Below are 54,113 nucleotides of genomic sequence, written 5' to 3'. Positions count from 1 at the left end.
TCCCCGCCGGTGCCCGACAGCAGCAGCCGGTACAGCGGTGAGCGCGCCTCCAGCTCCGCCGCGGTGCCGACGTCGACCACCCGGCCGGCGTCCAGCACGGCCACCCGGTCGGCCAGCGCGAGGGTGGAGCGGCGGTGCGCGACCAGCAGCGTCGTCCGGCCCCGGACGGCGCTGCGCAGGGCGACGTGGATCCGGGCCTCGACCGCGGCGTCGACCGCGGACGTCGCGTCGTCGAGCACCAGCACCCGCGGGTCGGTGAGCAGCGCGCGGGCCAGGGCGACCCGCTGCCGCTGCCCACCGGAGAGGGTCAGCCCCTGCTCGCCGACGACGGTGTCGTAGCCGTCGGGCAGCTCGCTGATGAAGCCGTCCGCCTGGGCGGCGCGGGCGGCGGCCCGGACCTCGGCGTCGCCGGCGTCCGGGCGGCCGAAGGCGATGTTGGCGCGCACCGAGTCGGAGAACAGGAAGCTGTCCTCGAAGACGACGCCCAGCGCGCCGCGCAGCTCACCGATGTCCAGGTCCCGGACGTCGCGGCCGCCGATCCGCACGGCACCGGCGGAGACGTCGTAGAAGCGCGGCAGCAGGCTCACCACGCTGGACTTGCCCGATCCCGAGGTGCCGATCAGCGCGAGGGTCTCCCCCGGCTCGACCCGCAGCGACACCTCCGACAGCACCGGCCGGCCCGGCCCGTACCCGAAGGTCACCTCGTCCAGCTCCAGCGGCAGCGGCCCGGCAGGCAGCGGGTCGGCGCCGGACACCACCGTCGGGCGGGCATCGACGATCTCCAGCACCCGCTCCACCCCGGCCCGCGCCTGCTGCCCGATGGTGAGGACGGCGGCGAGCTGGCGCACCGGCGAGACGAGGACGGCCAGGTAGGTGGCGAAGGCCAGGAAGGTGCCCAGCGTGATCGACCCGCGCAGCGCCAGCCACCCGCCCAGCGCGAGCACGCCGACCTGGCCCAGTGCGGGGACCGCCTGCAGCAGCGGGTTGTAGCGGGCGGTGAACCGGACCACCCGCATCCGGGCGCCGAACAGCCGGCGGGCGCCCTCGTCGAGCCGGTCCAGCTCCCGGTCCTCCTGCCCGAAGCCCTTCACCACCCGCACCCCGGTGACGGCGGCCTCGACGTCCCCGGCCACCGCCCCGGCCTGCTGCTGAGCGGCCCAGTTCGCCGGGAACAGGTCCTGGCGGGAGCGCAGCGCCAGCCACCACAGCGCCGGCCCGACGGCCAGCGCGACCAGGGTGAGCAGCGGGGAGAGCCAGGCCATCACGCCGAGGGAGACGACGAACAGCAGCGCGTTGCCGGTCAGGTTGGGCAGGAAGGCCAGCAGCCCCTGCACGAGGGTGATGTCGCTGATCGAGCGGCTCACCGCCTGCCCGGTCTGCAGCCGGTCCTGCCCCGGCCCGTCCAGCCGGGACAGGGCCGCGGCGACGTCGTTGCGCAGGTCCTGCTGGACGTCCAGCGACAGCCGGCCGGCCAGGTAGCGGCGGACGAAGCCGGCCGCGAAGCGGAACACCCCGGCCAGCACGAGCGCGACGATGAAGGGGGTGACGTCGACGGCCGCCCCCGACTCGGTGCCGGCCACGACCCGGTCGACCACCTCGCGGGTCAGCAGCGGCACCCCGGCGGCGATCACCGAGCCGATCAGCGCCGCCCCGAACGCGCCGATCAGGTCACGCCGGTGCCGCAGGCAGTAGCCGACCAGCCGGCGGAACCAGCCACCCGCGGGCACCGGTGCGGTGGGATCGGCGGGCCGGGCGGCGGCGGTCTGCTGGACGGTGGCCGTCACCGCCGGACCAGGCCGGTGCAGCGGTGGTCTCCCGGGCACGGCACGTCGTCCAGTGTGCGTCGTCCTGGGCCGGTGCGCCGCGCCCGGGTGGGAGGCTGCTCCCGTGGCGGAGCGGGGGTTGCGGGCGCCGGCCTGGCTCGAGGAGCTGGTGCACACCAGTCCGGCGAGCGTGCCGTGGCGCGACGTCACCCGCTTCGCCCTGGTCATCCCCGGCCCGCTGGCCCTCGCCCTGGCGGTCGGAGGCGTGCAGGGACCGGCGGTGGGGGCCGGGGTCTTCGCCACCATGGGAGCGCTGGCCGCGACGCTGGCGCCGCAGTCGGGCCCGCTCCGGGTCCGGTTGCGCCGGGTCGCCGCGGCGTCGCTGCTGGGCGGGGCCGGCCTGCTCGTCGGGCAGGGCCTGACCGGCGGCGGCTGGCAGCCGGTGCTGCTGATGGTCGTCGTCTCGGCGATCGCCGCCCTGCTCAGCTCGATCAGCGGGGCCTTCTCCCTGGGCGCCCTGCAGCTGCTCATCTACACCGCGATCTCCTCCGGGCTGGAGACCGAGCTGTCGGCCGGCGTGGAGCTCGGGTTCTTCCTGGCCGGGGCGGCGTGGGGCGCCCTCGCCGTCCTGGTGCAGGCGCGCACCGAGCCGCTGGACCCCGACCGGTCCGCGGTGGGAACGGTGTTCACCCGGGTTGCCGAGCTGCTCGAAGCGATCGGCACCGACCGCACCGAGGCGGCCCGCCGGGAGCTCACGCTCGCGCTGAACGCCGGCTACGACCGGGTGCTGTACGCGCGCAGCCGCTCGGCCGGCCGCAGCCGGGAGCTCGCCGAGCTGGCCGGGGTGCTCAACGCCGCGGCACCGCTGGTGGAGGGTGCGGTGGCCAGCGCCCGGGGCGGGGTGCCCGCCGACTCCCGCGACATCGGCGCCGCGCACGCCCTGGCCACCGCCGTCACCAGCCGCCGTCCGGTGCTGGGCGAACGGCCGCCACCGGTCGAGGACGCGCCCGCGCCGCGCCGGGCGGTCCGGCACGGCCTCCGCCTGGTGTGGCACGTCGTGGGCGACCCGGAGCAGCGGGCCTCGGCGGCGGTCGTGCGCGCCGAGCGCGAGTGGCGGGTCCGGCTGCACGACCTGTTCGACCGGACCCTGGGCAACGCCGACTCCCGCGCCTTCGTCGTCCGGCTCACGCTGTGCATGACGGTCGCCGAGATCGCCCGCCAACTGCTGCCCATCGAGCGGCCCTACTGGGTGTTGCTGACGGTCGCCATCGTGCTCAAGCCCGACTACGGCTCGGTGTTCACCCGGGCGGTGCAGCGCGGGGCGGGCACGCTGCTCGGGGTCCTGATCGGGTCGCTGCTGCTGACCTTCCTGGAGCGGGACGCCTGGGTGCTGCTCCCCCTGGCGCTGTCCGCCGGTGCACTGCCCTGGGCCCGCAGCGGCAACTTCGGGCTGTTCTCGGTCTTCCAGACCCCGCTGATCATCCTGCTGCTGGACCTGGCCACGCCCGGTGGTGCCGGGCTGGTCGGTGCCCGGCTGGTCGACACGCTGATCGGCTGCGGGATCGTGCTGGTCTTCGGCTACCTGCTGTGGCCGCAGACCTGGCGGGCCCCGCTGGACGATGCGCTGCGCAGCGCGACCCTGGCGCTGGACCGCTTCGTCGAGGCCGCGTTCACCGAGGGCCCCGAGGCCACCCGCCGGGCCCGCCGAGGCAGCTACCGGGCGCTGACCGAGCTGCAGACCCAGCTGCAGCGCCGGCTGGCCGAGCCGCCCCCGATCAGCAGCCGGGCGGCGGCCTGGTGGCCGGTCATCGTCCAGCTGGAGCGGGCGTCGGACGCCGTCACCGAGGCGGTCATCGCGCTGCGGTCCGGCGAACCGGCCCCCGACGCGGCGCAGGTCGGCGTGCTGCGCAAGGCGATCCGCGAGCTGGAGCAGGACCTGCGCGAGCACCGCGTCCCCGACGACGCCGAGATCCACGCCGACGGCGTCCTGGCCCCGGTCGCCCGGGAGGTGGACGCCGCCCGGCGGCTGATCCGGGAGACGACCCCGGGCCGGCGGTCCGGCGTCCGCGGCACCGAGGACTGATCCCTCAGGACGGCGCGTGGAGACCCTGCTGCTGCAGGAGCGCACCGGCCTCGTCGGCGGGCAGTGCCCGGTGGAACAGCCACCCCTGGGCCTGGTCGCACGCGTCGGCCCGGAGCCGCGCCAGCTGCTCGGGCTCCTCGACGCCCTCGGCGACCACGGTCAGCCCGAAGGTGTGCGCCGCCCGGATCATCAGCGCCACCAGGTCGCCGTGGCCGGGTTCCCTCGAGCCGATGAAGCTGCGGTCGATCTTGAGCGTGTCGACCGGCATGTGCCCCAGCTGGCCGATGGAGGTGTAGCCGGTACCGAAGTCGTCGATGGCGACAGCGGCGCCCAGTGCCCGCAGGGTGGCCAGGTGGTCCATCGCCGACGGGTCGGCCACCAGGACGGTCTCGGTCACCTCGAGCACGAGCAGGTGGGCCGGCAACCCCGAGGCGGCCAGCGCATCGGCGACGTCCTGGACGACCCGACGGTCGGTCAGGTGCCGGCCGGAGATGTTCACCGCGACGGTCGGCTCCGGCTCGTCCTGGGCCACCCCGGCGGCGCTGCGCCACTCGGCGAGCTGCCGGGTGGCCTCGTGCAGCACCCAGCGGTCCAGCTCGCAGATCAGCTGGGACTCCTCGGCCGCCGGGATGAAGACGTCCGGCGGGACCAGTCCGTGCCCGGGTCGCTGCCAGCGGACCAGCGCCTCGTACCCGATCACCCGGTCCGAGGCTACGTCCACCACGGGTTGGTAGTGCAGCTGCATCTCACCGTCGGCCAGACCCGCCCTGATCGCCGCCTCCAGCGCGGCCCGCTCGGCGAGCTGCCCGCGCAGCACCTCGTCGAAGACCTCGGCCCGGCCCCGCCCGTGCCGCTTGGCCCGGTAGGCGGCGGTGTCCGCCTCGACGAAGAGGACGTCGGCGTCGGTGTCGGCGTCCCGGCTGACCGCCACGCCGACGCTCGCGCCGACCCGCACGGTGTGGTGGTCCAGCCGGATCGGCTCGCCGGTCGCCGCGATCAGCCGCTCGGCGAGCTCGACCAGCGCACGCTCGTCCTCCACCGCCTCGACCAGGACGACGAACTCGTCGCCGCCCAGCCGGCACACGACGTCCCCCGCCCGGACCGCCGCCGACAGCCGGCCGGCGACCTCCCGCAGCACGTCGTCCCCGGCAGCGTGCCCGTGGGTGTCGTTGACCGACTTGAAGCCGTCCAGGTCGACGAAGAGCAGCCCGGTCATGGTCCCCGAGCGCTGGCCGCGGGACAGCGCCGCCGCGGTCAGCTGCAGCGCCTGCGCCCGGTTGGGCAGCTCGGTCAGCGGGTCGTGCGCCGCCTGGTGGGCGAGTGCGGACTGCAGCTCGTCGCGTTGGCGCACCGAGCTGACGATCTGCCGCACCGAGGCGTGCACGACCGCACCGAGCGGGCCGGGCAGCGGCTCGGCCAGGACGCTGTCGGCGAGGTCCCCGCGGGCCACGGCCTGGGCCTGGTCCTGGATGCGGCGGAGGCTGGCGACCGCCGCGCCCAACGCCGTGGAGACGGTGCGCACCTCTCGCGGGCCACCACCTTCGACCTCCACGAGCTCGCCGCGACTGACCTGGTCGGCCTGCCCGGCCAGCACGCCGAGCGAGCGGGACACGCTGCGGCCCAGGACGACGGCACCGATCGCCGCGGTCAGCAGCAGGCCGAGGCCGGCCAGCAGCGTGGTCGCCCGGCGACCGTCCGCCGCCTCACGGTCGGCGGCCGCGCTGGCCTGCGCCCCGGCGACCGCGGTGTCCAGCAGCTCGGTGAAGGTGGCGTCCCGCGCGGTGCTCCCGTTGACCAGGGCCGCGACCTGCTCGATGGAGAGGGGGGCCGCGGCGTCCTGCCCGGCCTGCGCGGCGAGGACGTCGTCCACCGCGGTCACCGCCGCGGCCGTGCGGACCCCGTCCCAGGCCGCGGCCAGGGTCGGCTGGGACAGGTCGTCCAGCTGCCGCTGGGCGTCGGTGTAGGCGACCCACGCGGACCGCCAGTCCAGGTCGCTGCCCTCGGCGCCGGAGAGCCGGAGCTGCGCGCCGAGGAACAGCGGGACCACCCGGCTGGAGGCCTGGGTCAGCTCGGTGACCAGCTCGACGTCGCGGGTGGCCCGGTAGGTGGTGCCCGTGACCTCCTGGTCACTGGCCTCCGCTGCCGCCTCCTGCTGAGCCGCCAGGAGCAGACCGGAGACGGTCAGGTAGCCGGTGTAGGTGTCCGCCAACGAGAGGGTGCGGGTCTGGGAGCCGGTCCGGACGTCGACGAGCCGGGCGATGGCCCGTTCGGCCGCCCAGGCGCCCACGGAGCCGGCGGGCACCGCGGCGAGCGCCCGGTCGGTGACCTGCTGCGCCTGGGCGATCGCCTGCTCGGCCTGCACCAGCTGGGCCTGCACCATCTCCGGGGAGAGCCCGGTCATGGCGCTCAGGTCCGGGTCGAGCAGCACCGTCGCGGACAGCACCGGCACGACCTCGTGCTCCACCCCGCTGCGTGCGGCGTCCAGCTGCGCCACCGCCTGCACGGCGGCCTCGGCGCGCTCGGCGGTGGCCGCCTCGGACACCGCGGCGCGCACGATCGCCGCGGTCAGCGCGACCACCCCCACCAACGGGACCAGCACCAGTGCCACGAGGTAGGCCCAGAGGGGCACACCGCGGCGCAGGGGTCTGCGCGGGGACGACGGTCTGGGCTGCATGCCATGGCATCGGCCCGACCTCGGCGTGGGTCGAGCCGCGGGCACCCGTCCGGGTGAGGCAGGGCCGCGTGTCGGTTTGGGGTGGGCGCGGCAGGGATCGAACCTGCGACCGCTCGCTTGTAAGGCGAGAGCTCTCCCGCTGAGCTACGCGCCCGTGCGGCCAGGGTAGCGGGAGGACCCCGCCACCCCCGCCGTCCGACGAGCTGCCGGCAGACCGCTGCTCAGGCGGCGGAGAGCGTGGCGACCGCGTCCTTCCAGCCGGACTGCGCACGCGCGTCACCGGGCTGGTTGACCTCGGAGAAGACCAGCGCGCCCTCCGCGTCGACCAGGAACGTGCCGCGCAGCGGCATCCCGGCCCGCTCGTTGAACACCCCGTAGGCCTGGGCGGTCACGCCGTGCGGCCAGAAGTCCGACAGCAGCGGGAAGCCGAAGCCCTGCTCGGCCCGGAACGCCTTGAGGCTGAAGGTGGGGTCGGTGGAGATGGCCACCACCTGGACCCCGGCGTCGGTGTAGGTCGCCAGCTCGTCGCGCAGCTGGCACAGCTCGCCGGTGCAGATCCCGGAGAAGGCGAACGGGTAGAACACGACGAGGACCGGAGCGCCCCGTAGCCCAGACAGGGAGACGACCTGCTTGTCCTGGTCAGGGAGGCTGAACTCGGGGGCGGTGTCGCCGACGGTGAGGGTCATCACCCGATCGTGCCTCAGCGGCGCGAGCGGGCCGCCTTCGGGGTGACCAGCCGGATGCCCGACCAGTCCTTGGCCGCGGAGATGCTGGAGGTCTGTGCGAGCCCGGCGGTGGGGGCGGCCTCGGTGACGTCACCGGGCTCGACGTGGCCGGGGCGCCCGGACTTCGGCACGAGCAGCCAGACGACGCCGTCCTCGGCGAGGGAGGCGATCGAGTCGACGAGGGCGTCGATCAGGTCGCCGTCCTCGTCGCGCCACCACAGCAGGACGACGTCGGCCACCTCGTCGGAGTCCTCGTCGACCATCTCGCCGCCCGACAGCTCGACGACCGAGTCGCGCAGGTCCTCGTCGGCGTCCTCGTCCCAGCCGAGCTCCTGCACGACCATGCCCGGCTTGATCCCCAGCCGGGCAGCCATGCTGGTGCTGCCCGAGTCGACGCTCATCCCCGCTGTTCCTCCGTGTGCTCGCTGCCCGGTCTGTTCCGGGCGGTGTCGTGTGCTGCTGTGCCGTCTGTCGCGCCCGCCGCGTGGTGCGCCGGTGCGATCGTCCTGGGGGGATGGTGCCCTGTCCTGGCCCGGCCTGCCTGGTCGGGACCTCTCGTGGACTCGACCCGCCCCCCTCTGCCCGGGTGGAAGGCGACCCCTGGCGCACCCGTCCCCCGCGTCTCGCGGGGGTGCGGAGGTGCGCTGTCCGGGCCACCGTTGCAGCGGAGCGTAGGGCATCGACGGGCAGGCGCAAGGCCCCGACCGGACGGCGCGGCGGCGCCGGACGTCCCGTTCGGCACGACACGAGACGGGGCGGACGTGACGTGCGCCGCCCCGGCAGGAGACGATGTGGCCATGAGCGCAACGCAGCAGTCGGACGGAGACCCCGCCCGCACCATCGGCAGCCCCCGTGCGGTCATCACCGACGGGCGGGCCAGCCAACTCCCCGACACCGACCCGGACGAGACCCAGGAGTGGCTGGAGTCCCTGGACGCGGTGGTCGACCATGCCGGTCGCGGCCGCGCCCGCTACCTGATGCTCCGGATGCTCGAGCGCAGCCGCGAGCAGCAGGTCGGCGTACCCGCGTTGCGCAGCACCGACTACATCAACACGATCGCGCCGGAGCAGGAGCCGTGGTTCCCCGGCGACGAGGACGTCGAGCGCCGGATCCGGGCCTACATCCGGTGGAACGCCGCGATCATGGTCCACCGCGCACAGCGTCCGGGCGTCGCCGTCGGCGGTCACATCTCGTCCTACGCGTCCTCGGCATCGCTGTACGAGGTGGGCTTCAACCACTTCTTCCGCGGCAAGGACCACCCCGGCGGCGGCGACCAGATCTACTTCCAGGGGCACGCCTCCCCCGGCATCTACGCCCGGGCCTACCTCGAGGGCCGGCTCGACGAGCACCAGCTCGACGGCTTCCGGCAGGAGGTCAGCCACCCCGGTGGCGGCCTGTCGTCCTACCCGCACCCGCGGTTGATGCCCGACTTCTGGGAGTTCCCCACCGTCTCGATGGGGCTCGGCCCGATGAACGCGATCTACCAGGCGCGGTTCAACCGCTACCTGCACGACCGCGGCATCGCCGACACGGCCGACCAGCACGTGTGGGCGTTCCTCGGCGACGGCGAGATGGACGAGCCCGAGTCGCTGGGCCCGATCGGCCTGGCCGCCCGGGAGGAGCTGGACAACCTCACGTTCGTCGTCAACTGCAACCTGCAGCGGCTCGACGGCCCGGTCCGCGGCAACGGCAAGGTCATCCAGGAGCTGGAGTCCTTCTTCCGCGGCGCCGGCTGGAACGTCATCAAGGTGATCTGGGGCCGCGGCTGGGACAAGCTGCTGGCCGCCGACCGCGACGGCGCCCTGGTCAACCTGATGAACTCCACGCCCGACGGCGACTACCAGACCTACAAGGCCGAGGACGGCGCCTACGTCCGCGAGCACTTCTTCGGCCGCGACCCGCGCACCCGCAAGCTGGTCGAGGGGATGAGCGACAAGGAGGTCTGGGAGCTCCAGCGCGGTGGCCACGACTACCGCAAGGTCTACGCCGCCTACAAGGCCGCGATGGACCACAAGGGGCAGCCCACCGTCATCCTCGCCAAGACCATCAAGGGCTGGACGCTCGGCAACCACTTCGAGGGCCGCAACTCCACGCACCAGATGAAGAAGCTGACCGCGGAGGACCTGGCGAACTTCCGGGACCGGCTGTACCTGCCGATCCCCGACGAGCAGCTGGACAAGACCCTGCCGCCCTACTACAAGCCGGCGGCCGACTCCGAAGAGATGCAGTACATGGAGGAGCGGAAGCGTCAGCTGGGCGGGTCCATCCCCCGGCGCAGCTACGCGGCCAAGCCGCTCAAGGCACCCGACGACAAGGCCTTCGAGGTCGTCCAGCGGGGCTCGGGCAAGCAGGAGGTCGCCACCACCATGGCGTTCGTCCGGCTGCTCAAGGAGCTCATCAAGGACCCGGAGCTCGGCCCCCGCTTCGTCCCGGTGATCCCCGACGAGGCCCGCACCTTCGGGCTGGACTCGCTCTTCCCGACGAAGAAGATCTACAACCCGCACGGCCAGAACTACACCTCGGTCGACCGCGAGCTGATGCTGGCCTACAAGGAGTCCACGACCGGGCAGATCCTGCACGAGGGGATCAACGAGGCCGGCTCCACGGCGTCGTTCATCGCCGCCGGGACGTCGTACGCGACGCACGACGAGCCGATGATCCCGATCTACATCTTCTACTCGATGTTCGGCTTCCAGCGGACCGGCGACTCGTTCTGGGCGGCCGGTGACCAGATGACCCGCGGGTTCCTGCTGGGCGCCACAGCCGGGCGCACCACGCTGAACGGCGAGGGCCTGCAGCACGAGGACGGGCACTCGCTGCTGCTCGCGGAGACCAACCCGGCGGTCGTCTCCTACGACCCGGCGTTCTCCTTCGAGCTCGGGCACATCTTCAAGGACGCCCTGCGGCGGATGTACGGCGAGGACCCGGGCGCCCCGCTGGGCGGGCACCGCAGCCCCGACGTCATGTACTACCTGACGGTCTACAACGAGCCCTACGTCCAGCCGGCCGAGCCGGAGGACCTGGACGTCACCGGGCTGCTGGCCGGCATGTACCGCTACGCCGAGGGCCCGCAGGTGACCGACGGGACGAAGGCCCAGGTGCTGGCGTCCGGGGTGGCGGTGCCGTGGGCGCTGCGGGCGCAGGAGCTGCTGGCCCAGGACTGGAACGTGTCCGCCGACGTCTGGTCGGTGACCTCGTGGAACGAGCTGCGCCGCGAGGCGGTCCAGGCCGAGGAGTGGAACCTGCTGAACCCGGCGGAGGAGCCCAAGGTCCCCTACGTGACCCAGCAGCTGACCGACGTCCCGGGCCCGATCATCGCCGTCTCGGACTGGATGAAGGCGGTGCCGGACCTGCTCACCCCGTTCATCCCGGGGGGCATGACGTCGCTGGGCACCGATGGGTTCGGCCTGTCCGACACCCGCCCGGCGCTGCGCCGGCACTTCCGGGTCGACGCGGAGTCGATCGTCGTGCGCACGCTGGCCTCGCTGGCCCAGCGCGGTGAGATCGAGCGCGACGTCGTCCGGCAGGCGGTCGAGAAGTACCAGATCGGTGAGGTTCAGGCCGCTCCGGCCGACACCAGCACCGCCCCGGAGCAGCAGCCGGAGGCGTAGTCACCGACGAGCCGGCGCCCCCGCGCTCACCAGTGATCAGGTGACCTGATCACTGCCTGTCCCCCCGCACCAGCGTTGGTGCGGGGGGACAGGCGGTGGTGCGGGCGGACGCCGCCCAGGCAGCGTCCTGACACGAGGACAGGCGAACACGCGGTCCGGCCTCCACATCCCTGGCCCACGTCCACAGATCCCGGTGGCCCGGTGCACCGCGTCTCCGGCGTTGAGACCTTTCCGCCGTGGATCCTCTCCTCGCCGACGCGATGGCCCGCCAGGCCGACGTCTTCAGCACCGCCGATGCGCTGGCCACCGGCATCGACCCCAACGCCATCGGCCCCCTCGTGCGGTCGGGCGTCTGGCGGCGGGTGCGCTATGGCGTCTACACGACCGGCGAGGCCTGGCGCCGCCACGAGGCCGCGGGGCGGACGCACCGGCTCGAGTGCGCCGCCGCCCTCCGCCGTCTCGATCGCACGACCGTCGCGGTCAGCCACACCTCAGCCGCCCGGCTGCACCGCCTCATCGTGCCCCGAGCCGCCGGCACCGAGGTCCGGCTGACCGATCCCGCGCAGTTCCGCGTCGGCCGCGGGTACCGGATCAGCCAGGGGACCCTTTCTCCTGAGGACGTCGTCGTCCACGAGGGGCTGCCGGTCACCACGGTAGCGCGCACGCTCGCCGACGTCGGCCGGGAATGGCCGCTGCTCGACGCCGTGGTCGCCGCCGACGATGCACTGGCCGACGGCCGGACCTCCCCGGCGGCGCTGCGAGCCGCCGCGCTCGCCCAAACCCACTGGGTCGGCTGCGGCAACGCCGCGCGGGCGTTCTCGCTGGCGCGCGTGGGTGCGCACTCGCCGCACGAGACCCGCACCCGGCTGGCCCTGCTCGGCGCCGGTCTGCCCGAGCCGTTGCTGCAGTGCGCCGTCCTCGTCGGTTCGCGCCTGGTCGCCGTCCTGGACATGTACTGGCCCGACTACGGCGTCTTCCTCGAGTGCGACGGCATGGTCAAGTACACCGACCCATGGCGGGATCGCACGCCTGCCGAGGTCATGTGGCAGGAGAAGCGCCGCCAGGACGCCCTGCTCGACCTCGACGTGCACGGTGTCCGGGTCGCCCCGGAGGACCTGCGGGAGTGCTGGGACGAGAAGGTCGCAAGGCTGTGGTCGCTGCTGGATCGCGGGCGCGCAGCACCACCGCGATACCGGACGGCGCATTGGCATGACGGACTTCGGACGGCACCCCGGGCCCTCGCCGGCTGACCTCGTCCCCGCTCCCCCCGCACCAGGAACCGTCCCCCCGCAGCAACGCTGGTGCGGGGGGACACTCAGTGATCAGGTGACCTGATCACTGCCGCACAGGGACGTCAGCCCGCGAGGGCCTGTGTCGCCATGAAGGCGTACATCGCCACCCCGGCCGGCAGGGCGTCCTCGTCGAAGACCACCAGGTCCGAGTGGTTGCCCGGGGCCGTCGCCGGGTCGAGCTCCGGCGGGCAGGCGCCCAGGAAGGCCATCGCGCCGGGCACCTGCTCCAGCACGTAGGAGAAGTCCTCCGCACCCATCAGCGGCGCCGCCATCACCGCGCTGGCCTGCTCCCCCAGCAGCTGAGCGGCCGCCTCGGTCACCTGGGCGGCCACCCCGGCGTCGTTGACGGTCACCGGGTAGCCCTCGACCCGGACGAACTCCGCCCGCAGGTCGTGCGCGGCGGCGACGTGCTCGGCGACCCGCTGCACCGAGGCGAGGACGTCGGCCCGCCGCTCCGGCGAGAGGGTGCGGATCGTGCCGTCCATGACCGCCGACGGCGGGATGATGTTGTCCTTCGTGCCCGCCTCCAGGTGCCCGATCGTGACCACGGCCGGGTCGAAGACGTCGACCCGGCGGGTGACCATCGCCTGCAGCGCCAGCACGATCTCCGCCGCGACCGGCACCGGGTCGGCGGCCAGGTGCGGGGTCGAGGCGTGCCCGCCACGACCGTGCACGATGATCCGGAACTGGTCGGCCGAGGCCATCATGGCGCCGGCCCGGACGTTGATCGTGCCGGTCGGGAACACCGTGGAGATGTGCAGCGCGAACGCACCGCTCACCGGGGCGTCCGGGACGACGTCGAGCAGCCCCTCCTCCAGCATGAAGCGGGCGCCGTGGTGGCCCTCCTCCCCCGGCTGGAACATGAACACCACCTGCCCGGCCAGGGTGTCCCGGCGCGCGGCCAGCAGCCGGGCGGCGCCGGCCAGCATCGCGACGTGGGTGTCGTGCCCGCAGGCGTGCATCGCCCCGGGCACCTCGGAGGCGAACGGCAGCCCGGTGGTCTCGGTCAGCGGCAGGGCGTCCATGTCCCCGCGCAGCAGGTAGGTGGGGCCGGGGCGGGCGCCGCGCAGCACCCCGACCACCGAGCTGGTGCTGGTGCCGGTGGTCAGCTCGATCGGCAGGTCGGCCAGCGCCGCCAGCACCATCGCCTGGGTGGCGGGCAGTTGCAGGCCGACCTCGGGCTGGCGGTGCAGCCGGCGGCGCAGGTCCACGGTGCGGTCGGCGTCGGCCCGGGCGGCGGCGAGCAGGTCAGCGGCGAGAGATGCGTCGGCAGGCATGCGGCCAGTCTGTAGCAGGGCTCAGCACCTGCACCAGGTCAGTCCGCCCAGGCCGGCCGGGCGGCGTCCAGTTGCCAGACCAGCACGGCCGCCGGGCCCTCGACCGGGCCGTCCCCCGGCGCGACGGTCACCTCGCCGTCCCGGACCAGCACCCGCAGCCCGGGCGGCACGTCGGCGCCGGCCTGTCCTACCCACAGCCGGGCGTCGGGACGGCCGAGGTCCACCCACCCGGTCGGCCGCAGCAGGACGTCGTGGGCCGGCTGCGCCCCCGGCTCGGCGGCCCGCAGGTAGGTCTGGACGACGTGCACCCCTCCTGCCCCGGCCACCTCGTCGTGCTCCAGCCCCCGTCCGGCGCGCAGGACGGCGACGTCCCCGGTGCCCAGCACGGCCTCGCGCCCCCAGGCATGCCGCAGCGACCCGGCGAGCACGACCGCCACCACGTCGACGTCGGCGTGGGTGTGTCGGCCGTAGCCGGTGCCCGCGCCGAGCCGGTCGTCGGCCAGCCGCAGCAGCGGGCCCAGCGACCCGTCCTGCGGGGCCACCAGCACCCGGGAGTCCAGCCCGCTCATCGGCCGGCCTCCCGGCGGGCGGCGGGGACGGGCTGACCCGGAGGAGCGGTGTGCACGACTCCACGATGCCTGACCAGCGGTGCGCCGTGACAGGCTGGCGGGATGGGAGCCGGTCCGGTGCGCACACAGCCCTCGGAGGCGACGTTGCGCCGGCTCGAGCGGTCCTCGGGCGCGCTGGCCACCCAGGCGGTGGCCCGGATGGACGAGGAGCTGTCCTGGTTCCGGGCGATGCCCGCCAGCCAGCGGTCCTGGGTGACCCTGGTCGCGCAGGCCGGGATCGCCTCGCTGGTCGAGTGGTGCCGGAACCCCGGCCGGCCGCCGCGGCTGACCGGTGAGGTGTTCGGCGCCGCCCCCCGCGAGCTGATGCAGGCGGTGCCGCTCAAGCGCTCGGTCGACCTGATCAAGGTCACCGTCGAGGTCGTCGAGGACCGGGTCGAGCAGGTCGCCGAGCCCGGGGACGCCGACCGGCTGCGGCTGACCGTGCTGCAGTTCAGCCGGGAGATCGCCTTCGCCGCGGCCCACGTCTACGCCAGCTTCGCCGAGAACCGCGGCGCCTGGGACGCCCGGCTGGAGGCGCTGGTCGTCGACGCCCTGGTCCGCGGTGACCGCTCCGAGGAGCTCCCCGGTCGGGCCGCGGCCCTGGGCTGGACGGAGACCGAGCCGGTCGTCGTCCTGGTCGGTTCGGCTCCGCCGGGTGAGGACGACGCCCGCGCCGCCGTCCGCCGGGCGGCCCGGTCACTGGGCTGCGAGGTGCTGGTCGGGGTGCACGCCGACGAGCTGGTCGTCGTCCTCGGTGGCGCCTCCGACCTCGCCCAGGTGACCTCCCGGGTGTGCCGGGAGTTCGGCCCCGGCCCGGTGGTGCTCGGCCCGCGGGTCGGGTCGCTCGCCCATGCCGGGGAGTCGGCGACCGTGGCCCTGGCCGGGCTGCGCGCCGCCCCGGCCTGGCCCGCCGCGCCGCGGCCGGTCGAGGCGGAGGACCTGCTGCCCGAACGGGCGCTGGACGGCGACCCGCTGGCCCGCTCCGCACTGGCCGAGCAAGTGGCGGTGCCGCTGCAGGCGGCCGGCCCCGAGGTGCTCGAGACGGTGCGCACCGTGCTGGGCAACGGGGGCAACCTGGAGGCCACCGCCCGCGCGCTGTTCGTGCACACCAACACCGTGCGGTACCGGCTCAAGCGGGCCGCCGAGCTCACCGGGTACTCGGCCACCGACCCGCGCGGCGCCTGGACGCTGCAGCTGGCGCTGGCCCTCGCGCAGCTGGAAGGTGGCCGCTCCCTCTGGCACTGAGGTGCCACCGGTTGTGGTCTCTGCGCCCGACACGCGGCCCCGATGTCGGCTTGCTCCGCCTCGATTTGGAGGGATCCTCCAAGAGGAGGTCGTAGATCTTCGTGGGCGATGCCGTCCCGCGCGGGCCTCCGGACTGGCACGGTGAACACGTGTTGGCCGTTCTCGCCCCCGGACAGGGTGCACAGAAGCCCGGGATGCTCACCGACTGGCTCGAGCTCCCCGGCGCCGAGTCCTTCTTCCGTTGGGCCGGCGCCATCGCCGGCGCCGACCTCCTGGAGCTCGGCACCACCGGTGACGCCGAGGCCATCAAGGACACCGCGGTCACCCAGCCGCTGGTCGTGGCGATGAGCCTGTTCATCGCCCGCGAGCTCGGCGGGATGCCCGGGCCGGTGGTGCACTCCCCGCACGCCGGGCGGGACGTGGTGATCACCGGGCACAGCGTCGGCGAGCTGACCGCCGCCGCGCTGGCCGGCGTGCTCTCCGTCGAGGCGGCGATCGCGCTGACCGCCGTCCGCGGCCGGGCCATGGCGCGTTCCTGTGCCCAGACCCCGACCGGGATGTCCGCCGTCCTCGGTGGTGACCCCGACGAGGTGCTCGCCGCGATCGAGCAGCACGGCCTGGTGCCGGCCAACCGCAACGGCGGCGGGCAGGTCGTCGCCGCCGGCACCCTCGACGGGCTGGCCGCGCTCGAGGCCGACCCGCCGGCCAAGGCCCGGATCATGCCGCTGCCGGTTGCCGGGGCCTTCCACACCCACCACATGGCCTCCGCCCGGGCGGAGCTCGAGGGCCTGATCGGCGGGCTGCGACCGGCCGCCCCGAGCCGGCTGCTGCTGTCCAACGCCGACGGCGCCGCGGTCGACGACGGCGCCGAGGTGCTGTCCCGGCTGGTCAGCCAGGTCACCAGCCCGGTGCGCTTCGACGCCTGCCTGGCCACCCTGCGCGACCTCGGCGTGACCGCCGTGCTGGAGCTCCCGCCCGCCGGCGCGCTGGCCGGCCTGGCCAAGCGCGAGTGGAAGGGGAGCGACATCGAGGTGCTGGCCCTGACCGGCCCGGCCGACCTCGACCGCGCCCGCGAGCTCATCGCCGCCGAGCGCGGCCGCGCCGAGGCCGAGCACTCCCCCGACTGGCGCGTCGTCGTCTCCCCGGTCCGTGGCACCGTCCGCCCGGCCGAGGTCCCCGAAGGCACCCACCTCCCCGCCGGCAGCCCGCTGGGCTCCGTGCGCAGCCGGCGCGAGGAGGTCAACGTCTCCACCGGCTACGACGGCGTCCTCGCCGAGTGGCTCGTGCAGGACGGCGACCTCGTCGACGCCGGTGACCCGATCGCCCGTCTCTACCCGGAGGTGTCCGAGTGACCACCATCAAGCTGCGGGAGGGGGCTGCCGGCGCGACGATCCTCGGCCTGGGCTCCTACCGCCCCCGCCGCCGGGTGACCAACGACGAGCTCGCGCAGGTGATGGACACCAACGACGAGTGGATCCAGTCCCGGGTCGGCATCGCCGAGCGCCGCTGGGCGTCGGAGGACGAGACCCTGGTCGACATGTCCATCGCCGCCGGCGGCAAGGCGCTGGCGGCCAGCGGGCTGGCCCCCGACCAGATCGACCTGGTGATCGTGGCCAGCGCGAGCCTGACCGCCCCGATCCCCGGCATCGGCCCGCAGGTCGCACACCGGCTGGGCATCCCTCGCCCCGGCGCCTTCGACCTCAACGCCGGCTGCGCCGGGTTCTGCTACGCGCTCGGCGTGGCCAACGACGCCATCCGCACCGGTGAGGCCACCAACGTGCTGGTGGTCGGGGTCGAGCGGCTCTCCGACGTCACCGACCAGACCGACCGCAGCACCGCGGTGATCTTCGCCGACGGGGCCGGGGCCGCCGTCCTGGGCCCCACCGACGAGCCCGGCATCGGCCCGGTCGCCTGGGGCAGCGACGGCGACCAGTACACCGCCATCGAGATCGCCGCCGGCCGCTCCACCATGACGATGGCCGGCCAGACCGTCTACCGCTGGGCCACCACGAAGCTGACCCAGACGCTGCTGGAGGCGATGGAGAAGGCCGGCGTCACCGCCGCCGACATCGACGTCTTCGCCCCGCACCAGGCCAACCTGCGGATCATCGAGTCGATGGCCAAGAAGCTCGGCTTCAGCGAGGACACCGTGATCGCCCGGGACATCGTCCAGTCGGGCAACACCTCGGCCGCCTCCGTCCCGCTGGCGCTCACCGCGCTGCTGGAGTCCGGCGAGGCCAAGTCCGGTGACCTGGCCCTGGTGCTCGGCTACGGCGCCGGGCTCACCTTCGCCGGTCAGGTGCTGCGCCTCCCCTGAGGCGCTGCACCGATCGGCCACAGACCCCCGGGACACCCGTCCCGGACGAGGCGGAGACCCTCCCGGGCCCCCGCCACCCACGCCAGAGAGAGGACCCCGCGTGCCCAGCACCGCAGACATCCAGGCCGGTCTCGCCGAGATCCTGGAGGAGGTGGCCGGGGTCGCCCCCGCCGACGCCACCCCCGAGAAGTCCTTCACCGACGACCTCGACGTCGACTCGCTGTCGATGGTCGAGATCGCCACCGCCGTCGAGGACAAGTTCGGCGTGGCGATCCCGGACGACGAGCTCGCCAACATCAAGACCGTCGGCGACGCGATGTCCTTCATCGAGAAGAACCAGGGCTGACCCAGCCCTCCCTGCACTCCCCCCGGCCGTCCGGCCAGGCCCAGCCAGTCCCAGGAGGAACGTCCATGAGCACGCCCACCGCTGACGTCGTCGTCACCGGGCTCGGCGCCACCACACCCCTCGGTGGCGACGTGGCCTCCACCTGGGACGCGCTGCTGGCCGGCCGGTCCGGGGTGAGCCGCCTCACCGACGACTGGGCCAAGGACTTCCCTGCCCAGCTCGTCGCCCGGCTGACCACCGAGCCGGCCGAGGTGCTCGACCGGGTGCGCATCCGGCGGCTGGACCGCAGCCAGCAGGTCGCCGTGATCGCCGCCGAGGAGGCCTGGCGCGACGCCGCCGGCGCCGACTCAGGGGTCGACCCGCTGCGGGTCGCCGTCGTGTTCGGCACCGGCATCGGCGGTGCGGTGACCCTGCTCGACCAGGACGACATCCTCGAGGCCAAGGGGCCCAAGCGGGTCTCCCCCTTCACCATCCCGATGCTCATGCCCAACGGCCCGGCCGCGGCCGTCGGCCTCGCCGTCGGTGCCCGGGCCGGGGTGCACGCCCCGGTGAGCGCCTGTGCGTCCGGGGCCGAGGCCATCCGCTGGGGCCTGGACCTGCTGCGGCTGGACCGCGCCGACATGGTCGTCGTCGGCGGGACCGAAGCATGCGTGCACCCGCTGCCGATGGCCGGCTTCTCCGCGATGCGGGCGATGAGCACCCGCAACGACGAGCCCCACCGCGCCTCGCGCCCGTTCGACAAGGGCCGGGACGGGTTCGTGCTCGGTGAGGGCGCCGCCGCCCTGGTGCTGGAGCGCGCCGACGCCGCCACGGCGCGCGGCGCGAGGATCCACGCCCGGCTGGCCGGCGCCGGTGGCACCTCCGACGGGTACGACCTGGTCGCCCCGCACCCCGAGGGCGAGGGGGCCGGGCGGGCGATCACCGCCGCCATCCGGGACGCCGGGCTGACCGCGGCCGACATCGGCCACGTCAACGCCCACGCCACCTCCACTCCCATCGGCGACACCGCGGAGGCTGCGGCGATCCGCGACGCGATCGGTGACCACCCGCTCGTCACGGCCACCAAGAGCCAGACCGGGCACCTGCTCGGTGCAGCGGGTGCGCTGGAGTCGGTCTTCACGATCCTCGCGCTGCGCGAGCAGCTGGTGCCGGCCACCGCCAATCTCGACGACCCCGACGACGACGCCGCCGTCCAGGCCCTCGACATCGTCCGCCGCGACGCGCGGAAGGCGACCTTCTCCGCCGCACTGAACGACTCGTTCGGCTTCGGCGGCCACAACATGGCCCTGGTGTTCACGACGGCGTGAGGACGGGCCCCGTCCACCCCCGGACTCGCGGCGGTGCCCTGCTGCGCGGCCACCCCCTCCGGACCTGCGCTTCGAGGAGTTGCTCATGACCACCATCTCCGCCGCACCGCCGACCACCCCGACCATCGACCCGCGGGACCCCGAGGACCGGCTCGCCCGGTTCTTCGACCCCGGGTCGATGCAGCTGCTGGCCGCCCGCGACACCTCGGGGGTGCTCGCCGCCCGGGGCACCGTGGCCGGCTCCCCCGCCGTCGCGTACTGCACCGACGCCACGATCATGGGCGGCGCCATGGGCCTGGACGGCTGCCGGCACATCGTGGACGCGATCGACACCGCGCTGCGGGAGCGGGTGCCGGTCGTCGGCATCTGGCACTCCGGCGGGGCCCGGCTGGCCGAGGGCGTCACCGCCCTGCACGCGGTCGGTGAGGTGTTCGCCGCGATGGTGCGCGCCTCCGGGCGGGTGCCGCAGGTCTCCGTCGTCCTCGGCGCAGCCGCCGGCGGGGCGGCCTACGGGCCGGCGCTGACCGACCTGGTGATCATGGGGCCGGCCGGGCGGGTCTTCGTCACCGGTCCCGACGTCGTCCGCTCGGTCACCGGCGAGGTGGTCGACCAGGAGCAGCTGGGTGGCCCGGACACCCACGGCCGGCGCTCCGGTGTCGTGCACGTGGTGACCGAGACCGAGGCCGAAGCGCTGGAGACCGCCCGCCAGGCCGTCGACCTGCTGGCCGCCCAGGGCACCTTCGCCCCCGCCGCCGAGGAGCCCGCGGTCGACCTGGGTGCCCTGCTCCCCGAGCAGCGCAACCGTGCCTACGACGTCAAGCCGCTGGTCGCCTCCCTGCTGGACGGCCCCGGGCTGGAGCTGCACCCGCGGTTCGCGCCCAACGTGGTCACCACGCTGGGCCGGCTGGCCGGCCGGACGGTGGGCGTGATCGCCAACAACCCGCTGCGGCTGGGTGGCTGCCTGGACTCCGCGTCGGCGGAGAAGGCAGCCCGGTTCGTGCGGATGTGCGACGCCTTCGGGGTGCCGCTGGTCGTGCTGGTCGACGTCCCCGGCTACCTGCCCGGCGTCGGACAGGAGTGGGACGGCGTGGTCCGCCGCGGCGCCAAGCTGCTGCACGCCTTCGCCGAGGCCGTCGTGCCGCGGGTGACCCTGGTGACCCGCAAGTCCTACGGCGGCGCCTACATCGCGATGAACGCCCGCTCGCTGGGCGCCACCGCCGTCTTCGCGTGGCCGGGCGCCGAGGTCGCCGTGATGGGCGCGAAGGCCGCCGTCGGCATCCTGCACCGCAAGAAGCTCGCCGCCGCCCCGCCCGGGGAGCGGGAGGCCCTGCACGCCGAGCTGGCCGCCGAGCACGAGCGGATCGCCGGCGGGGTCAACCGGGCCCGGGAGATCGGCGTCGTCGACGAGGTGGTGGAGCCGGCGCAGACCAAGCGCCGGCTGGTCGCCGCGCTGGCGGAGGCACCGTCCGGGCGGGGAGCGCACGGCAACATCCCGCTCTGATCCCCACACGTACAGCGGCCCGGCCCCTCTGCGGAGGGTGCCGGGCCGTCGTGCGTCGTGGGCCCGCACGATCAGGTGACCTGATCGTGGGGAGACCTACCGCGCGGTCTGCCGTGGGGTAGGTGCCCACACGGTGCGGGAGGACGAGCAGACGGCGGTCGAGTCAGGACGCCGTCCGCTCCCACTGCCCGCCGCGCTCACGAGTGTGGGAAGCAGTTCCTCAGACGACCTGGTGCAGCCAGGTGGCCGGGGTGGCGTCACCGGCGTAGCGGTAGGCCTCGAGGTCGGCGTCCCAGGCAGCGCCGAGGAGGGCGTCGACGCCGTGGCGGAAGGCCTCGACCGAGGTCGCGGTGGCCGCGAGGTGCCGCAGCTGCTGCTCGCTGATGATCAGGTCGCCGTTGGCGCTGACCGGCGACCGGTGCACGCCGTGCCCAGGCACGTAGGACATGCGCTCGCCGTCGTTGCCGTGACTGGCCTCTTCGGTGACCTCGAAGCGCAGCATCGGCCACTGCTTCAGGGCAGCGACCAGCTTGGCCCCGGTGCCAGGTGCGCCCGTCCAGGCGATCTCGGCACGGTAGGACCCGTGCGCCACGGGCTGGTCAGCCCATGACAAAGACACCGGCGCGCCGATGACGCGCTCGAGCGCCCATCCGACGTGCTGGCAGAGCGCCTTCGGGCACGCGTGCACGAAGACGACACCCTGGGTTGACCGTCGCTGCACGGCACACCTCCATCGACTCGACTGGTTCGTCTTCCCCAACGGACCTGTCGCGTGATGACTGCGTTCGTACTTCGGCGGTTCCCGGAGCAACCGCCCGACAGTTTGCCTGATCGTGACCTTGCTGCGCCAGTGCGGAGCGGTGCAGATGAGACGTCTGGGACTCGAGTGGTCCAACGAGACGCATGATCCACCAGGTCAGAGCGCCGCATCCCGCGACACGTGGACGATCTGGGTCAGGAATGTCCATGGTGTCGCCGGCGCCTGCGGGGACGTCCGACCCCTGCGAGGATCCCCGCATGCTGCGGACCCAGTCCCTGCCCCTCGCGCTGTGCGCCAGCATCTCATCACTGGCGCTCGTCGCTGGCTGCGGCTCGGACGGTGGCGTGGCGGAGGAGGCGGAGGCGGAGGCCACCGTCGGTCCGACGGTGCCGGCCTTCGTCAGCCGCCCCGACCTCACCGCCCCCGACATCGAGATCACGCCGGCGGCAGCAGCGCCCGAGGCGGACGGGTCGCTGGTCATGCTCGGCCCGAAGAGCGACGGCGCACCGCTCACCGGGGTGCTGATCGTCGACGAGGCAGGCGAGCCGGTCTGGATCCACCCGACCGAGAGCCGCAGCTACGACGTCCGGGTGCAGGAGCTCGACGGCGAGCAGGTGCTGACCTGGTGGCAGGGCACCAGCCCGGTGGTCGGGATGGGCATCGGGGAGTTCGTGATCGTCGACGACTCGTACCGGGAGATCGCCACGATCACCACCGGCGGGGACGTCGACCCCGGACAGGCCGACATCCACGAGGGCCGGCTGACGCCCGACGGCACCGCACTGATCGCCGCCTACGTGAAGGAGCAGGTCGACCTGACCGCGTTCGGCGGCCCGGAGGACGGCTGGGTGTGGGACAACGTCGTCCAGGAGGTCGACGTCGACACCGGTGAGGTGCTGTTCTCCTGGCGGTCCCTGGACCACGTGCCGATGGAGGCGACCAAGAGCGAGCTGCCGGAGGACGGCGGCACGGAGGACGCGCCGTTCGACTACTTCCACGTCAACTCCGTCGCCGAGGACGCCGACGGGTCGCTGCTGGTCTCGGCGCGGAACACCTGGGCGGTCTACGACGTCGACCGGGAGTCCGGCGACGTGCTGTGGACCCTCGGCGGCGAGGAGGGCGACTTCGAGCTCGGTGACGGGGTGGAGTTCGCCTGGCAGCACGACGCCGAGCGGCAGGCCGACGGCACGCTGACGCTGTTCGACAACCAGTCCGAGCCGGACATCGGCCCCACCTCGCGAGGGCTGCGCCTGGACCTGGACGAGCAGGCCCGGACCGCGACGCTGGTGACCGAGTACCTGCCGCCGGACCCCGACCGGCTCGCCGGCAGCCAGGGCAGCCTGGAGCAGCTGGCCAACGGCAACGTCTTCATCGGCTGGGGATCGCGGCCGTTCTACTCGGAGTTCGCCGCGGACGGCACGCTGCTCTGGGACGCCGCGCTGGGCAGCGGCGACAACTACCGCGCCTACCGGCAGGAGTGGACCGCGACGCCGGCGGAGCCGCCGGACGCGGTGCTCGCCGACGGCGCCGTGCACGTCAGCTGGAACGGCGCGACCGAGGTCGACTCGTGGCGGCTGGTCGCCGGGGACGACGAGGTGTCGGCCGAGGCCGGGCAGCCGGTCCCGCGGTCCAGTTTCGAGACCCGGCTGCCGGTGGACGGCGACCCGGCGTACCTGGCCGTCGAGGCCCTGGACGCCGACGGGCGCGTGCTGGGCAGCACCGTGCCGACCGACTGAGGGCGACCGCTAGCGTGAACGGCCTGGGGCGGTAGCTCAGCCGGTCAGAGCATGGGACTCATAATCCCTGGGTCGTGGGTTCGAGCCCCACCCGCCCCACCACGCTGACCAGCGAAGATGCTGGCCAGGGCCGGGAGTGCCGCAGGGGGTGGCAGCACCGGTGGCAGCACCAACGGGGGGACGAAGCCATGCCGCAGCTCAACCAGCGCACCGTCAGGTTCTTCGAGATCACCGGACCGAACCTGGAGCGCCTGCCGAAGGACCTCCCCTTCGAGCCGATGCTCGACGCGGTCAACGACGTCGACGACGACAACGCCTACGTCCAGCTGGGCAACAGCATGGAGCTGCTGGGATCGGTGTACCGGCCCACACCAGGCGCCAACCCCGTCGTGCCCCTGCTCGCCCTCGATCGGATCACCCGGGACGTCCGTCTCCGGATCGAGCGGCGCAGGAACTACCGCCCCCTGCAGCTGCTGGAAGACGAGACGCTGGCCGAGCCAAGCTTCTTCTCCATCTTCCCGAGGAACGTCCTGGCGATCCTGCGCAACAGCGGTAGTGCACCTGGAGTGGCGTCGTTCCGTGACTACATCAACAAGCTCGACATCCTCGACGGGGAGATCGGCATCACGCCCCTGGTGGACAAGAACGCGCTGCGCGCCCTGCAGGACGTCGACACCCTCACCCGGCTGACCGTTGCCGTAGGCGCGGACGCCGACCCGGACGACTTCGAGGGCAGCCCCATGGTCCGGTCAGTACTGAGGGACGCGCGCCAGCGCCTCGGCGCCGTGGCGTTCGAGTTCACCGTCAAGCTCAGCCCCAAGGGACAGCACGACGCATCAGAGGCGGCGATCGAGGAGATCCGCCAGCTGGCCTCCAACCCGGAGTCCCTGCTCAGCGCGACCAAAGCACAGATCGCCTACCGGCGCATCGAGAACGGCCGGGCTGCGACTTACGACTTCGTCAACGAGGCCGTGACGCAGGCCGCCGACGTCGAACTCGAGGCGGAGACGGCCCAGCCCACGGAGCGCTCCGCTTCGGAGGCGATCGCCAAGGCCTACAACACAGACAAGTACGACGACATCCTGTCGGCTCTGGCTCTGTCCGAGTGACAGACCCCGCGACTACCTTGCGGAGCATGTCGGGGGTGGGGGGCGAGAAGCGATCCCCGATCCGCCGTGCCGGGTCTTGGGTAGCCGATCGCTGGGTGCAGTGGTGGTGGATCGACGTCCCGCTCGCCGCAGCGCTGACCCTCTTCTTCGCCTTCACACCGGGCGTCCACGCCGTGTTCGATCTGCTGGGCAACTTGAGGCTGGCAGACCGCCGCAGCATCTACACGGACATGCTCACCATCGCCACGCTCTTCGCCGGCTTCAGCACGTTGGCGACAGCCACCTACCTCGGATGGTCCAGCCGAGGTGTACGCGCAGTCAGAGACCTCGTCGGCAAAGACCTGCTGTGGCTCTGGCTCAGCGCCACCACGATGCCCTGGCTGTGCGCCACGACGCTGGTCATCGTCAAGATGGTCGACCGAGGAACACCGCCGACCAACCCGACCCGATGGATCGCGATCGGAACCCTGATCGTCGTGGGAGAGCAGCTCGCCCGGGTGATCTACCTGTTCTACAGCCTGGCCATGATCGAGCAACGACCGAACAGCCAGACGCCAGTCCGACCAGTCGCCTCTGTCCCCATCGGCATGAAGAGGAAGGCCGAGGGCTAGCGGGTACCGGCTCCACCCCAGAGTGCCGCGCTCATCGCGACAGCAGCCTGCTCAGCCAGCTCAGGTGCGACGTGCGAGTACGTGTCCAGGGTGAGCTGCACGGTGGAGTGGCCGAGGATGCCCATGACGACCCGGGCCGGGACGCCCTGGACCAGCAGGAGCGACGCGGCGGTGTGCCGGGCGTCGTGCAGCCGGAGGCGTGGGACGCCGGCCCGGTCGCAGAGCTTCCGCCAGGCGGCCCAGTCGGCGCGAGGGTCGATCGGGGCGCCGTCGGCCTGAGTCCACACGAGCTCACCGAGCGGGCCGCCGCCGCGCCAGGCTGAGCCGGCGGCCAGCCGCTCCTCGAGCTGCTCGGTGCGCCGGGCGCGCAGCTGGGCGGTGAGTTCGGTCGGCATGGCCACGGTGCGCCTGGAGCGCATCGACTTCGGCTCGACGAGGACCAGGCCGCGCCCGGCCTGCCGCTGGAGCGCGCGCCGGACGGTGAGGGTGCCGGCGTCGAGGTCGACGGCGTCCCAGGCCAGGCCGAGGACCTCGCCCTGCCGCAGGCCGAGCGCGAGGCCGGCCGTCCACCGGGAGGCGAGCCGGTCGGCGGCCGCGGCCTCGATGAGCGCCCGGGCCTGCGCCGGCGTGTAGGACGGCACCTCCGCACGGACGACAGACGGACCATCGAGCAGCGTCGCCGGGTTGCGCACTAGGTGCCCGCGGCGGACTGCGACGGTGAGCGCCCGGGACAGGATGCGGTGCGCCTGCCGGATGGTCGCCGGCGACAGCCCACGGGTGGAGAGCTCGGCCCAGGATTTCTCGATGTGCTCCGGGCGCAGCCGGTCCAGGCGGTGCCGGCCGAGCAGCGGCACGAGGTACCGCTTGAGGTAGCCGGCGTACCCGGCGCGGGTGGACTCCCGGATCCGGTCCGGCGCGATAACGGTGAGCCAGTGGTCCAGCCACTCCCCCACCGTCGGGACGGCGCCGGTGGTCAGGAAGCCGCTGTCTCGGGCCGCGATCGCCTCGTTGAGCTTGCGCACGACGATGGCGCGCTGCTTGCTGCGGAAGGTCTTCCGCTTAGGCTTCCCGTCGCTGGTCCAGCCGATGACGATGGCACTACGCCAGTAGCCCTCAGAGTCGCGGTAGATCGAGCCCTCGCCGGTTCCTCTCCGGGCCATGGGCGTCTCCTCATCTGGTCAGGCGGCGTGCTCGACCTCGGCGAGATCGAGCACGAGCAGTCCCCGCTCGGCGGGGCGCAAGGTGTCCAGGCGGCAGCGGAGGACGTCGACGGTGACGTCGAGCTCCTCGGCGACCGCCGCGGGGTCGTGCGGGTGGACGCGCATCGCCAGCGCGAGCGCCTGGACCTCGACCAGCCGGCGCGCGGCCTCCCGGTCGGCCCGTCGCTCCTGGCGCTGGGCGAGCCGGGGCCCGTCCGGGCCGATGGCGAAGACCTGGACGTCGCCGCGGTCGACGTGCTGCAGCTCGTGGGCGAGCGCGCAGCGCCGTTCGACCCGGGTCAGGCGCCGGTCGAGCACGATGCCCATGACGTCGGGCAGCCACCAGCCGACGCCGGTCGGCAGCTCCACGGTGTGCGAGTCACAGCAGATGTGCGGGCGGGACCCCAGGTCCGCCCACGGGTTGTACGGCGCCAAGCTCAGTGCTCCCCCCGATCCGCGCGCATGGCGCGGATGACCGCTTTCACCGCCTCGATCTGCACCGCGCTGAGGCCCGCTAGGTCGAGCGGCTCGGTGCCGGAGCCGACCGGTAGCTCCGTGCTGGCGAGCGCCTCCTCCAGCTTCGCTAGCTCGGCGGCCGCGTCTTCGCGGCCGACCTCGGAGAGCTGCTCCGGCTTTACGCCCACGGCGTGGGCCATGCGGGCGACCGTCTCGGGAGGACCGGACACGGGAACGTACAGGTCACCGACGGGCTGATAGCCGGCCACGATGTGACGCCAGCGCGTGTCCGAGATGCCCGAGGCGGTGGCTGCGGAGCGGGCGGACATGCCGCGGCGCTTCATCGCGTCGCCGATCAGTTTGCCTTCCGGCGGCTGTGGAGGCTTCTCGGACACGAACGGCAAGCTACGCGAACCTTCGCGCATCCGGACCACCGGACCCCTCGGAAAAGTTTGCACCGACACGCTGACCATGCGGGCAAGTGTGCAGGTCAGGCGCAATGTTTGCAAGAGTTTGTGCAAACGTCTTGGCTCTTCGCGATGTTTGCGCCTACGGTCTGTCGTCATGGAGCAGCGCAGACCACAGACGCGCCGTCCGGGTCAACTGAATCACGACCCGGTGGCCCTCCGATGGGTGATCAGCCAGTCGAAGTTCACCCAGAAGGAGCTGGCCGAGAAGGTCGGTTTGCACCCCAGCACGCTCAGCCTCATCGTCTCCGGGCAGCGCAACTGCACCCCCGCCAACCTCGCGAACATCGCGAAGGCGCTCCAGTGCCCGAAGTCCGCGATCAGTGCGAAGGTTCGCAGCGCCGACGAGGCAGCAGCCTGATGGCCGCCGATGTCATCCAGCTGCCGCTAGCGCCCGAGGCCGTGCCGTTCCGGCTGATGCACCCCACCGACGAGTCCGCCGCCCTCTTGGGCGTCGGCCGCAGCGTCCTCTACGGCCTGCTGCGCAACGACGTCATCCCGTCGATCCGCCTCGGCGGCAAGCGCCTGGTCGCCCGCGCCGACCTCGAGGCCTACGTCGACCGGCTCCGGTCCCAGGCCGAGCCCTACGCCGACACGGCGCCCTGATCCCCCGGCGGCGGTCGCACTGAGCCTGCCCTGCCGCCGCCGGGTGTCCTTCCCCCGCACATGACGAAGCCCTCCCGCACACCGCCTGTCAGCAGCGCGGGAGGGCCCGACCGAAGGAGCGTACCGATGCTGCACCTCCCCACCACCCCGATCCCGGTGGTCGACGGCGACGTCGCCCCGGCTCCGGCCACCACCGAGCTGCCGGTCTGGTCCGGGCTCCCCCCGGTCACCCGCACCCGCTACGTGCGCCGCTCCCGCTGGACCCGCCTGGTGCGCTTCGGCCGGGCCGCCGGCCGACGCCTCCGCGCCCTGGGCCACGGCCCGGCCGAGGCCCGGGCGCTCTTCCTCCTCGCCGTCGTCGTCCTCGGCGGGCTCATCGGCGCGCTGATCGTGCTGGAGGGCTACTGGCCCTCCGACTACCTCGGCACCGCCCGATGATCAGCCACCAGGCTCGGGAGACCGCCGCCGCGGTGGGCCTGACCCTCGTCGGGCTGGCGTGCGCGGCCTGGCTGCTGGTCAAGGCCTTCCAGGAGATCTCGGCCGGCGTCGCGCTGCCGCGGGGTGCGCGATGACGGTAGTCGCGATCGTGGTCACCGCGTGGGTGCTGCTCGTGGCGCCGGCCATCGCGCTGGCGCTCGGCAAGGCCGCCCGGGTCGCCGAGGCGCGGGAGCGGGCCGACCGGCAGCGCAGCACCCGGGCACTGACCGAGCTGCTCGAGCAGTCCGCGCCGCCGAGGGGTGCGGCGTGACCGTCCCGACCCCGGCCGGGGTGCGCGCTGGCCGGGTGGTGCGCCTGCTGGGCCGTCACCGCACGTGGACGTCCGGCCCCATGGTCCCGGACGCGGCCGAGCAGCTGGCCTCCGACCTGACGGCCGAGATCGAGGCCATCGGCGACACCCCGCGGATGCTCAGCTCGTTCACCTGCGAGGACGGCCGGATCGTGCGGCCGCGTGCCCGGGACCTGACCGGTGTGGAGACGCAGTCGTCCACCACCGCGGCGGTGCACCCGTGACCGCGGCCATGACCCGGCCCGGACCGCAGGGGCTGCTGCCCGGTGCCCCGCCGGCGACCGGCTGCGAGCACCAGCGGCCCGGCCAGCCCCCGTGCGGGTCGACCACCGGCCTCGTGCGTCTGTTCATCGGCTGGGTGTGCCGCACGCACGCCCTGCCCGGCGCGCAGGTGTACGCCGTCGCCCCGCTCCCCGGTGCGCCCCTGACCGGGCCGGGCCTCGTGGTGGCCGACGACGGGTCGTTGCGTGCACCCGGCATCGGCCGCCACCCCGACGACGCGCCCCGCGTGGCCGCCGACCAGCCGCTCGCGCCGGTGCGGCGCCTGCCCGACCCCGCCCGGGCCGCCGCGGCTGTGCACGCCGACGCCACCGGCGCCGAGGCGCAGGCCGCCGTCCTGGCGATGGGCCGCACCGGCAAGCCCCGCCGCCGACTCCTCGAGCACCTCGCCACCCTCGGCGCCCAGGGCGCTACCTCCACCGAGGCGTGGCGCTGGTACTGCACCACCCACGGCCCCATCGACCTCTACACGGTGCGGCCCCGGCTGACCGAGCTGAAGCGCGACGGGTGGCTCATCGACTCCGGCCGGGTCCGCCGTCCCCGCAGCGACGGATCCTCCGACGCACCCGCCGAAGAGGTCCTCGTCCTGTCCGACCGCGGCCGCGCCCAGCTCGCCGCCCAGGCAGGTGCCCGGTGAGCGCCGCCAGCTTCACCCCGGCGGCCACCCTGCTGCGGACCGCGCCGACCACCCCGCTCGCGGCCACCCCGGCCGGGTCGGTGGTGCACATCCTCAACCGGCCCGGCGGCGCCCCGATCTGCCACCGCGACCGGCAGACCGTCACCCCGCTCCCGGCGGCCGGCCCGGCGCCGGCGGTGCGCGTGTGCGAGTTCTGCATCCGCGCCCTCCCGGCCAAGGTGCGCCTCGACCTGGTCCCCACCGACGTCGAGCGCACCGCGGTCCGGGAGCACGCCGCCCGCCAGCGTCCCGAGCCGCTGCCCCTCCCCGACCAGGGCGGCGCGTGATGGCCCGCGCCGCCGCCCACTGCCCGGGCTGCCAGAACCCGGTCCTCCGCGCCGTCGACGTCGACACCGGCGAGGAGTACCTCGTCGACGTCGAGCCGGTCGACGAGGGCCACGTCGACATCTGGATGGCCGGTGGCTACGCCGCCGCCCGACGCCACGGCGCCCCCTCCAAGCGGCAGCCCGCCCACGAGCTGCACGCCTGCGCCGCCGTGACACCCCCGCCCTTGCCCGACCCCTACGCCGACAAGCCGCCGGCCGACCAGCAGCACGGAGGATGGCGATGACCGCCACGAACGTGATCGAAGAGCTCCTCGCCGAGCGCGCCCGCCAGGACGCCAAGTGGGGCGAGCAGAACCACCCGGACCTCCGCCCGGGACTGGCTCACTACCTCGGCCTCCCCGCCGGCCACACGCCCGACGTGGTCGACGTCGCCGACTACTACGGCCTGCCCACCTCCGACGAGGCGAAGATCCTCACGGACACCACCGCCGCGGAGGGCAACGGGTCGTGGGTGGCCATCGCCACCGAGGAACTCGCCGAAGCGCTGGAGGCCTTCGCGCTGGGCGACGAGCTCGCCGGCCGAGCCGAGGTCGTCCAGCTCGCCGCCGTCTGCATCCAGTGGGTACAGGCCATCGACCGCCGAGCTGGTGCGCGATGAGCCTCACCCTGACCGACCTCTTCTGTGGAGCCGGTGGCTCCGCGCAGGGCGCGCACGCCGTCCCCGGCATCGAGCTGCGCCTGGCCGCCAACCACTGGCAGCTGGCCGTCGACTCCCACGCCGAGAACTTCCCCGACGCCGACCACATGGTCGCCGACATCTCCCAGGTCGACCCCCGACGCGTCCCCCGCACCGACCTGCTGTGGGCCTCCCCGGAGTGCACCAACCACTCCCAGGCCAAGGGCGTCAAGCGCATCACCGGACAGGCGGACCTGTTCGGGGAGACGCTGCCCGACGAGGCCGCGGAGCGCTCCCGGGCCACGATGTGGGACGTCCCTCGGTTCGCCGAGCGGCACGCCTACCGGGCGATCGTGGTGGAGAACGTCGTCGACGCCGCGAAGTGGGTGCTCTGGGACGCCTGGCTGATGGCCATGACGTCGCTGGGCTACGCCCACCAGCTGGTGTCGCTGAACTCCATGCACGCCCCCGCCGCGGTCGCGCCCCGGGCGCCGCAGTCCCGCGACCGGCTGTACATCGTCTTCACCCGGGCCGGTGACCCGCGGCCGGACGTTGCTCCCCGCCCGCTGGCGCACTGCACCAGCTGCGACAGCGAGGTCCCCGCCGTCCAGACCTTCAAGCCCGGCCGGAAGGTCGGCCGCTACCGGCAGCAGTACCTCTACCGCTGCCCGCGCACCAGCTGCCGCGGCGCGGTCGTCGAGCCCTACGCGCTGCCCGCCGCGCACGCCATCGACTGGACGATGCCCGGCCAGCGCATCGGGGACCGCGCCAAGCCGCTGTCGGCGAAGACCCTCGCCCGCATCGAGGCCGGGCTCATCCGCTACGCCGGCCAGGCCCTCACCTTCGAGGCCCGCGGCAACACCTTCGTCCGCACCGGCGCCGACGGCCGCCCCGTGTACGCCCGGGCGTGGCCGGTCAGCGAACCCACCGCCACGCTGACGACCACCGAGACGCGGGCACTCGTCGTCCCCGTCGAGGGCCGCGACGGCAAGCAGGTCCAGGCCGCGGCCGAGCCGATGCGCACCATGACGACCCGGTCGGAGACCGCGCTGGTCGTGCCCTACTACGGCAGCCAGCGCGAGGCCGTGCCGGCCGGTCGGCCGATGCCGACGATGGGCACGGTCGACACCGCCGGGGTCGCCTTCATCGCCGAGCTCCGCGGCGGCGGCTCCACCCACCGCCCGGTCACCGAGCCGCTGGCCACCATGACGGCCTCCGGCACCCATCACATGCTCGTCCGGCACAACACCGCCCGCGGCAACCCCGGCCAGATGTGCACTCCGACCACCGAGGTCGCCCGCACCATCACCACCGCCGGACACCAGTCCCTCGTCGGCTGGCCGCACAGCACGCCAGCCGTTGACGACTGCACCTTCCGGATGCTCGAGCCCCACGAGATCCAGAAGGCCATGGCCTTCGGCGACACCTACCGGGTGCTCGGCAACCGCCGCGAGCGGGTCCGCCAGCTCGGCAACGCCGTCACCCCACCCGCCGCCGAGTTCCTGCTCAGCGCCGTCGCGACCGCCCTGGACGGTGCCGCGTGACCGCCGCCGAGCTGGACCGGGTCGAGTGGGTGCCTGGCCAGCAGCTGTTGGCGCCGCGGCGCATCCAGCTGAAGCGGTCGAAGGGCTGGCGGAAGCCCGCGGACGCCGTCGTGGTCGCGCGGCCCTCGAAGTGGGGGAACCCCTACAAGGTCGGTGGCTACCTGGTCGCCGGCCGGGCGTGCGGGCCGATCACCCCGGCGCAGTGCGTCGACGCCTACCGGGCCCTCTTCCTCTTCGCCGCGTGGGGTGACCTGCTCGACCTGGGGGAGCTCGTCGGTCGCGACCTCGCCTGCTGGTGCCCCCCCGACCGGCCCTGCCACGCCGACGTGCTGCTGGAGCTGGCCAACAGCGAGGCGTCGGCATGACCGCCCGCAAGCGGCAGACCGAGGCCACCCGCGGCACCGGCCCGGTGATCGTGGACCCCGCCGTCATCCGGCAGGTCCTCGCCCACGCCGACCGCACCAGCTACGTCGCCGCGGCCGCGCGCTACCAGGTGTCGGTGCGCACGGTGACCCGCTGGCAGCGGCGCCGCCGCGACGCGGCAGCAGCAGGGAGCGTGTGGCCAAGCGACGCCGACGTGGCCCACTGGCGCGACCGCCAGCCCGCGCGCTCGGTGGCCAGCCGCCGCACCCAGCGGTGGCAGGTCCGGCGCCTGGCCGAGGGCCCGCTGCTCGTCGACCCGGCGGGCACGGCCCGGCGGCTGCAGGCGCTGGCCGCCCTCGGCTACCGCTACGAGGACGTCGCCGGGGTGCTCGGCCTCTCGAAGTCCCGGGCCCGGGACCTGACGCTGATGCGCGGCGCTGGCCGCGTGCACCGGGACACCGCGGGGGCCGTCGCCGCGGCGTACGAGCAGCTGTCCATGACCCACGGCCCCTCGCCTCGCTGCCGGGCGCTGGCCGCCAGCCGTGGGTGGCCACCGCCGCTGGCGTGGGACGACGAGTCGATCGATGACCCGGCGGCCCGCCCGGTCCTCGGTGACGCCGACGCGGTGCTCTTCGACGAGGTCGCCGTCGCCCGGGCCGTCCGCGGCGAGCAGGTGCACCTGCGCCCGGTCGAGCGCCGGGAGGCCGTCCACCAGCTGGCCGCCGCCGGCCTGACGCGTGGCGCGATCGCGGCGCGGCTGCAGATCAGCACCCGCGCGGTCGAGCGCCACCGCGCCACACCCCGCCCGACCACCGACACCGCAGCAGCCTGAGGAGCCCCGTGCACATCACCGTCGGCACCACCGACCTGCGCGCCGCGCTGCAGGCCGTCGCGCCCCACGCCTACCGCAAGTCCAACCTCGCCGATCTCCATCGCATCCGCTGCGACATCGGCACCCACAACCTGACCGTCACGGCGACGAACCGGTGGACGGCCGGCATGGCGATCGTGTCGATCTGGGACAACCACGACGCGGAGGCCGGTCCCTTCGACATCTCCCCCACCGACGCCGCCGAGATCCTGGCCCTGTTCCGGGGCACCGGCGGCGGTGAGGAGGAGGCCGGCGACACCCTGGAGCTGGAGCTCACCGGCAAGGAGCTCACCGTCACCGACACCGGTGGCCTCTTCAACGGCAAGAGCCTCACCCTGCCCCGGCTGCCGCACGGCACCGGCTACCCCGACGTCGCGAAGTTCGTGAACCGCGCGGTGCGCAACACACGGGTCGACGGCGGCCGGTGGATCGCCGACGGCACGATGCTCGGCCTCTTCATCAAGGCCACCCGGGCCTACGGCCAGCTCCTCACCCTCGAGCCGACGAAGTGGGGCACGCAGGTGATCGGCTGCGGGGAGTCCTTCCTCGGCGTCTACGCCCCCACCCGGGACGAGGAGCTCGACCAGAAGCTCAACGGCTGGCGGGTCGACTGGCTGAACCGTCTCCCCGACGACGACGAGGAAACCGGCCAGTTCGTCCTCTGGAACGAGGTCAACGCCCGCCCGGTCGACGAGCACGCCGCGGCGCACGACGAGTACACGAGCCAGGTCGCCGACCACGCGCTGCTCATGCAGGCCGCCGTGCTGGTCATCGAAAGCCAGTTCGGGTCCACGTCGATGCTGCAGCGCAAGCTCCGCGTCGGCTTCGCCAAGGCCGGCCAGCTGATCGACCAGCTGCAGCAGGCCGGCGTCGTCAGCGCACCGCCCGGGCCGGGCAAGGCCCGCGACGTCCTGCTCGGCGACACCAGCACCCTCGACGTCCTCCTCCCCCCGCCGGCGGAGCAGTCATGACCGAGGAGCAGCTGCTGCAGGCCGTCCGCGACCTGGCCCGCTACCGCGGGTGGCTGGCCTACCACACCTACCGGTCCACCAAGTCCGAGCCGGGGTTCCCCGACCTGGTGCTGGTGCACCCCCGCACCGGGCAGGTCGTGTTCGCGGAGCTGAAGACCGCGACCGGCCTGCTGTCCAAGGCCCAGCAGGGGTGGCTGGCCGCCCTCCGGGTCGCCCAGTCGCACCGGCTGTCCGTGCACGTGTGGCGGCCGGCCGACCTGGCCAGCGGGCTGATCGGCCGCGTGCTCACGCCCACCGCCAGCGCGGCGGGGGCGACCCAGTGATGTACCCGCCCCGCCGCGGCCGCATCGAGCGCAGCGCCACCCGGCAGCCCACCGACTGGACCGCCCGCCGCCACGTCCACCCGATGCCGGCCAACGCGAGCGAGCTGGCCGACCAGCTGCGGCTGATCGTCCCCCACCACGCGCAGTGCCGGTGGAACACCAACCCGGTCCGCCGAATCGGTGAGCCCCTCGGCCACACCGAGGCCAGCCGCTGCACGTGCACCGCCATCCCCGACCGCCAGCACCTGGCCGACGTCGTCCAGGCCGCGGCGACCGGCCGACTCCCCGCAGAGGTGACCCGATGACCGCACCCAGCACCGACTTCCCCGTCGACGCGCCCCCGGCCGACGACCTGGACTACGTCGTCGGCCTCATCGCCCACCGGCTGGCCAACGGGCAGTCCGTCGACCACGTCATCGACGTCGGTGAGCGCACCGGCTGGTGGTTCCCCGACCTCGTCGACTGGGTCGCCGACGGCCGCCACGGCCCGACCCCGACCGGCCCGGCCCCCGTCCTGCCCACGCCGACCGAGCAGGACCACTCCCCCAGCTGCGTCCTGGACACCGACCACGACTCCGGCTGCCGCCCGGCCGCCGAGCCCATCGGTGCGCTGGCCGACCAGCCGCGGGCCGTGGACGCCATGACCAGCGAGCAGGCCGCCGCTGAGGTGGACCGGATCGAGCAGGCGCACGCCGCCACCGGCCAGCCGGTGGCCGGCCCCTACGTCGCCGTCCTCCGCCTCAACGAGCTGTTCGTCGACCACACCTACCAGCGGCCCCTCGACGAAGCCCGCGTCCGCCGAATGGCCACCGCCTGGGACCCGCGCCTCCTCGGCCTCCTTGACGTCTCCGACCGCGGCACCGACACCGAGCCCGTCAACCGGTACGCGATCGTCAACGGCCAGCACCGCGCCGCCCTCGCCGCCCTCGTCGGCCTCACCCACGTGGCCTGCAACATCCACGACGGCCTCGACGTCCCCGCCGAGGCCCAGCTGATGGCCACCCTGGACGCCACCACCAAGAAGCTGTCCGGCTTCGAGAAGTGGCGGGCCCGCCGCGGCGCCGGCGACCAGGCCGTCCAGCAGGTCGAGGACATCGCCGCCCGCCACGGACTCACCGTCGGCCCCGGCCGCGGCGACGACGTCCTCACCTCCTACGGCGCCGCCGAGAAGCTCCTCCAGCTCGGCGGCCCCCAGCTCCTGGACAACACCCTCGCCGTCCTCCACGGCGCCTACGGGCTGACCGCCGCCGCCTGGCAGGCGCCCCTGGTCACCGGCGTCGGGCAGCTCCTCCACCGCACCCCCGACATCGACATCGACCGGCTCGGCCGCGCTCTGGCCTCCAACCGCCCCGAGCAGCTCCGCGCCCAGGCCGCCGCCGCACGCGAGATCGAGCCCGGCACCCTCGCCCAGCTGATGACCCGGGTCATCACCACCCAGTACCGCCGGGCAGCCCGCTGATGGCCACGCCCGCGCCCCGCCGGCGCCCGACCCGCACGCCCAGCGAGCAGGACGACGTCGACCGCCTGGTGCGCCACATCGCCTCCGAGCCGCACCTGGAGGCCTGGCTCCGCGAGCACGTCGCCGGCCACCTCGAGCAGACCGCCCACGAGCTGTCCCGCGCCGACCTCAACCGGGTCTCCCCCGAGTCCGTCGTCGCCCGCCGGGCCGACGCCCACCGCCGCGGCGACACGGCGATCTGGTGACCAGCCCTCCGCCGCCCCCGCCCCACACCGTCCCCGAGGAGCCCCGATGACCACCCCCACTCCCCTGACCCCGCCGGGCTCCTTCGGGCTCTCCCGGATCGGAGGACTGCTCGGCATGGCGGTCGCCGCCGGCCAGGCCTTCACCTTCGACGGCTCCCGGTACACGCACGCGTTCGTGGTGGTCGACGGGGGCTCGGTGGTGCAGGCCATGCCCTCGGGAGCCGAGCTGGCGCCACTGGCTGACTTCGTGGGACGGGACGACGTCCGCTGGTGCGACGCACCGGTGCAGTCGACGCTGGCCTTCTACCGCGAGGCCCTGCTCACCCGGATGACCGACCTCGAGATGGTCGACCGCCTGGCCGACACGTACGAACGCAACCTGCGGCAGGCGCTCTCCGCTGAGGCCCGGCAGCTCGTCGGCACCGGCTACTCGTTCGCCGACTACCTGGCCCTCGGCCTGGCCCACCTCGGCGTCCGTCCGCACTGGCTCCGCCGGTACATCGCCGCGTCGGGCCGGCTGATCTGCAGCCAGCTGGTCGACGAGACGTACCGCCGGCAGGGCGTGCACCTGTTCGACGACGGCCGGCTCCCGATGGACGTCACCCCGGGGGACCTCGACGCCTACCGGGTCACCCACCTCGAGCAGCTGGCAGCGTCCCGGTGACCGCCCCGACGAAGGGCCGGCACGCCGCCGAGTCCACCGACCTGCAGGAGTCCACCGGCCGCATCATCCGGGCCGGCGCCAGCCTCCTGGAGCTGGGCGCCACCTGGGCCGAGGACACCGCCCAGGTCGTGCTTTCCCAGCCGACCATCCGCCAGGCGCTGGCCGACACCGAGGTGCTCGCGCAGCTGCGGTCCCGCCACCGCGAGGTGCCCTGGGGTGACTCCGCCCTGTCGACCGTCTGCGGCTGCGGCGCGCCCTGGCCCTGCCCCGACGCCCTGCTGCTGGCAGCCGACCGATGACCGCACAGCGAGGTCCCGGGCCTTCTCCCCAGGGGACCAACCCACGACGGCCGGGCCCCTACTTCCTCAACGTCGACGAGGTGGCCGCCTTGATGCGCGTGTCGAAGATGACCGTGTACCGGCTGATCCACGACGGGGAGCTGCCGGGATCGGTGCGGGTGCGACGTTCCTTCCGGGTGCCGCGCCCGACGGTCGATCAGTACCTGCGGGACGCCGCCGCGATCCAGGCGGCCGACTCGGGCGTGATGCGCAAGGGCGCGACCTGCCCGCACTGCTCCGGCCCGATCGGCGCCTGCTGGTGCCCGCCCGCCGGGACCACGACGTGACCGGCCTGCAGATCGCCCTCACCGTCCTCGTGGTCCTGGCCGCCAGCATCGCGATCTGGGGGACCTACGCCGACCGCCGCGACTACCTGGAGATCCGCGCCGACCTCGACGAGCTGGCCGGTGACTTCCACTCTCCAGCTGACCGGGCCGCCCGGCAGGAGAGCGACCTCGGCCAGCTCGACCGCCGCCTGGTCGACGTCGAGCACGAGCTCACCGGCGACCAGCCGTCGTCCGGCCGGCACGCCCACACCGACGAGCAGCCCACCGGACCGATCGCGCTCGGCGCCACCCGCGCCGCCATCAACCCCAGCAAGGAGCAGCAGCCGTGAGCGACCTCGTGCCCGCATTGGAGATCGAAGAGATCGTCGGCGTCGACCGCCACCCGACCGAACACTGGGGGCGCGCCGTCTCCGCCGAGCAGACGGTCTACATCCTCCACTCGGAGGCGTGCCTGGCGTCCGGCGTCGACCTGCGCGACTGCGAGTTCTCGGTCGCGCTGGACAGCGGCATCGACATGCGGGACTGGTCCAAGCGCGAGGACCAGCCGGTGCAGCTCGGCATCGACGCTGACGGCTGGCTCGTGCCCGAGGCCGGTGCCGGGTGACCGCCTCTACGCCCCAGCCCGAGCACCCGTCGAACCCGGACCAGCTCATGGCCCGCGCTCTCGGCGTCTGCTGGCACTCGCCGACGTCCGACCGCTGGCCCTGCACCCCCGCGCCGTCGGAGCCCCCCACAGCGGCACAGGGGGACAGCAAGCACCCGATGGTCTGTGGCGACTGCCGTCTCGGTGACCACGCGACCTGCGCCGGGGAAAGCCCGAGCTTCTACTGCCCGTGCACCCACCCCACCCCGCCCGCTGACGCCCCGGAACAGCAGGACGGCGAGCGGCACCCCGGCCTGGTCACCCGCGAGGACCACGCCGTCGCGATGGGTCTGGTGCGCAAGGCACGCGCGGCCAGCAGCGACGAGGAGGTGGACGCCGCCCGCGATGCCATCGCCCAGGACATCGCGGACGAGCGCGCTCTTGCCGCCCGCCGTCCCACCGAGGCCGAGCAGCTGCGGGACGCGCTCCGCGTTCACCACCCGGTCATGCGCAGCGAGACCGGCCCGTTCTCCGGCTGCCGGTGCAAGGGTGTGCGGCTGGGCGAGGACGTCATCGCGCACGTGGTCGGCCACCTTCGCGCTGCCCTGGATGGCGCCCAGCCCGACCCCGGCCCACAGTGCCCCAGCTACAGCAACGGCGTCGACGGGTGGCGCTGCGAGCACCGGGTGCACGGCGACGAGGTCAAGCACCGCAACGGGGAAATGACGTGGTGACCGCCGAGGCCGACTACCTGGCGGCCCGCCGGGTCGCCTCGGATCCGGCCACGGCGCTGGCCGAGCGGGCCGTGGCGAACGCCAGGGCCCGGGGCCTGCGGCGCGTCGTGGGCCCGTACCGCACCGCCGAGCTGGACGACCAGGTTCACGCCGAGGTCCTCGCCGACCTGGCGCGCGCCGGCGGCGACCGTGGCTGACCCGGCCGTGGCGGGCCTGTGCCCGCGCTGTCTCCACGCGGTGCCCGTTCGCCGGGCGGCGTCTGGGGCTGTCCGCCTGGTGCGGCACGCCTGGCAGGGCCGGTCGTGCACCGGCACCGGCTGGGAGGTGACCCCGTGACCGGTCAGCCCAGAGCGCGCAGGTCCTCCGCCGGGTGCCAGCCGAGCTCGGCGCCCTCGAAGAACCGGCCGCGGTGGATCGTGGCCAGCCCCAGCCAGGTGCCGTCCGTGGTCCTGAGTTGCCCCCAGAGCCAGCCGGTCGCCTTTTCCTCGCCGGCCAGCTCCACCGGGCGGGGTGGCCGGACGTGCAGCGCCCCGGGCCGGGCGAGCGCGGCGTCCAGCTCGCGCTGCAGCGCCTCGTCCGGCTCCGGGGTCCACACGTCGACGACCGTAGGGGTCTCAGCGCATGTGCTTGGGCACCAGGTCCTCGCGCAACAGCGCGACCAGCGCGTTGACCTTGCTCATCAGCTCCCCGAACCGACGTTCGGCTTCCATCAGGTTGCTCTGCTGGTGGCGCGGGATGGTGTCGCGTACCGCCTGCGCTCCAGCTCGGACGTCGGCCGGCGACACCAGGTCGAGCCGTTGAAGCGCGTGCATGAGGGCCCGCAGCTTCGTCGGGTCGAGGGCGTCCTGCTTCTGCTGGGGGCCAGTCACACCGCCGAGCACATCGTTGGCCGCGTCCAAGAAGGCCGCGTACGTGTCATGTCGCTCGTCCAGCAGCCAGTTCCGCCGGCTGCTCCGAGCAGACCTCGAAGCGACGAGCAGCGCCACCAGCCCGGCGACGACCGCGCTCGCCAGTGGAGTTGCAGCGCTGATCGCGAGCTCTGTGCCAGTCACGGTCGCTGAGTCTGCCGCGCCGCCCAGCCGGCGCCGCACATCTGTCGCACATCTGTACGCCCGTCCCTGGAGGAGGTGACCCCCGCATGGCCTGGCTCCGCGTCGGCGACACCCTCGCCAGCGACCCCCGCGTCCTCGTCCTCCACGACCCGAAGAACCCGCACATCGCCCCGGCCTGCGTCGGGTTCCTCACCCTGCTCGGCACCCTGTCCACCCAGAACGGCACCGACTACGTCATCCACCCCGGCTTCCTCCACCTCGCCGGCGGCGCCGCCGCCCCCGACCTGCTGAAGCGTTGCATCCGCGCTGGCCTGATCACCTTCCTGGGCGGCACCGGCATGAAGCGGCGCTGGAAGCTCATCGACGACGCCCCCGAGCTGATCCACATCCGGCTCAAGGACGAGATCGCCTGGGAGAAGCAGCAGAAGTCCGACACCCAGAAGAAGGACCACCTCGTCCCGGTCCTCCTCCGCGACGGCGACGCCTGCCGCTGGTGCGGCATCCCCGTGCAGCCCATGGACACCCGCTCCTCCCGCGGCCGCACCATCGACCACCTGCGCCCCGGCCTCGCCGCCCGCGGCCCCCACGACCTCGTCGTCGCCTGCCGCGGCTGCAACAGCACACGCGGCGCCGACCGTGAGCGCACCAAGGACGACGAGACCCCCGACGCCTTCGCCGCCCGCTGGGCCCCGCAGCTGCGCCCGGTCCCCGACCGCCTGCTCTTCGTGCGCACCGACGTCAACCTCATCGAGGGAGCCGGCCACACCATCCCCGCCGGCTCGACCATCGTCGACCGCGCCTACCCCGCCCGCGACACCCCGGGCACCACCACACAGACCCCCGGCCCGGACGCAACGCACCACGCCACCCAGGCGCGAGTCGCGGCCCCAGGCCGGAACACCACGTCGACCGACCAGCACCCCGCACCCGCGGGAGTCGCGGCCACCGACGCGGCCAGCACCACCCCCGCGCGCCCCGGCAGCCAGCCAGGCGCAGCGCACCCCGCGGCCGACCAGCACCCCGCCACCCCGGCGGGAGTCGCGGCCACCGCGGACAGCACCACCGCACCCGAATGCACCCCGCACCCCGCCCCGGCGGGAGTCGCGCACGCCTCGGAGTCGCGCACCAACCACTCAACGACCGATCGGTCCCGGGCTGGAGGCCCGGGTCGGGTCGGGGCGGGGTCGGGTCGGGAGGGCTCTCCCACCCCCCGGTCCTCCCCCGGTATCCCACCTGATCCACCGCCACCCCCGGCCAGCACCACCCCGCCCCGCCGCACCCGCCGGGGCAAGCGCCGTCCCCGCTCCGCATGACCAGCCCACCGAGGAGAACCCCACCCGTGGACACCATCGAGCACTCGTCCTCCCCGGTCATCGCGACCGACGAGGAGCGGTGCCGCCGCGGTGCGCAGTGCCTGGCCGCCGAGCGAGTCGACACCGGCCGCGTCGGTGCACCGAGCAGCCGGCCCCTCTGCGACCCGTGCACCGACGCCGTCCGACAGGCGCTCGGCGACGCCCCGGAGCTGTACGTACGGCTGCGCCTCGGCCTCGGCGACGCGGGCAGCACCGCACCGTCCGAGCAGGTGACCAAGTCCAAGGGCAGCCCGCTGCCGCTCAACGCCTCGAAGCTCGACCTCACCGACCAGCTGCACTGGCTGGCCACCACCTGGGCCGACGAGGTCATCCACACCGCCGGCCGCCCCGGGCCGGACAGGACGAGCCAGCCCGAAGGTGCCCAGATCGCAGACAGCTGCCAGCTGCTGCTCCGCTACCTGACCGTCTGGACCGTCCACGCCCCGGTCGACCTGAACGTCACCCGCACCGAGTCGATCACCCAGTCCGGATGGGAAGCCGCCGACGTCCTCCTCACCTGGAAGCGCGCGGCCCGCCGCAACCTCGGGCTGACCGAGCTCACCCACCGACCGCCCGAGCCCTGCCCGGCCTGCGACGTGCCCGGCGTGCTCGAGCGCCGCGACGGCGACGACAAGGTGCGCTGCAGCAACTGCGGCAAGAGCTGGACACTGGAGACCTACGAGCTGTTCGTGCACGCCTGGATCGGTGCGGCGTGAGGCTCAACCTCCACCTGCGCGGCATCGACCTGGTCGACGTCGAGTTCCACCTCGGCAGCCGAGGTCTCTACCTCGACGTCAACGTCTTCCAGCCCCGAGCCGAAGACGCGCCAACACCACCGGCGCAGAAGGCAGACCTGTCCCGCACGGCGAGCGGAACCTACGAGCGCGGCGCCGGCCCCGTGTGGGAGGACGACCAGCCCGTCGTCGTGCGCGGCTTCGGCTTCGGAGCAGCTGCGAAGGAGGAGCGATGACCGCGGCCTGGCCCGATCCGAACGCGACCCCGCTCGACCGTGCGCGCGCCGTCGCCCGGACCTACCGCGACGCCCTGGTCAAGGCGAACCCGCAGCAGGCCGAGCTGTTCGACAGCGCGGCCCGCCGGGTGGGTGAGGCGTGGGTGTGCGGCGTCGACACCGGCGAGCGGGTGTGCACCGTGCCCGAGGCGGCGCTCCTGCTCGCCGTGACCGAGGGACGCGTCCGCCAGCTGGTCGGCAAGGACATCCCGTCGGCCGGCCGCACGAGCACCGGCCACGTCCTCCTCGTCGCGGATGTGCTGGCCTACCAGGCGCGGCGACGTCCTGGTGGACGGGCGGGTGCTAGCGCGCTATCGTCTGCTGCCAGCGGAGGAAGTGTCTCTGCACCCCGGCCAGCTCCCTCGCGCGAGCGGCCCTGCTGATGGCCACGAGGCCCGCCACCCGCTGCTCAAGCTGCAAGCGCCTGCACCCCGGCATCGGGATGTGCGCGGCCTGTCGCCGAGCTGGCGACCGGGGACGCGGTACTGCAGCGCAGCGCGGCTACACCGCCACGCACCGCTCCCGCTTCCGGCCCGGCGTACTCGAGCGCGACCCGATCTGCGTGCTCTGCCACGTCCGGCCGGCGACGGTCGCTGACCATCACCCGCTGGGTCGCCGCGAGCTGGTGGCCGCGGGGCTGGATCCGGACGACCCGGTGCACGGCCGCGGGCTGTGCGAGCGGTGCGATCGACCGCAGACGGCCCGTCGCCAGCCGGGTGGATGGAACCGCCGGTGATGCATAGATCCTGCATGGTTATGCAGGGTGGGGGGACCCCCCGCCCCCCTCATGATCAACATGAGACCGCCAGGAGGAGCGCGCACACCATCTCAGAACTGTGATGGGGGGTCCTGCATGTCCATGCATCGGACCTGCATAAACGCCCCGCGCCGGGGTGCGGCGAGCGGGGGTGCGTGATGGCTCGTCCGCCCACGCCAGCCCCCCTGCAGCTGCTCCACGGACGTGGCGAAGGCGTCGACTCCGGCGGCCGGAAGGTCAAGACCCCGCCACCGTTCCGCCGGATCGCGCCCAAGCCGCCGACCTGGCTGTCCCGGGAGGCGAAGGCCGAGTGGCGCCGGGTCGTGCCCGGCCTCCAGCGGCTGGATCTGCTGAAGGAGGAGGACCGGGCGGTCCTGTCCGCCTACTGCGAGACCTGGTCGACGTTCGTGGAAGCCACCCGCGTCGTCCAGCGCGAGGGCCTGACCATCGACGCGAAGCAGGGCACCCTCCCCCACCCGGCCGTTGGCATCGCCCGCAACGCCGGCCGGGAGCTCCGCGCGTTCGCCAACCAGTTCGGCCTGTCGCCGTCCGCTGAGCTCGCGCTCGGGAAGGTGTCCGACGATGGCGCGGAGGAGAGCAACCCCTTCTCCGGCTGACGAGCTGGAGCTGCCCTCCGCCGAGGAGCTCGAGCGGCTCAAGCTGAGCCCCGAGGTCGCCTGGTATCTGGTCTCCCGCGGCATCCCGCTGCCGGACTGCCCGCCGGCCATCAAGACCCCAGAGCCCGGCCAGACGTGCCCGGGCGCCCGCTTCGACCCTGACCGGGTCGACAAGGTACTGAAGAGCTTCGGCCTGCTGCGGCACACCAAGGGCAAGTGGGCCGGGACGCCGCTGCAGCCGGACCCGTGGCAGGTCGCCTACGTCCTGGCCCCGGTGTTCGGCTGGGTCCGGTTCGACGAGGACGTCAGCCGCTGGGTGCGGGTCATCCGCGAGCTCTACGTCGACATCCCGCGCAAGAACGGGAAGTCGACCACGCTCGGCGGGATCGCGATCTACATGACCGCGGCCGACGGCGAGCACGGCGCCGAGGTCATCGCCGCGGCGACCACCGCAGAGCAGGCCGGCTTCGTCTTCGCCCCGATCAAGGCGATGTGCGACAAGGCGCCCGCGCTCAAGGGGCACCTGAAGGCCTACTCGAAGCGGATCGTGCACCCCCGGTCGGCGTCGTACTTCCAGGCGATCTCCTCGGTCGCCGACGCCCAGCACGGCGCGAACATCCACTGCGCCGTCATCGACGAGCTGCACGTCCACAAGTCCGCCGACCTGGTCGAGACGCTGGAGACCGGCACCGGATCCCGTGACCAGCCGCTCGTGGCGACCATCACCACGGCGGACGACGGCAAGCCGAACACGATCTACGCCCGCAAGCGGACGCGGATCGAGCAGCTCGCCCGCCAGGCGCTGACCGACCCGACGACCTACGGGGTCATCTGGGCGGCGGCCAAGGACGACGACCCGTTCGTCGAGGAGACCTGGCGCAAGGCCAACCCCGGCTTCGGGATCTCGCCCACCCGCTCCTACCTGGCCAAGGAGGCGGCGAAGGCCAAGGACTCCCCCGCCGAGCTGGCGAAGTTCCTGCGCCTGCACCTGGGGATCCGCACGAAGCAGGAGACCAAGTACCTCCGGCTGGAGGACTGGGACGCCTCGGCGGGGATGGTCGATGAGCTGAAGCTGAAGGGCCGGGCCTGCCACGGCGGTCTGGACCTGGCCAGCGTCAACGACGTCACCGCGCTGTGCTGGGACTTCCCCGGCGAGAACGACCAGCACGAGCTGCTGTGGCGGTTCTGGCTGCCCGAGGCGCGCATCGACGACATGAACAAGCGGACGGCCGGCGCCGCAGCGGTGTGGGTGCGCGAGGGCCGGCTGCAGCTGACCCCGGGCAACGTCATCGACCTGGACTACATCTTCGAGCAGGTGAAGAAGGACGCCAGCGTCTTCGACGTGCGCACCATCGGCTACGACCGGTGGGGCGCGAACTCGCTGGTCACCAAGCTCGGCGACGAGGGCATCACCTGCGTGCCCGTCGGGCAGGGCTTCGCGGCGATGTCGGCGCCCATGAAGGAATGGCAGCGACTCGTCCTCACCCAGCGGTACACGCACGGCGGTGACCCGGTGATGCGCTGGATGGTCGACAACCTGGCCGTGAGCATGGACCCGGCCGGCAACGTGAAGCCGGACAAGAACCGCTCGGCCGAGAAGATCGACGGCGTCTCAGCGGCAGTGACCGCGCTGAAGGAGTTCATGGACGCCGAGGTCGCTGAAGAAGACGAGCCGGACCACATCGCGTTCGGGATCTGACCCGAGAAGGAGGTGCGAGTGCCCACCCCCATGCAGTGGACGCTCCGCCTCCTGGCGAAGATCGAAGAGCAGCGGCGCTACGCGAAGCCCTACGAGGCCCGGTACCGCAACGAGTACGTGCTGCCGTTCATCGCCAACGAGTACCGCGAGGTCTACGGGACCGCGGTCGACCAGGTGTTGCCCTCGCTGCGGCCTCCGCAGACCGGCATCGCGGCGATCGGCATCGACGCGCTGGCCGAGCGGATGACCGTGCTCGGCGGCACCTCCGACGACCCGCAGGTCGCTCGGCGCATCGAGGCGGCGTGGGAGGACAACGACCTCGACGTCATGCACCGCGAGGCGACGCGGGAGGCGCTGATCAAGGCCCGGTCGTTCGCGTCGCTGCACCGCTCGACCGACGGCGCCCGGGCGATCGTGGGCATCGAGTCCCCGGAGCAGATGGCGGTGCACCGGCAGGCTGCGCCGCCCTACGACGTCGATGCCTCGCTGAAGATCGGCGTCGACGAGTGGACCGGCAAGCAGATCGGCCTGCTGCGGCTGGACGGCGTCGACATCGACCTGGTCGAGGGCCGGGACGTCGTCCGCGACCCGGACGGCTCCGACGTCCAGTCCCGCTGGGTGATCGCGACGAACCGGCCCAACAACGGGGTGACCGAGACGCGGCTGGTCGGTGTGCCGGTCGCCGAGTTCGCGTCCCGCCCCCGGCTGCTGGCCGAGCCGATCAGCGAGATCGAGCCGATCACGACCTTCGTGGACCTGGCGGACCTGATCGAGGGCCTGATGGTCTTCGCCGGCCACTTCGGTGCCGTCCCGATCCGCTACGCCACCGGCATCACCGTTCCCCGGGACCCGAACGACAAGACGAAGCCGCTGCTCGGCGCCGACGGGAAGCCGATGATCAGCTTCAAGCCGCGGGCGGACCACTTCTGGGCCGACACCAACCCCGACGCGAAGTTCGGGCAGCTCACCCCGGCGGTGCTGGACTCCTTCGTCACCTGGGCCGATCACGCCTCGGCGCGGATCCGGGCGCAGACATCGATCGCCTCGACGTACTACAGCCTGGACCTGAAGTCGCACATGTCCGCCGAGCTGCTGAAGACCGACGAGGCCCCGATGGTGCGCCGCGTGCTGTCGATGGGCCGGGATGGGGCGTTCAACCAGTCCTGGCGGCGGGTGATGCGCTACATACTGATGATCGAGGACCCGTCCTCCACGGCGCGGGTACGCCCGCGCTGGGCCGACCCGGAGACCCGCGTCGAGGCGCAGGCCACCGACTCCTTCCAGAAGGTCGTCGCGCAGGGCGTCGGTCCACGATTCGCAGCCGAGAAGATCCTCGGCTGGAGCCCCGAGGAGGCGCAGCGGGCGATCGAGGAGGGCACCGCGGTCAAGGCCGCAGCAGCCGCGGCCGGTGACCCGGCACTGGACCGGATGGCCGACAAGCTGCTGAACGCGACCAGCCCGGTGCCCGCCACCGATGCCCTCGCCTGAGACAGCCCGCGCCTTCTACCTCCGGCTGCAGCGCCTGCAGCTGCTGCTCCTGGCCAGCAGCCGCCGGGCCTGGGCGGGCATGGGCGCGGACTTCGACAGCTCGTGGTCCGAGGTGGCGCCGGGGCTGGTCACGGTGACAGCGGCCGGCCAGCTCGCCGCCGCCCGGGCGGCCACGGAGTACGTGCCGGCGGTGCTCGAGGAGACGGGGCAGCCAGACCAGCCGGAAGCACAGGTGCGGCCGCAGGCCTTCGCCGGCCGCGCCGCAGACGGCCGGAGCCTCGGCGGGCTGCTGTACGGCGCGGTCGTGCACGCCAAGACCGCGGCCGGAACGGGTGCTGCCCCTGCGGTCGCGCTCGAGGTGGGCGGCCGCTGGCTGGACACGCTGGTGCAGACGGTCACCGCTGATGCCGCCCGGCAAGCGACCCAGGCCGAGATCGCGATCCGCCCGGACATGGGCTTCCTGCGGATGGTCAACCCTCCCTGCTGCGGCCGGTGCGCGATCCTGGCTGGCCGCTGGTACCGCTACGACGCAGGGTTCCCACGGCACCCCCAGTGCGACTGCTCGGCGGTTCCGTCGACGCAGGAGGGCTGGCGGCAGCTGAGCGTCAGCCCCACCGAGCTGTTCGACCGCGGCGACGTCCGCGGGCTCACCAGGCGGGAACGGGACCGGCTGGCCGCCGGCGAGGACCTGCACAAGGTGATCAACGAGTCCCGCGACATGTGGCGGGCCCGGATCTCCGAGCAGCGGCGCCAGGACAAGGAGGCCGCGACGGCCGCCCGCCTCGGCATGGACCTCCCAGCCACCGCCGCCGCGCGCGACCGGCAAGCACGGCAAGGGCTCGAGGACCTGTTCGCCTCCACCCGCAGCCGCATCGAAGCCCTCTCTGCCATGAAGGCGCAGGGCTTCACCCAGTGAGCTCCGTCCCGGCCGTGCCGGGACGATCCCAGCCGGTCGTTGGCCGGCTGGTCACCACGCCCCGCGACGGGGCCCCAGCAAGGAGACGCGATGTCCGCAGGTTCCCTCCCCTGCTCCCACCCGCGCACCGGCGACCCGCTGCGCCCCATCGGCTTCCGTAAGAACGGCCGTGCGATCTGGCCGATCCTCGGCGCCGCCGACGACGCCCCGGACATCAGCAAGCGGCCGGACGGCGTCCCCGAGGACGCGTGGAACGCGCTGGGCGACCCGGGCAAGGCCGCGATCGTCCGGGAGCGGGAAGCCCGCTCCTCCGCCGAGCGCGCCCGCGACGAGGCCGCGCAGGCCCGCACCGCCGCAGAGCAGGCGCTGGCCGCGGCGAAGGCCAGCACCAAGCAGGACCCCCCGAAGACGGACGCGACGAAGACCGCCACCGGCGACCAGGTGGACGTCGCGGAGCAGATCCGGCTCGGCATCGAGGCCGCGATGGCCCCGTACCGGGAGCGCGACGAGCAGCGCGAGGCCACCGAGGCCGCGCAGAAGGTGCGCGACGCCGTGACCCGCGCGGCCGGTGAACGGTTCCACGACGCCGGCGACGCCGTCAGCCAGCTGGACCTGACCACCCTGATCGACGACCAGGGGCGCGTCGACACCGCGAAGGTGGACACCGCCCTTGGAGAGCTCCTCGGGCGCAAGCCGTACCTGGGCAAGGCCGTGGACCACCGGCGTCGTGCGCCGGACGGCTCCCTGATCGGCGGTGGCGGAGGCGGCGCCGCCTCGCTCGCGGACCGCGTCAAGGCGCAGCTGGCGCTGATGAACGACGGCCAGCCCAGCCAGTAGTACCGCAGCACCCCGGCGCGACGCCGACCCATTCCGTTCTGACCAGAGAGGCAGCACCGTGGCCGACTTCGCGCCCACCCGCAACACGTACAGCAGCACCCAGCCCATCTGGGCCCGTGACCTCCTCAAGTCCGAGAACCACGGCCGCCTGATCGACGGCGACGCGATGCTCGCCGCGTTCCCCACCGGTGTCGTGCCCTCGGGCACGCCGATCGCCAAGGTGAACACGACCAGCCTCGGGGCCCCCGCGGCCACCGCGGACTCCACGCCCGACGGCTTCCTCATCAACGAGCTCAAGGTGCAGGCCGGCGGCCGGTACCTCGAGGGCGTGTTCCACGCCGGGACCATCACCGAGCGCCTCCTGCCGGGGGGATCCGCCCCGGCCGCCTTCAAGACGGCGCTGACCGCCGTCTCCTTCATCTGAGCCGGGGAGACCAGCCACCATGCAGATCGTCGACCTCGTCCCCGACCTCCAGGCCGTCATCCTCGCGGCCCGCGAGCAGCGGGACGCCCGCAACACCCTCGCCCGCTTCCTGCCCAACGTGAACGTGCAGGACGTGTCCTACCGGCTGGGCCGCTCGCAGCGGCTCGACCAGGTGGTGCCCGTCCGTGCGCTCGACGCGCCGGCCACCCCGATCCGTCGGCCCGGCGTGATCGACGTCCGCGGTGACCTGCCCGCGGTCACCCCGATCGAGTACCTGACCGAGGACGACCTGACCCGCGCCCGCCGGCTCGCCGGCGTCAGCGTGGACCTGGCGCCCTCGGTGGCCGTCGCCGCCCGCCGCGTCGCGCTCGCCGTGGACAACACGTTCGAGCAGATGCGCGGCCAGGCCCTGTCGACCGGCGTCGTCACCCTCCAGCTGGAGGACGGCAACGTGCGTCCGGTCGACTTCGGCGTCCCGGACAGTCAGAAGTTCGCTGCCCCGGTCGCCTGGGACGCGGTCGGCTACGACGGTGACCCGTTCGAGGAGCTCGAGGCCTGGCACTCCGTGTACGGCGTCGCGGCCGGCAGCGACGCCGGCGTCATGCTGACGACCCGGAAGGTGGTCAGCCTGCTCGGCCTCCACCTGCGCCGGAAGTACCCGCAGCAGCCCATCGGCGCCGCCACCGTCGCCGGGGAGCTCGCGCTGCGGAACCTGCCGCCGCTCGTCACCTACGACCGGACGCTGACCACGTACGAGGGCACCCGCCAGCGGGTGTTCCCCGAGGGTGGGCTGACCTTCCTGCCGCCGGAGGACGTGCCGATCGGCCGTACCGAGCTCGGCGTCACCCAGGAGGCGGTCCAGCAGGTCGAGAACCGCGTCCTGACCGCCGAGCAGGCCGCCGGGCTCACGATCGTGACCCTCGGCCAGGACAACCCGGTGCAGCGCGCGGTCAAGGGCGCCGCGATCGGCCTGCCGGTCATCCAGGACACCGACGTGATGGTCACGGTGTCCGGGCTGGCCGCCTGATGGCCCGGGTCCTGGCGCTGACCGTGATCGTCGGTGGGGAGACCCTGCCGGCGGGGACGGAAGAGACGCCCGCGCTGAAGGCCAGGATCACCAACCCGGTGGCCTGGCAGGGCGAGTCCGACCTGCCAGCCGACGAGCCGGAGACGCCGGAGGAGCCGCCCCGCGGCGGTCCGGGCTCGGGCAAGGACGTGTGGCGCACCTACGCGGAGGGCCTCGGCGTCGAGGTCCCCGCGGACGCCGACCGGGACGCCATCGTCGCCCTGGTCGACGCCCGCAGCTCCGAGAAGTGACGGGAGGGGGCGGAATCGTGGACAACCCGGTGCAGGTCACGGACATCGAGGCGCGGTTCCGCCCCCTCACCGACCTGGAGAAGGTGACCGTCCAGGACCTCCTCGACGACGCATGGGGGCTCCTCGGCCCGCACCAGCCCGCGATGACCCGGCGGGTGGAGGCAGAGCTGCTGCTGCCCGCAACCATCAAGGCCGTCGTCAAGGCGATGGTGCTCCGGGTGCTCCGCAACCCCGACGGCATCCGGCAGTTCGGCTCCGATGAGGCCTCCTTCACGCGGGACAACACGGTGTCCACCGGTGAGCTGTACGTGTCGGCCACCGAGCTGGAGACGCTCACCGGCGAGTCGCCGGCGGCCGCGGGCGCCGAGCCGCACCTGTCGTTCTCCGTGCCCTACCGGTTGGGCTGGCGGTGACCAGCCCCTACGCCGCGGGGATGGCGGTGCTCACTGCCGAGGTGGAGCGGCAGATGGCCGACTGGTGCACGGTCACCCGACCGGCTGACCTGCCTCCCACGCCGGTGCTCGACTCGGACGGCTACGTCCCGGCCGTCCCCGCTGCCGCGGTCTACGACGGGCCGTGCACCATCGCCGATCCGTCGCAAGCGCTGCTGAGCAACCGCACGATCGACGACCAGTCCGGTGTGCCGAACCAGCGGACCGTGAAGCTGCCGCATCGGGCAGCTCTGCGCCCTGGGGACCTGGTAACCGTCACCGCCGCGGCGTTCTCCCCGGGTCTGGTCGGCGACGTCTTCGTCGTCCTCGGCGAAGAGGAACGCACGTACGCCACCTACCGCCGCTACCTGCTCCGGGGGTCTTCATGGGTGTCCGCAACGACTGGCGGGTCAACGGAGCCTCCGGCCTGATCGCCGAGCTGCAGGCCGCCGCCGCCCGCACCCCGCTCGTCATCGAGACCGTGGTCGACACCACCGCTGAAGCGCTGGTCGCCGCCGTACGGGCCAACGCCACCGGCCGACCGGGCCCCGAGGACCTGACCGGCGAGTACCTGGCCTCCTGGGACGTCGAGCCCGTCGACGGCGACGGGCCCGAGGAGATCGCCCGCTCCGTCGGCACCGACGAACCGCAAGCCCACCGCCTCGAGTGGGGGTTCGTGGGCACGGACTCCCTCGGCCGCGACTACAACCAGCCGCCGTATCCGCACATGGGTCCGGCCAGTGACGCGATCGAGCCGCTGTTCGTCGCGGCGATGGACCGGGCCGCCGCGCAGGCCATCCGATGGTGAACCGCCCGATCGCGCGGGGGCAGCGGTGACTGCCCCGGTGTACTCCGCCCCGCTGGACCTGGTCACGACAGCGGTCGTGGAGCTGATCAGGTCCACCGGCCGTGACACCTATGACGGGGAGTACACGGGCAGCCCGGCGCGGCCGGCGTACCCCTACTTCCTGCTGTACCGCATCCCCGGCGGCTCCAGCGACGTCACTCCCGACATGGACGGCGACGCGCGCACTGTGACGGTGGCCTACCAGCTGACCACGGTGTCCAACCGGCGCAACCAGTGCGAGGCGGCGGCCCGCGTCGGGCGCGACAGGCTGCTCGGCAGGGACGGCGCCGGCTGGGTGTACGGCCTGTCGATGCCCGCCGGATGGCTGTGCATCGATCGCAGCGCCGACCGGACCATGGCCGGCATCGACCGCTCGGGCACCGCGCCGTCGGCCGTCTTCTCCCTGCCCTCCCGCTACTACCTGACCATCACCCCCGCCTGAGGAGCCCCCGTGTCCTTCGTGATCAGCCATCCCAGTGTCGAGGGCACCCAGGTGATCCCCGAGCACACCCTGCCCACCTACGCCGCCCGCGGCTGGGTCCTCACCGGCCGCGACACCGACCCGGCCGCGGCGCCCGCTCCGAAGCTGGAGCAGCCGAACAAGTCGGCGACCGCCGCCGAGTGGAAGACGTACGCCGTCGCCCTCCCCAACGAGCACGGCGGCCTGGACTACGAGACCGCCATGACCATGACCCGTGACGAGCTCGCCGAGCACTACAACCCCACCCCGAAGCCGGAGACCCCGGCCAAGACCACCTCCAGGGAGTCCTGACCCATGTCCCGGTTCAACCGCAAGAAGACCACCAAGTTCATCGCCTGCCCCCTCGTCGCCGACCCGCTCACCGGGCCCTCCCGCGCCGAGATGGCCGCCGGCACCCCCCTCACCGACATCGCGGCCGTCACGGGGTTCAGCCTCACCGGCTCCACGATGCCCACCCCTGACCTGGACTCGCGCTTCGTGTCCTCCGTGCCGGGCGACGACACCGTCTCGGACCCGAGCATCACCTTCTGGGACGACGACGAGGCCACCGTCATCCGCGACGTCCTCGCCAAGGACACGCAGCTGTTCATCGTGTACCTGCCCTACGGCGACGTGCCCGGCAAGCGGTGCGAGGTGTGGGACGTGGCCTGCCTCGGCGTCAACGACCAGATCGACCTGTCCACCGCCGCGCAGTTCATGGTCGGGTTCTCCGTCAACGAGGAACCCGTGCAGAACGCCGTCGTGCCGCCGGCCGCGGTCTGACCCATCCCCTGATCTGGCCTCGGGTCGGTTGGTCGCGCAGCCGACCCGAGGTCACCCCCTACGCGACTAGGAGCACCACGTGACCAGCACCAAGAACGGCACCGCCAACAAGCTGTCCCTGCTCAAGGGCAAGAAGCCCCGCGAGGGCACCCACTCTGTCGTCCTCGACCACGAGGCCGTCGAGGAGTACGCCTACGCCCGGCAGCTTCTCACCGCCGCGCAGGACCAGCTGCGCCTCGCCCGCCGCCGCTCCGAGCCCGACGTCACCCTCAGCGAGCTCCAGGCATACGTCGACGAAGCGCAGTTCCGCGCCGACGAGCTCGAGCCCGCCGCCGACGAGGGCGCCGGCATCGTGAAGCTCAAGATCCGGGCCATGGCGCCCCTGGCGTACGCCGCGCTGAAGGCGGAGTTCCCGCCGACCGACGAGGACCACAAGCGCGTCCGCGACGGGGCCGACGAGAAGGCCAAGGCCCGCTGGAACCAGGCCGACTTCGGCCCCCGCATCGTCGCCCACTGCGTCGTCGACCCCGACGTCACCCTCGAAGACGCCCAGGGCTTCCGCGAGACCTGGACCGAACCCGAGTGGAACCTCCTCGTCGGCGCCTGCATGGACCTCCACGAGCGGGCGGTCGACACGGCGAGCCTGGTTTTCAGCTCCGGGCGGACCCGCGGCTAAAGGAGGAGCTGGACTACATCGTCCCGAAGGGCATCTCGTACGACGCCTGGACGGAGTGGTCCCCCCTCGCCCGCGGCTACGCCCTCGCCTGGATGCGTGACGACCGGGCCACCTGCTCCTGCGGCACCCGCCACGACGAGTGGGACCCCAAGCAGGGCGGCGACCGGGACGCCTACGTCGCCGACACCACGTACTGCCGGGGGCACGCCCTCCTCGGTGAGCACCAGCAGGCGCTCCCGAAGGACGGGGACGGCCGGCCCATCCCCGGCTTCATGCCGCACCTGCGCCCCCGCACCGCCGAGGACGACGACGACTGAGACGGAGGTGGCAGGTGGCGACCAGGACTTTGGAGACGGTCCTCGTCGGTCGCGACCTGCTGTCCCCCGTCCTCGGCAAGGCCGGCGCCAACGTCGCCGCGTTCAACACCACGGTCACCGGGGCCAACGAGAAGGCTGCTGCCGCCTCCACGGTCTCCGCGCGGGTGCAGCAGACCAACGCCGCCACCTCTGCGGCTGCCGCCGGGAAGGCGTCCACCGCGGCTTCGGCGGGCGCTGCCACGCAGGCCGCAGCCTCCGGTCGCGTCGTCGCCGCCAACACCACCGCCGCCACCTCGGCGAGCACCTCCGCCGCCACGCAGTCCCGCGCCCACTCGCAGGCCGCCACCTCTG

Annotated in this window: 70 protein-coding genes and 2 tRNA genes (2 of these 72 cut by a window edge); 59 read left to right on the top strand and 13 right to left on the bottom strand. The window is 73.4% G+C overall.

Features of this window, described 5'->3' with window-relative positions; translation table 11 throughout:
- A protein-coding gene (locus O2V61_RS07170; RefSeq protein ID WP_269182613.1) for an ABC transporter ATP-binding protein crosses the window boundary here: on the bottom strand, positions 1–1,784 show its 5' portion. It extends 1,978 nt beyond the left edge of the window; only the first 1,784 of its 3,762 coding nucleotides appear in the window; it begins with the start codon at positions 1,782–1,784; its stop codon lies off the left edge, out of view.
- A gap of 103 nt (positions 1,785–1,887) precedes the next feature.
- Between O2V61_RS07170 and O2V61_RS07165 the strand changes: the two genes are divergently transcribed.
- Positions 1,888–3,846 (top strand): FUSC family protein, encoded by a 1,959-nt coding sequence (locus O2V61_RS07165; protein ID WP_269182612.1) that lies wholly within the window; start codon positions 1,888–1,890, stop codon positions 3,844–3,846.
- 4 nt (positions 3,847–3,850) lie between these two features.
- Here the strand turns inward: O2V61_RS07165 and O2V61_RS07160 are convergent, their stop codons facing one another.
- The 4 genes from O2V61_RS07160 to O2V61_RS07145 all read right to left on the bottom strand — a co-directional run bounded on the left by O2V61_RS07160 (position 3,851) and on the right by O2V61_RS07145 (position 7,646).
- Positions 3,851–6,445, bottom strand: coding sequence for a putative bifunctional diguanylate cyclase/phosphodiesterase (locus O2V61_RS07160; RefSeq protein WP_269182611.1), 2,595 nt, complete (start codon positions 6,443–6,445; stop codon positions 3,851–3,853).
- A gap of 157 nt (positions 6,446–6,602) precedes the next feature.
- Positions 6,603–6,674: transfer RNA gene (locus O2V61_RS07155), tRNA-Val, on the bottom strand.
- A 67-nt stretch (positions 6,675–6,741) separates the two neighbouring features.
- A complete protein-coding gene (locus O2V61_RS07150) occupies positions 6,742–7,206 on the bottom strand; it encodes a peroxiredoxin (RefSeq protein ID WP_269182610.1) in 465 nt (154 codons plus the stop codon).
- 14 nt (positions 7,207–7,220) lie between these two features.
- Entirely contained in the window at positions 7,221–7,646 is a 426-nt protein-coding gene (locus O2V61_RS07145; protein ID WP_164699990.1) for a DUF3052 domain-containing protein, read from the bottom strand.
- Between the two features lie 396 nt (positions 7,647–8,042).
- On the opposite strand from O2V61_RS07145, the gene aceE reads away from it, so the two are divergent.
- Entirely contained in the window at positions 8,043–10,856 is a 2,814-nt protein-coding gene (gene aceE, locus O2V61_RS07140) for a pyruvate dehydrogenase (acetyl-transferring), homodimeric type (protein WP_269182609.1), read from the top strand.
- A gap of 236 nt (positions 10,857–11,092) precedes the next feature.
- Entirely contained in the window at positions 11,093–12,106 is a 1,014-nt protein-coding gene (locus tag O2V61_RS07135; protein WP_269182608.1) for a type IV toxin-antitoxin system AbiEi family antitoxin domain-containing protein, read from the top strand.
- A 104-nt stretch (positions 12,107–12,210) separates the two neighbouring features.
- Here O2V61_RS07135 and O2V61_RS07130 read toward each other — a convergent pair whose 3' ends face one another.
- Both O2V61_RS07130 and O2V61_RS07125 read right to left on the bottom strand, forming a co-directional pair.
- Positions 12,211–13,425, bottom strand: coding sequence for a M20 metallopeptidase family protein (locus O2V61_RS07130; protein WP_269182607.1), 1,215 nt, complete (start codon positions 13,423–13,425; stop codon positions 12,211–12,213).
- Positions 13,426–13,463: 38 nt separating this feature from the next.
- On the bottom strand, positions 13,464–13,994 hold the full coding sequence (locus O2V61_RS07125; protein ID WP_269182606.1) for a pirin family protein: 531 nt from the start codon (positions 13,992–13,994) through the stop codon (positions 13,464–13,466).
- A gap of 117 nt (positions 13,995–14,111) precedes the next feature.
- On the opposite strand from O2V61_RS07125, the gene O2V61_RS07120 reads away from it, so the two are divergent.
- The 6 genes from O2V61_RS07120 to O2V61_RS07095 all read left to right on the top strand — a co-directional run bounded on the left by O2V61_RS07120 (position 14,112) and on the right by O2V61_RS07095 (position 20,749).
- On the top strand, positions 14,112–15,278 hold the full coding sequence (locus tag O2V61_RS07120) for a PucR family transcriptional regulator (protein WP_269182605.1): 1,167 nt from the start codon (positions 14,112–14,114) through the stop codon (positions 15,276–15,278).
- Positions 15,279–15,427: 149 nt separating this feature from the next.
- A complete protein-coding gene (locus tag O2V61_RS07115) occupies positions 15,428–16,630 on the top strand; it encodes an acyltransferase domain-containing protein (RefSeq protein ID WP_269182604.1) in 1,203 nt (400 codons plus the stop codon).
- Positions 16,627–17,595, top strand: coding sequence for a beta-ketoacyl-ACP synthase III (locus tag O2V61_RS07110; protein ID WP_269182603.1), 969 nt, complete (start codon positions 16,627–16,629; stop codon positions 17,593–17,595). Before O2V61_RS07115 ends, O2V61_RS07110 begins: the two co-directional genes overlap by 4 nt.
- A 100-nt stretch (positions 17,596–17,695) precedes the next feature.
- A complete protein-coding gene (locus O2V61_RS07105; RefSeq protein WP_036341438.1) occupies positions 17,696–17,941 on the top strand; it encodes an acyl carrier protein in 246 nt (81 codons plus the stop codon).
- A 65-nt stretch (positions 17,942–18,006) separates the two neighbouring features.
- Positions 18,007–19,248, top strand: a complete 1,242-nt coding sequence (locus tag O2V61_RS07100) for a beta-ketoacyl-[acyl-carrier-protein] synthase family protein (protein ID WP_269182602.1) — start codon at positions 18,007–18,009, stop codon at positions 19,246–19,248.
- Between the two features lie 85 nt (positions 19,249–19,333).
- Positions 19,334–20,749, top strand: coding sequence for an acyl-CoA carboxylase subunit beta (locus O2V61_RS07095; protein WP_269182601.1), 1,416 nt, complete (start codon positions 19,334–19,336; stop codon positions 20,747–20,749).
- 220 nt (positions 20,750–20,969) lie between these two features.
- On the opposite strand, the gene O2V61_RS07090 is transcribed toward O2V61_RS07095, so the two are convergent.
- Positions 20,970–21,470: a DUF3145 domain-containing protein gene (locus O2V61_RS07090; protein WP_269182600.1), complete on the bottom strand. Its 501-nt coding sequence runs from the start codon at positions 21,468–21,470 to the stop codon at positions 20,970–20,972.
- A 296-nt stretch (positions 21,471–21,766) separates the two neighbouring features.
- Between O2V61_RS07090 and O2V61_RS07085 the strand changes: the two genes are divergently transcribed.
- The 4 genes from O2V61_RS07085 (at position 21,767) to O2V61_RS07070 (ending at position 24,965) form a co-directional block, all read left to right on the top strand.
- Complete coding sequence (locus O2V61_RS07085; RefSeq protein ID WP_269182599.1) at positions 21,767–23,245, top strand: arylsulfotransferase family protein; 1,479 nt, start codon at positions 21,767–21,769, stop codon at positions 23,243–23,245.
- A gap of 25 nt (positions 23,246–23,270) precedes the next feature.
- Positions 23,271–23,347 (top strand) — tRNA-Ile (locus tag O2V61_RS07080).
- 86 nt (positions 23,348–23,433) lie between these two features.
- Positions 23,434–24,354: a hypothetical protein gene (locus tag O2V61_RS07075; RefSeq protein ID WP_269182598.1), complete on the top strand. Its 921-nt coding sequence runs from the start codon at positions 23,434–23,436 to the stop codon at positions 24,352–24,354.
- A 26-nt stretch (positions 24,355–24,380) separates the two neighbouring features.
- Positions 24,381–24,965: a hypothetical protein gene (locus tag O2V61_RS07070; RefSeq protein WP_269182597.1), complete on the top strand. Its 585-nt coding sequence runs from the start codon at positions 24,381–24,383 to the stop codon at positions 24,963–24,965.
- Here O2V61_RS07070 and O2V61_RS07065 read toward each other — a convergent pair.
- Genes O2V61_RS07065 through O2V61_RS07055 form a run of 3 tightly spaced genes read right to left on the bottom strand, consistent with a single transcriptional unit; the run spans position 24,962 to position 27,015 of the window.
- Positions 24,962–26,125 carry a tyrosine-type recombinase/integrase gene (locus O2V61_RS07065; RefSeq protein ID WP_269182596.1) on the bottom strand — a complete coding sequence of 388 codons (1,164 nt, stop codon included), beginning with the start codon at positions 26,123–26,125 and terminating at the stop codon, positions 24,962–24,964. The genes O2V61_RS07070 and O2V61_RS07065 overlap by 4 nt on opposite strands.
- Before the next feature lie 18 nt (positions 26,126–26,143).
- Entirely contained in the window at positions 26,144–26,599 is a 456-nt protein-coding gene (locus tag O2V61_RS07060; RefSeq protein WP_269182595.1) for an ImmA/IrrE family metallo-endopeptidase, read from the bottom strand.
- 2 nt (positions 26,600–26,601) lie between these two features.
- On the bottom strand, positions 26,602–27,015 hold the full coding sequence (locus O2V61_RS07055; RefSeq protein WP_269182594.1) for a helix-turn-helix domain-containing protein: 414 nt from the start codon (positions 27,013–27,015) through the stop codon (positions 26,602–26,604).
- Positions 27,016–27,184: 169 nt separating this feature from the next.
- Here O2V61_RS07055 and O2V61_RS07050 point away from each other — a divergent pair, with 169 nt between their 5' ends.
- From O2V61_RS07050 to O2V61_RS06930, 25 genes are all read left to right on the top strand, one after another.
- Positions 27,185–27,448, top strand: a complete 264-nt coding sequence (locus O2V61_RS07050; RefSeq protein WP_269182593.1) for a helix-turn-helix domain-containing protein — start codon at positions 27,185–27,187, stop codon at positions 27,446–27,448.
- The gene (locus tag O2V61_RS07045; RefSeq protein ID WP_269182592.1) at positions 27,448–27,693 is read left to right on the top strand and encodes a helix-turn-helix domain-containing protein; all 246 of its coding nucleotides are present in this window, start codon (positions 27,448–27,450) and stop codon (positions 27,691–27,693) included. Before O2V61_RS07050 ends, O2V61_RS07045 begins: the two co-directional genes overlap by 1 nt.
- 126 nt (positions 27,694–27,819) lie before the next feature.
- Positions 27,820–28,131: a hypothetical protein gene (locus tag O2V61_RS07040; protein ID WP_269182591.1), complete on the top strand. Its 312-nt coding sequence runs from the start codon at positions 27,820–27,822 to the stop codon at positions 28,129–28,131.
- Positions 28,128–28,265 carry a hypothetical protein gene (locus tag O2V61_RS07035; protein WP_269182590.1) on the top strand — a complete coding sequence of 46 codons (138 nt, stop codon included), beginning with the start codon at positions 28,128–28,130 and terminating at the stop codon, positions 28,263–28,265. Before O2V61_RS07040 ends, O2V61_RS07035 begins: the two co-directional genes overlap by 4 nt.
- On the top strand, positions 28,262–28,441 hold the full coding sequence (locus O2V61_RS07030) for a hypothetical protein (protein WP_269182589.1): 180 nt from the start codon (positions 28,262–28,264) through the stop codon (positions 28,439–28,441). The genes O2V61_RS07035 and O2V61_RS07030 overlap by 4 nt, the downstream gene beginning before the upstream one ends.
- Positions 28,438–28,704, top strand: a complete 267-nt coding sequence (locus O2V61_RS07025) for a hypothetical protein (protein WP_269182588.1) — start codon at positions 28,438–28,440, stop codon at positions 28,702–28,704. Before O2V61_RS07030 ends, O2V61_RS07025 begins: the two co-directional genes overlap by 4 nt.
- On the top strand, positions 28,701–29,396 hold the full coding sequence (locus O2V61_RS07020; protein WP_269182587.1) for a hypothetical protein: 696 nt from the start codon (positions 28,701–28,703) through the stop codon (positions 29,394–29,396). Before O2V61_RS07025 ends, O2V61_RS07020 begins: the two co-directional genes overlap by 4 nt.
- Positions 29,393–29,722: a hypothetical protein gene (locus O2V61_RS07015; protein ID WP_269182586.1), complete on the top strand. Its 330-nt coding sequence runs from the start codon at positions 29,393–29,395 to the stop codon at positions 29,720–29,722. The genes O2V61_RS07020 and O2V61_RS07015 overlap by 4 nt, the downstream gene beginning before the upstream one ends.
- The gene (locus tag O2V61_RS07010) at positions 29,722–30,006 is read left to right on the top strand and encodes a hypothetical protein (protein WP_269182585.1); all 285 of its coding nucleotides are present in this window, start codon (positions 29,722–29,724) and stop codon (positions 30,004–30,006) included. Before O2V61_RS07015 ends, O2V61_RS07010 begins: the two co-directional genes overlap by 1 nt.
- Positions 30,003–30,380 (top strand): hypothetical protein, encoded by a 378-nt coding sequence (locus tag O2V61_RS07005; RefSeq protein ID WP_269182584.1) that lies wholly within the window; start codon positions 30,003–30,005, stop codon positions 30,378–30,380. The genes O2V61_RS07010 and O2V61_RS07005 overlap by 4 nt, the downstream gene beginning before the upstream one ends.
- The gene (locus O2V61_RS07000) at positions 30,377–31,942 is read left to right on the top strand and encodes a DNA cytosine methyltransferase (RefSeq protein ID WP_269182583.1); all 1,566 of its coding nucleotides are present in this window, start codon (positions 30,377–30,379) and stop codon (positions 31,940–31,942) included. Before O2V61_RS07005 ends, O2V61_RS07000 begins: the two co-directional genes overlap by 4 nt.
- Positions 31,939–32,307, top strand: a complete 369-nt coding sequence (locus tag O2V61_RS06995; protein WP_269182582.1) for a DUF4326 domain-containing protein — start codon at positions 31,939–31,941, stop codon at positions 32,305–32,307. Before O2V61_RS07000 ends, O2V61_RS06995 begins: the two co-directional genes overlap by 4 nt.
- Positions 32,304–33,137, top strand: coding sequence for a hypothetical protein (locus tag O2V61_RS06990; RefSeq protein ID WP_269182581.1), 834 nt, complete (start codon positions 32,304–32,306; stop codon positions 33,135–33,137). The genes O2V61_RS06995 and O2V61_RS06990 overlap by 4 nt, the downstream gene beginning before the upstream one ends.
- An 8-nt stretch (positions 33,138–33,145) precedes the next feature.
- Positions 33,146–34,147: a DNA translocase FtsK gene (locus O2V61_RS06985; protein ID WP_269182580.1), complete on the top strand. Its 1,002-nt coding sequence runs from the start codon at positions 33,146–33,148 to the stop codon at positions 34,145–34,147.
- On the top strand, positions 34,144–34,470 hold the full coding sequence (locus O2V61_RS06980) for a VRR-NUC domain-containing protein (protein WP_269182579.1): 327 nt from the start codon (positions 34,144–34,146) through the stop codon (positions 34,468–34,470). The genes O2V61_RS06985 and O2V61_RS06980 overlap by 4 nt, the downstream gene beginning before the upstream one ends.
- Entirely contained in the window at positions 34,470–34,775 is a 306-nt protein-coding gene (locus O2V61_RS06975) for a hypothetical protein (RefSeq protein WP_269182578.1), read from the top strand. The genes O2V61_RS06980 and O2V61_RS06975 overlap by 1 nt, the downstream gene beginning before the upstream one ends.
- A complete protein-coding gene (locus O2V61_RS06970) occupies positions 34,772–35,929 on the top strand; it encodes a DUF6551 family protein (protein ID WP_269182577.1) in 1,158 nt (385 codons plus the stop codon). The genes O2V61_RS06975 and O2V61_RS06970 overlap by 4 nt, the downstream gene beginning before the upstream one ends.
- Positions 35,929–36,174, top strand: coding sequence for a hypothetical protein (locus O2V61_RS06965; protein ID WP_269182576.1), 246 nt, complete (start codon positions 35,929–35,931; stop codon positions 36,172–36,174). Before O2V61_RS06970 ends, O2V61_RS06965 begins: the two co-directional genes overlap by 1 nt.
- Before the next feature lie 46 nt (positions 36,175–36,220).
- Positions 36,221–36,838 (top strand): hypothetical protein, encoded by a 618-nt coding sequence (locus tag O2V61_RS06960; RefSeq protein WP_269182575.1) that lies wholly within the window; start codon positions 36,221–36,223, stop codon positions 36,836–36,838.
- Entirely contained in the window at positions 36,835–37,137 is a 303-nt protein-coding gene (locus tag O2V61_RS06955) for a hypothetical protein (RefSeq protein ID WP_269182574.1), read from the top strand. The genes O2V61_RS06960 and O2V61_RS06955 overlap by 4 nt, the downstream gene beginning before the upstream one ends.
- Entirely contained in the window at positions 37,134–37,463 is a 330-nt protein-coding gene (locus O2V61_RS06950; RefSeq protein WP_269182573.1) for a helix-turn-helix domain-containing protein, read from the top strand. The genes O2V61_RS06955 and O2V61_RS06950 overlap by 4 nt, the downstream gene beginning before the upstream one ends.
- Complete coding sequence (locus O2V61_RS06945) at positions 37,460–37,792, top strand: hypothetical protein (RefSeq protein WP_269182572.1); 333 nt, start codon at positions 37,460–37,462, stop codon at positions 37,790–37,792. Before O2V61_RS06950 ends, O2V61_RS06945 begins: the two co-directional genes overlap by 4 nt.
- On the top strand, positions 37,789–38,067 hold the full coding sequence (locus O2V61_RS06940; protein WP_269182571.1) for a hypothetical protein: 279 nt from the start codon (positions 37,789–37,791) through the stop codon (positions 38,065–38,067). The genes O2V61_RS06945 and O2V61_RS06940 overlap by 4 nt, the downstream gene beginning before the upstream one ends.
- Before the next feature lie 158 nt (positions 38,068–38,225).
- Positions 38,226–38,780, top strand: a complete 555-nt coding sequence (locus tag O2V61_RS06935) for a hypothetical protein (RefSeq protein WP_269182570.1) — start codon at positions 38,226–38,228, stop codon at positions 38,778–38,780.
- Positions 38,774–38,977 (top strand): hypothetical protein, encoded by a 204-nt coding sequence (locus O2V61_RS06930; protein ID WP_269182569.1) that lies wholly within the window; start codon positions 38,774–38,776, stop codon positions 38,975–38,977. The genes O2V61_RS06935 and O2V61_RS06930 overlap by 7 nt, the downstream gene beginning before the upstream one ends.
- A gap of 143 nt (positions 38,978–39,120) precedes the next feature.
- On the opposite strand, the gene O2V61_RS06925 is transcribed toward O2V61_RS06930, so the two are convergent.
- Positions 39,121–39,375: a hypothetical protein gene (locus tag O2V61_RS06925; RefSeq protein WP_269182568.1), complete on the bottom strand. Its 255-nt coding sequence runs from the start codon at positions 39,373–39,375 to the stop codon at positions 39,121–39,123.
- A gap of 19 nt (positions 39,376–39,394) precedes the next feature.
- Entirely contained in the window at positions 39,395–39,832 is a 438-nt protein-coding gene (locus tag O2V61_RS06920) for a hypothetical protein (protein ID WP_269182567.1), read from the bottom strand.
- Positions 39,833–39,918: 86 nt separating this feature from the next.
- Between O2V61_RS06920 and O2V61_RS06915 the strand changes: the two genes are divergently transcribed.
- The 21 genes from O2V61_RS06915 to O2V61_RS06815 all read left to right on the top strand — a co-directional run.
- Positions 39,919–41,145, top strand: coding sequence for an HNH endonuclease (locus O2V61_RS06915; RefSeq protein ID WP_269182566.1), 1,227 nt, complete (start codon positions 39,919–39,921; stop codon positions 41,143–41,145).
- Between the two features lie 26 nt (positions 41,146–41,171).
- Positions 41,172–41,900 (top strand): hypothetical protein, encoded by a 729-nt coding sequence (locus O2V61_RS06910; RefSeq protein ID WP_269182565.1) that lies wholly within the window; start codon positions 41,172–41,174, stop codon positions 41,898–41,900.
- The gene (locus O2V61_RS06905) at positions 41,897–42,154 is read left to right on the top strand and encodes a hypothetical protein (protein WP_269182564.1); all 258 of its coding nucleotides are present in this window, start codon (positions 41,897–41,899) and stop codon (positions 42,152–42,154) included. Before O2V61_RS06910 ends, O2V61_RS06905 begins: the two co-directional genes overlap by 4 nt.
- Positions 42,151–42,576 carry a hypothetical protein gene (locus O2V61_RS06900; RefSeq protein ID WP_269182563.1) on the top strand — a complete coding sequence of 142 codons (426 nt, stop codon included), beginning with the start codon at positions 42,151–42,153 and terminating at the stop codon, positions 42,574–42,576. The genes O2V61_RS06905 and O2V61_RS06900 overlap by 4 nt, the downstream gene beginning before the upstream one ends.
- A 532-nt stretch (positions 42,577–43,108) precedes the next feature.
- Positions 43,109–43,567 (top strand): phage terminase small subunit P27 family, encoded by a 459-nt coding sequence (locus O2V61_RS06895; protein ID WP_269182562.1) that lies wholly within the window; start codon positions 43,109–43,111, stop codon positions 43,565–43,567.
- Positions 43,533–45,266, top strand: coding sequence for a terminase large subunit (locus O2V61_RS06890; RefSeq protein WP_269182561.1), 1,734 nt, complete (start codon positions 43,533–43,535; stop codon positions 45,264–45,266). The genes O2V61_RS06895 and O2V61_RS06890 overlap by 35 nt, the downstream gene beginning before the upstream one ends.
- 18 nt (positions 45,267–45,284) lie before the next feature.
- Positions 45,285–46,754 carry a hypothetical protein gene (locus O2V61_RS06885; RefSeq protein ID WP_269182560.1) on the top strand — a complete coding sequence of 490 codons (1,470 nt, stop codon included), beginning with the start codon at positions 45,285–45,287 and terminating at the stop codon, positions 46,752–46,754.
- Complete coding sequence (locus O2V61_RS06880) at positions 46,741–47,670, top strand: VG15 protein (protein ID WP_269182559.1); 930 nt, start codon at positions 46,741–46,743, stop codon at positions 47,668–47,670. Before O2V61_RS06885 ends, O2V61_RS06880 begins: the two co-directional genes overlap by 14 nt.
- A 90-nt stretch (positions 47,671–47,760) precedes the next feature.
- Positions 47,761–48,507: a hypothetical protein gene (locus tag O2V61_RS06875; protein WP_269182558.1), complete on the top strand. Its 747-nt coding sequence runs from the start codon at positions 47,761–47,763 to the stop codon at positions 48,505–48,507.
- A gap of 58 nt (positions 48,508–48,565) precedes the next feature.
- Positions 48,566–48,931, top strand: a complete 366-nt coding sequence (locus O2V61_RS06870; RefSeq protein WP_269182557.1) for a hypothetical protein — start codon at positions 48,566–48,568, stop codon at positions 48,929–48,931.
- Between the two features lie 19 nt (positions 48,932–48,950).
- Positions 48,951–49,958 (top strand): major capsid protein, encoded by a 1,008-nt coding sequence (locus O2V61_RS06865; protein WP_269182556.1) that lies wholly within the window; start codon positions 48,951–48,953, stop codon positions 49,956–49,958.
- Entirely contained in the window at positions 49,958–50,248 is a 291-nt protein-coding gene (locus O2V61_RS06860) for a hypothetical protein (RefSeq protein WP_269182555.1), read from the top strand. The genes O2V61_RS06865 and O2V61_RS06860 overlap by 1 nt, the downstream gene beginning before the upstream one ends.
- Positions 50,249–50,265: 17 nt before the next feature.
- A complete protein-coding gene (locus tag O2V61_RS06855) occupies positions 50,266–50,661 on the top strand; it encodes a hypothetical protein (protein WP_269182554.1) in 396 nt (131 codons plus the stop codon).
- Positions 50,658–51,110 carry a DUF6093 family protein gene (locus tag O2V61_RS06850; protein ID WP_269182553.1) on the top strand — a complete coding sequence of 151 codons (453 nt, stop codon included), beginning with the start codon at positions 50,658–50,660 and terminating at the stop codon, positions 51,108–51,110. The genes O2V61_RS06855 and O2V61_RS06850 overlap by 4 nt, the downstream gene beginning before the upstream one ends.
- Entirely contained in the window at positions 51,065–51,487 is a 423-nt protein-coding gene (locus tag O2V61_RS06845) for a hypothetical protein (RefSeq protein WP_269182552.1), read from the top strand. Before O2V61_RS06850 ends, O2V61_RS06845 begins: the two co-directional genes overlap by 46 nt.
- Before the next feature lie 25 nt (positions 51,488–51,512).
- Complete coding sequence (locus O2V61_RS06840; RefSeq protein WP_269182551.1) at positions 51,513–51,968, top strand: hypothetical protein; 456 nt, start codon at positions 51,513–51,515, stop codon at positions 51,966–51,968.
- 9 nt (positions 51,969–51,977) lie between these two features.
- Positions 51,978–52,298 carry a hypothetical protein gene (locus tag O2V61_RS06835; RefSeq protein ID WP_269182550.1) on the top strand — a complete coding sequence of 107 codons (321 nt, stop codon included), beginning with the start codon at positions 51,978–51,980 and terminating at the stop codon, positions 52,296–52,298.
- Positions 52,299–52,301: 3 nt separating this feature from the next.
- On the top strand, positions 52,302–52,769 hold the full coding sequence (locus tag O2V61_RS06830) for a phage tail tube protein (RefSeq protein ID WP_269182549.1): 468 nt from the start codon (positions 52,302–52,304) through the stop codon (positions 52,767–52,769).
- A gap of 79 nt (positions 52,770–52,848) precedes the next feature.
- Positions 52,849–53,445: a hypothetical protein gene (locus O2V61_RS06825; RefSeq protein ID WP_269182548.1), complete on the top strand. Its 597-nt coding sequence runs from the start codon at positions 52,849–52,851 to the stop codon at positions 53,443–53,445.
- 92 nt (positions 53,446–53,537) lie between these two features.
- Positions 53,538–53,762, top strand: coding sequence for a hypothetical protein (locus O2V61_RS06820; protein ID WP_269182547.1), 225 nt, complete (start codon positions 53,538–53,540; stop codon positions 53,760–53,762).
- Positions 53,763–53,776: 14 nt separating this feature from the next.
- Positions 53,777–54,113, top strand: partial view of a phage tail tape measure protein gene (locus O2V61_RS06815; RefSeq protein ID WP_442929166.1) — the 5' end (the start) only. 3,467 nt of this gene lie beyond the right edge of the window; only the first 337 of its 3,804 coding nucleotides appear in the window; its start codon is at positions 53,777–53,779; its stop codon lies beyond the right edge, outside the window.

The organism is Modestobacter sp. VKM Ac-2985, assembly GCF_026967925.1.
Taxonomy (GTDB): domain Bacteria; phylum Actinomycetota; class Actinomycetes; order Mycobacteriales; family Geodermatophilaceae; genus Modestobacter.
The sequence above is the reverse complement of the archived record's forward strand: the minus strand, read 5'-3'. Positions and strand labels throughout refer to the sequence as shown.

Excerpts from the sequence above, each read along its gene's own strand:
- O2V61_RS07150 (WP_269182610.1), bottom strand. The coding sequence starts at position 7,206 with ATGACCCTCACCGTCGGCGACACCGCCCCCGAGTTCAGCCTCCCTGAC.
- O2V61_RS07145 (WP_164699990.1), bottom strand. The coding sequence starts at position 7,646 with ATGAGCGTCGACTCGGGCAGCACCAGCATGGCTGCCCGGCTGGGGATC.
- aceE (WP_269182609.1), top strand. The coding sequence starts at position 8,043 with ATGAGCGCAACGCAGCAGTCGGACGGAGACCCCGCCCGCACCATCGGC.
- O2V61_RS07130 (WP_269182607.1), bottom strand. The coding sequence starts at position 13,425 with ATGCCTGCCGACGCATCTCTCGCCGCTGACCTGCTCGCCGCCGCCCGG.
- O2V61_RS07125 (WP_269182606.1), bottom strand. The coding sequence starts at position 13,994 with ATGAGCGGGCTGGACTCCCGGGTGCTGGTGGCCCCGCAGGACGGGTCG.
- O2V61_RS07100 (WP_269182602.1), top strand. The coding sequence starts at position 18,007 with ATGAGCACGCCCACCGCTGACGTCGTCGTCACCGGGCTCGGCGCCACC.
- O2V61_RS07095 (WP_269182601.1), top strand. The coding sequence starts at position 19,334 with ATGACCACCATCTCCGCCGCACCGCCGACCACCCCGACCATCGACCCG.
- O2V61_RS07085 (WP_269182599.1), top strand. The coding sequence starts at position 21,767 with ATGCTGCGGACCCAGTCCCTGCCCCTCGCGCTGTGCGCCAGCATCTCA.
- O2V61_RS07075 (WP_269182598.1), top strand. The coding sequence starts at position 23,434 with ATGCCGCAGCTCAACCAGCGCACCGTCAGGTTCTTCGAGATCACCGGA.
- O2V61_RS07070 (WP_269182597.1), top strand. The coding sequence starts at position 24,381 with ATGTCGGGGGTGGGGGGCGAGAAGCGATCCCCGATCCGCCGTGCCGGG.
- O2V61_RS07065 (WP_269182596.1), bottom strand. The coding sequence starts at position 26,125 with ATGGCCCGGAGAGGAACCGGCGAGGGCTCGATCTACCGCGACTCTGAG.
- O2V61_RS07050 (WP_269182593.1), top strand. The coding sequence starts at position 27,185 with ATGGAGCAGCGCAGACCACAGACGCGCCGTCCGGGTCAACTGAATCAC.
- O2V61_RS07045 (WP_269182592.1), top strand. The coding sequence starts at position 27,448 with ATGGCCGCCGATGTCATCCAGCTGCCGCTAGCGCCCGAGGCCGTGCCG.
- O2V61_RS07040 (WP_269182591.1), top strand. The coding sequence starts at position 27,820 with ATGCTGCACCTCCCCACCACCCCGATCCCGGTGGTCGACGGCGACGTC.
- O2V61_RS07035 (WP_269182590.1), top strand. The coding sequence starts at position 28,128 with ATGATCAGCCACCAGGCTCGGGAGACCGCCGCCGCGGTGGGCCTGACC.
- O2V61_RS07030 (WP_269182589.1), top strand. The coding sequence starts at position 28,262 with ATGACGGTAGTCGCGATCGTGGTCACCGCGTGGGTGCTGCTCGTGGCG.
- O2V61_RS07010 (WP_269182585.1), top strand. The coding sequence starts at position 29,722 with ATGGCCCGCGCCGCCGCCCACTGCCCGGGCTGCCAGAACCCGGTCCTC.
- O2V61_RS07005 (WP_269182584.1), top strand. The coding sequence starts at position 30,003 with ATGACCGCCACGAACGTGATCGAAGAGCTCCTCGCCGAGCGCGCCCGC.
- O2V61_RS07000 (WP_269182583.1), top strand. The coding sequence starts at position 30,377 with ATGAGCCTCACCCTGACCGACCTCTTCTGTGGAGCCGGTGGCTCCGCG.
- O2V61_RS06990 (WP_269182581.1), top strand. The coding sequence starts at position 32,304 with ATGACCGCCCGCAAGCGGCAGACCGAGGCCACCCGCGGCACCGGCCCG.
- O2V61_RS06980 (WP_269182579.1), top strand. The coding sequence starts at position 34,144 with ATGACCGAGGAGCAGCTGCTGCAGGCCGTCCGCGACCTGGCCCGCTAC.
- O2V61_RS06975 (WP_269182578.1), top strand. The coding sequence starts at position 34,470 with ATGTACCCGCCCCGCCGCGGCCGCATCGAGCGCAGCGCCACCCGGCAG.
- O2V61_RS06970 (WP_269182577.1), top strand. The coding sequence starts at position 34,772 with ATGACCGCACCCAGCACCGACTTCCCCGTCGACGCGCCCCCGGCCGAC.
- O2V61_RS06965 (WP_269182576.1), top strand. The coding sequence starts at position 35,929 with ATGGCCACGCCCGCGCCCCGCCGGCGCCCGACCCGCACGCCCAGCGAG.
- O2V61_RS06960 (WP_269182575.1), top strand. The coding sequence starts at position 36,221 with ATGACCACCCCCACTCCCCTGACCCCGCCGGGCTCCTTCGGGCTCTCC.
- O2V61_RS06950 (WP_269182573.1), top strand. The coding sequence starts at position 37,134 with ATGACCGCACAGCGAGGTCCCGGGCCTTCTCCCCAGGGGACCAACCCA.
- O2V61_RS06935 (WP_269182570.1), top strand. The coding sequence starts at position 38,226 with ATGGTCTGTGGCGACTGCCGTCTCGGTGACCACGCGACCTGCGCCGGG.
- O2V61_RS06915 (WP_269182566.1), top strand. The coding sequence starts at position 39,919 with ATGGCCTGGCTCCGCGTCGGCGACACCCTCGCCAGCGACCCCCGCGTC.
- O2V61_RS06900 (WP_269182563.1), top strand. The coding sequence starts at position 42,151 with ATGACCGCGGCCTGGCCCGATCCGAACGCGACCCCGCTCGACCGTGCG.
- O2V61_RS06895 (WP_269182562.1), top strand. The coding sequence starts at position 43,109 with ATGGCTCGTCCGCCCACGCCAGCCCCCCTGCAGCTGCTCCACGGACGT.
- O2V61_RS06890 (WP_269182561.1), top strand. The coding sequence starts at position 43,533 with ATGGCGCGGAGGAGAGCAACCCCTTCTCCGGCTGACGAGCTGGAGCTG.
- O2V61_RS06880 (WP_269182559.1), top strand. The coding sequence starts at position 46,741 with ATGCCCTCGCCTGAGACAGCCCGCGCCTTCTACCTCCGGCTGCAGCGC.
- O2V61_RS06875 (WP_269182558.1), top strand. The coding sequence starts at position 47,761 with ATGTCCGCAGGTTCCCTCCCCTGCTCCCACCCGCGCACCGGCGACCCG.
- O2V61_RS06865 (WP_269182556.1), top strand. The coding sequence starts at position 48,951 with ATGCAGATCGTCGACCTCGTCCCCGACCTCCAGGCCGTCATCCTCGCG.
- O2V61_RS06860 (WP_269182555.1), top strand. The coding sequence starts at position 49,958 with ATGGCCCGGGTCCTGGCGCTGACCGTGATCGTCGGTGGGGAGACCCTG.
- O2V61_RS06845 (WP_269182552.1), top strand. The coding sequence starts at position 51,065 with ATGGGTGTCCGCAACGACTGGCGGGTCAACGGAGCCTCCGGCCTGATC.
- O2V61_RS06830 (WP_269182549.1), top strand. The coding sequence starts at position 52,302 with ATGTCCCGGTTCAACCGCAAGAAGACCACCAAGTTCATCGCCTGCCCC.
- O2V61_RS06820 (WP_269182547.1), top strand. The coding sequence starts at position 53,538 with ATGCGTGACGACCGGGCCACCTGCTCCTGCGGCACCCGCCACGACGAG.